This is a genomic window from Williamsia sp. D3 (assembly GCF_000506245.1).
GTDB classification, from domain to species: Bacteria; Actinomycetota; Actinomycetes; order Mycobacteriales; family Mycobacteriaceae; genus Williamsia; species Williamsia muralis.
The window spans coordinates 57672-115342 of the sequence record NZ_AYTE01000032.1; the positions used below are offsets into that span (position 1 = coordinate 57672).

General features: G+C 65.4%; 53 protein-coding genes and 4 pseudogenes (1 of these 57 only partly in view). 38 read left to right on the forward strand and 19 right to left on the reverse strand.

Annotated elements, in window-relative coordinates; genetic code table 11:
* The 7 genes and pseudogenes from W823_RS50540 to W823_RS50565 all read left to right on the forward strand — a co-directional run.
* Positions 1-403, forward strand: a pseudogene (locus W823_RS50540) (MCE family protein) (it extends 658 nt beyond the left edge of the window).
* Positions 403-1596 carry an MCE family protein gene (locus W823_RS50545; RefSeq protein WP_031333040.1) on the forward strand — a complete coding sequence of 398 codons (1194 nt, stop codon included), beginning with the start codon at positions 403-405 and terminating at the stop codon, positions 1594-1596. The pseudogene W823_RS50540 and the gene W823_RS50545 overlap by 1 nt, the downstream one beginning before the upstream one ends.
* Positions 1596-2861, forward strand: a complete 1266-nt coding sequence (locus W823_RS50550) for an MCE family protein (protein ID WP_023961230.1) — start codon at positions 1596-1598, stop codon at positions 2859-2861. The genes W823_RS50545 and W823_RS50550 overlap by 1 nt, the downstream gene beginning before the upstream one ends.
* Positions 2861-4156, forward strand: a complete 1296-nt coding sequence (locus W823_RS50555) for an MCE family protein (RefSeq protein WP_023961232.1) — start codon at positions 2861-2863, stop codon at positions 4154-4156. The genes W823_RS50550 and W823_RS50555 overlap by 1 nt, the downstream gene beginning before the upstream one ends.
* Positions 4153-5625 (forward strand): MCE family protein, encoded by a 1473-nt coding sequence (locus W823_RS50560; RefSeq protein ID WP_023961234.1) that lies wholly within the window; start codon positions 4153-4155, stop codon positions 5623-5625. Before W823_RS50555 ends, W823_RS50560 begins: the two co-directional genes overlap by 4 nt.
* A gap of 200 nt (positions 5626-5825) precedes the next feature.
* Positions 5826-6623 (forward strand): hypothetical protein, encoded by a 798-nt coding sequence (locus tag W823_RS57860; protein WP_152538142.1) that lies wholly within the window; start codon positions 5826-5828, stop codon positions 6621-6623.
* Complete coding sequence (locus tag W823_RS50565; protein WP_023961238.1) at positions 6624-7253, forward strand: hypothetical protein; 630 nt, start codon at positions 6624-6626, stop codon at positions 7251-7253. It begins immediately after the preceding gene.
* A 147-nt stretch (positions 7254-7400) separates the two neighbouring features.
* Here W823_RS50565 and W823_RS50570 read toward each other — a convergent pair whose 3' ends face one another.
* On the reverse strand, positions 7401-8888 hold the full coding sequence (locus W823_RS50570; protein ID WP_023961240.1) for an aldehyde dehydrogenase: 1488 nt from the start codon (positions 8886-8888) through the stop codon (positions 7401-7403).
* A 197-nt stretch (positions 8889-9085) separates the two neighbouring features.
* Between W823_RS50570 and W823_RS50575 the strand changes: the two genes are divergently transcribed.
* Complete coding sequence (locus W823_RS50575) at positions 9086-9868, forward strand: putative protein N(5)-glutamine methyltransferase (protein WP_023961243.1); 783 nt, start codon at positions 9086-9088, stop codon at positions 9866-9868.
* On the opposite strand, the gene mhuD is transcribed toward W823_RS50575, so the two are convergent.
* A complete protein-coding gene (mhuD, locus tag W823_RS50580) occupies positions 9855-10160 on the reverse strand; it encodes a mycobilin-forming heme oxygenase MhuD (RefSeq protein WP_023961245.1) in 306 nt (101 codons plus the stop codon). The two genes, W823_RS50575 and mhuD, sit on opposite strands and share 14 nt — an antisense overlap.
* Positions 10161-10321: 161 nt before the next feature.
* Here mhuD and W823_RS50585 point away from each other — a divergent pair, with 161 nt between their 5' ends.
* Complete coding sequence (locus tag W823_RS50585) at positions 10322-11056, forward strand: alpha/beta fold hydrolase (RefSeq protein WP_081729886.1); 735 nt, start codon at positions 10322-10324, stop codon at positions 11054-11056.
* Between the two features lie 17 nt (positions 11057-11073).
* Here the strand turns inward: W823_RS50585 and W823_RS50590 are convergent, their stop codons facing one another.
* On the reverse strand, positions 11074-11967 hold the full coding sequence (locus tag W823_RS50590; protein WP_023961249.1) for an A/G-specific adenine glycosylase: 894 nt from the start codon (positions 11965-11967) through the stop codon (positions 11074-11076).
* Between W823_RS50590 and W823_RS50595 the strand changes: the two genes are divergently transcribed.
* Together W823_RS50595 and W823_RS50600 are read left to right on the forward strand one after the other, a co-directional pair.
* On the forward strand, positions 11966-12610 hold the full coding sequence (locus W823_RS50595) for a carbonic anhydrase (protein ID WP_023961251.1): 645 nt from the start codon (positions 11966-11968) through the stop codon (positions 12608-12610). The genes W823_RS50590 and W823_RS50595 overlap by 2 nt on opposite strands.
* Positions 12611-12703: 93 nt before the next feature.
* Complete coding sequence (locus W823_RS50600; protein ID WP_023961253.1) at positions 12704-13471, forward strand: hypothetical protein; 768 nt, start codon at positions 12704-12706, stop codon at positions 13469-13471.
* Positions 13472-13742: 271 nt separating this feature from the next.
* Here the strand turns inward: W823_RS50600 and disA are convergent, their stop codons facing one another.
* Entirely contained in the window at positions 13743-14825 is a 1083-nt protein-coding gene (gene disA, locus W823_RS50605; protein WP_023961255.1) for a DNA integrity scanning diadenylate cyclase DisA, read from the reverse strand.
* A gap of 47 nt (positions 14826-14872) precedes the next feature.
* On the opposite strand from disA, the gene W823_RS50610 reads away from it, so the two are divergent.
* Positions 14873-15442, forward strand: coding sequence for a PaaI family thioesterase (locus W823_RS50610; RefSeq protein ID WP_030172736.1), 570 nt, complete (start codon positions 14873-14875; stop codon positions 15440-15442).
* On the opposite strand, the gene radA is transcribed toward W823_RS50610, so the two are convergent.
* Complete coding sequence (gene radA / locus W823_RS50615) at positions 15439-16836, reverse strand: DNA repair protein RadA (protein ID WP_030172737.1); 1398 nt, start codon at positions 16834-16836, stop codon at positions 15439-15441. The two genes, W823_RS50610 and radA, sit on opposite strands and share 4 nt — an antisense overlap.
* A gap of 46 nt (positions 16837-16882) precedes the next feature.
* Positions 16883-17512, reverse strand: a complete 630-nt coding sequence (locus tag W823_RS50620; protein ID WP_023961261.1) for a hypothetical protein — start codon at positions 17510-17512, stop codon at positions 16883-16885.
* Between the two features lie 358 nt (positions 17513-17870).
* Between W823_RS50620 and W823_RS50625 the strand changes: the two are divergent.
* From W823_RS50625 to rlmB, 5 genes and pseudogenes are all read left to right on the forward strand, one after another.
* Positions 17871-18358: pseudogene (locus W823_RS50625) on the forward strand (CarD family transcriptional regulator).
* 18 nt (positions 18359-18376) lie between these two features.
* Positions 18377-19045 carry a 2-C-methyl-D-erythritol 4-phosphate cytidylyltransferase gene (ispD, locus tag W823_RS50630; protein WP_023961263.1) on the forward strand — a complete coding sequence of 223 codons (669 nt, stop codon included), beginning with the start codon at positions 18377-18379 and terminating at the stop codon, positions 19043-19045.
* Positions 19042-19506 carry a 2-C-methyl-D-erythritol 2,4-cyclodiphosphate synthase gene (gene ispF, locus W823_RS50635; RefSeq protein ID WP_023961265.1) on the forward strand — a complete coding sequence of 155 codons (465 nt, stop codon included), beginning with the start codon at positions 19042-19044 and terminating at the stop codon, positions 19504-19506. The genes ispD and ispF overlap by 4 nt, the downstream gene beginning before the upstream one ends.
* A gap of 11 nt (positions 19507-19517) precedes the next feature.
* Entirely contained in the window at positions 19518-20906 is a 1389-nt protein-coding gene (gene cysS / locus W823_RS50640; protein ID WP_031333045.1) for a cysteine--tRNA ligase, read from the forward strand.
* Positions 20907-21003: 97 nt separating this feature from the next.
* On the forward strand, positions 21004-21963 hold the full coding sequence (rlmB, locus tag W823_RS50645; protein WP_023961268.1) for a 23S rRNA (guanosine(2251)-2'-O)-methyltransferase RlmB: 960 nt from the start codon (positions 21004-21006) through the stop codon (positions 21961-21963).
* Between the two features lie 76 nt (positions 21964-22039).
* Here rlmB and W823_RS50650 read toward each other — a convergent pair whose 3' ends face one another.
* Positions 22040-22915 (reverse strand): hypothetical protein, encoded by an 876-nt coding sequence (locus tag W823_RS50650; protein WP_023961270.1) that lies wholly within the window; start codon positions 22913-22915, stop codon positions 22040-22042.
* A 95-nt stretch (positions 22916-23010) separates the two neighbouring features.
* Positions 23011-23781, reverse strand: a complete 771-nt coding sequence (locus W823_RS50655; protein ID WP_023961272.1) for an alpha/beta fold hydrolase — start codon at positions 23779-23781, stop codon at positions 23011-23013.
* A gap of 93 nt (positions 23782-23874) precedes the next feature.
* Between W823_RS50655 and W823_RS50660 the strand changes: the two genes are divergently transcribed.
* Genes W823_RS50660 through W823_RS50670 form a run of 3 tightly spaced genes read left to right on the forward strand, consistent with a single transcriptional unit; the run spans position 23875 to position 26433 of the window.
* On the forward strand, positions 23875-25437 hold the full coding sequence (locus W823_RS50660; RefSeq protein ID WP_081729879.1) for a carboxylesterase/lipase family protein: 1563 nt from the start codon (positions 23875-23877) through the stop codon (positions 25435-25437).
* Between the two features lie 40 nt (positions 25438-25477).
* Positions 25478-25936, forward strand: a complete 459-nt coding sequence (locus W823_RS50665; protein ID WP_023961277.1) for a MaoC family dehydratase — start codon at positions 25478-25480, stop codon at positions 25934-25936.
* Between the two features lie 14 nt (positions 25937-25950).
* A complete protein-coding gene (locus W823_RS50670) occupies positions 25951-26433 on the forward strand; it encodes a DUF2599 domain-containing protein (protein WP_023961279.1) in 483 nt (160 codons plus the stop codon).
* Here the strand turns inward: W823_RS50670 and W823_RS50675 are convergent.
* From W823_RS50675 to W823_RS50710, 8 genes are all read right to left on the reverse strand, one after another.
* Positions 26422-27819 carry an FAD-binding oxidoreductase gene (locus W823_RS50675; protein ID WP_023961281.1) on the reverse strand — a complete coding sequence of 466 codons (1398 nt, stop codon included), beginning with the start codon at positions 27817-27819 and terminating at the stop codon, positions 26422-26424. The genes W823_RS50670 and W823_RS50675 overlap by 12 nt on opposite strands.
* Before the next feature lie 139 nt (positions 27820-27958).
* Positions 27959-31420 carry a BTAD domain-containing putative transcriptional regulator gene (locus W823_RS50680; RefSeq protein ID WP_023961283.1) on the reverse strand — a complete coding sequence of 1154 codons (3462 nt, stop codon included), beginning with the start codon at positions 31418-31420 and terminating at the stop codon, positions 27959-27961.
* A 117-nt stretch (positions 31421-31537) separates the two neighbouring features.
* Entirely contained in the window at positions 31538-32437 is a 900-nt protein-coding gene (locus W823_RS50685) for a metal ABC transporter permease (RefSeq protein ID WP_023961285.1), read from the reverse strand.
* Positions 32434-33303 (reverse strand): metal ABC transporter ATP-binding protein, encoded by an 870-nt coding sequence (locus tag W823_RS50690; RefSeq protein ID WP_051406661.1) that lies wholly within the window; start codon positions 33301-33303, stop codon positions 32434-32436. The genes W823_RS50685 and W823_RS50690 overlap by 4 nt, the downstream gene beginning before the upstream one ends.
* A 47-nt stretch (positions 33304-33350) precedes the next feature.
* Positions 33351-34337 (reverse strand): metal ABC transporter solute-binding protein, Zn/Mn family, encoded by a 987-nt coding sequence (locus tag W823_RS50695; RefSeq protein ID WP_031333055.1) that lies wholly within the window; start codon positions 34335-34337, stop codon positions 33351-33353.
* Positions 34338-34437: 100 nt separating this feature from the next.
* Positions 34438-35022, reverse strand: coding sequence for a TetR/AcrR family transcriptional regulator (locus W823_RS50700; protein ID WP_023961291.1), 585 nt, complete (start codon positions 35020-35022; stop codon positions 34438-34440).
* A complete protein-coding gene (locus tag W823_RS50705) occupies positions 35019-36257 on the reverse strand; it encodes a cytochrome P450 (RefSeq protein ID WP_023961293.1) in 1239 nt (412 codons plus the stop codon). Before W823_RS50705 ends, W823_RS50700 begins: the two co-directional genes overlap by 4 nt.
* A 47-nt stretch (positions 36258-36304) precedes the next feature.
* Positions 36305-37279, reverse strand: a complete 975-nt coding sequence (locus W823_RS50710) for a pirin family protein (protein ID WP_023961295.1) — start codon at positions 37277-37279, stop codon at positions 36305-36307.
* Between the two features lie 119 nt (positions 37280-37398).
* Here W823_RS50710 and W823_RS50715 point away from each other — a divergent pair, with 119 nt between their 5' ends.
* From W823_RS50715 to W823_RS50725, 4 genes and pseudogenes are all read left to right on the forward strand, one after another.
* Positions 37399-38289, forward strand: a complete 891-nt coding sequence (locus W823_RS50715) for an alpha/beta fold hydrolase (protein ID WP_023961297.1) — start codon at positions 37399-37401, stop codon at positions 38287-38289.
* Positions 38286-39716 carry a D-inositol-3-phosphate glycosyltransferase gene (gene mshA, locus W823_RS50720; protein ID WP_023961299.1) on the forward strand — a complete coding sequence of 477 codons (1431 nt, stop codon included), beginning with the start codon at positions 38286-38288 and terminating at the stop codon, positions 39714-39716. The genes W823_RS50715 and mshA overlap by 4 nt, the downstream gene beginning before the upstream one ends.
* Positions 39713-40291: pseudogene (locus W823_RS0130325) on the forward strand (YbjN domain-containing protein); the annotation flags it as partial. The gene mshA and the pseudogene W823_RS0130325, both read left to right, overlap by 4 nt.
* A gap of 261 nt (positions 40292-40552) precedes the next feature.
* A complete protein-coding gene (locus W823_RS50725) occupies positions 40553-42157 on the forward strand; it encodes an AMP-binding protein (protein WP_031333060.1) in 1605 nt (534 codons plus the stop codon).
* A 107-nt stretch (positions 42158-42264) separates the two neighbouring features.
* Here W823_RS50725 and W823_RS50730 read toward each other — a convergent pair whose 3' ends face one another.
* Positions 42265-43737, reverse strand: coding sequence for an MFS transporter (locus tag W823_RS50730; protein WP_023961305.1), 1473 nt, complete (start codon positions 43735-43737; stop codon positions 42265-42267).
* Between the two features lie 90 nt (positions 43738-43827).
* Positions 43828-44571 carry a tyrosine-protein phosphatase gene (locus W823_RS50735; RefSeq protein ID WP_023961308.1) on the reverse strand — a complete coding sequence of 248 codons (744 nt, stop codon included), beginning with the start codon at positions 44569-44571 and terminating at the stop codon, positions 43828-43830.
* Positions 44572-44703: 132 nt separating this feature from the next.
* Here W823_RS50735 and W823_RS50740 point away from each other — a divergent pair, with 132 nt between their 5' ends.
* The 4 genes from W823_RS50740 to W823_RS50755 all read left to right on the forward strand — a co-directional run bounded on the left by W823_RS50740 (position 44704) and on the right by W823_RS50755 (position 48077).
* A complete protein-coding gene (locus tag W823_RS50740) occupies positions 44704-45450 on the forward strand; it encodes a phosphoglyceromutase (protein WP_023961310.1) in 747 nt (248 codons plus the stop codon).
* A 149-nt stretch (positions 45451-45599) separates the two neighbouring features.
* The gene (locus W823_RS50745) at positions 45600-45893 is read left to right on the forward strand and encodes a GNAT family N-acetyltransferase (protein WP_023961312.1); all 294 of its coding nucleotides are present in this window, start codon (positions 45600-45602) and stop codon (positions 45891-45893) included.
* Between the two features lie 178 nt (positions 45894-46071).
* Positions 46072-47391, forward strand: a complete 1320-nt coding sequence (locus W823_RS50750) for a cell wall metabolism sensor histidine kinase WalK (protein ID WP_023961313.1) — start codon at positions 46072-46074, stop codon at positions 47389-47391.
* Complete coding sequence (locus tag W823_RS50755; protein WP_023961315.1) at positions 47388-48077, forward strand: response regulator transcription factor; 690 nt, start codon at positions 47388-47390, stop codon at positions 48075-48077. Before W823_RS50750 ends, W823_RS50755 begins: the two co-directional genes overlap by 4 nt.
* A 4-nt stretch (positions 48078-48081) precedes the next feature.
* Here the strand turns inward: W823_RS50755 and W823_RS50760 are convergent.
* Positions 48082-48947: pseudogene (locus tag W823_RS50760) on the reverse strand (hypothetical protein).
* Positions 48948-48999: 52 nt separating this feature from the next.
* On the opposite strand from W823_RS50760, the gene W823_RS50765 reads away from it, so the two are divergent.
* From W823_RS50765 to W823_RS50810, 10 genes are all read left to right on the forward strand, one after another.
* Positions 49000-49956, forward strand: coding sequence for a Ppx/GppA phosphatase family protein (locus tag W823_RS50765; RefSeq protein ID WP_023961317.1), 957 nt, complete (start codon positions 49000-49002; stop codon positions 49954-49956).
* A 17-nt stretch (positions 49957-49973) separates the two neighbouring features.
* A complete protein-coding gene (locus W823_RS50770; RefSeq protein ID WP_023961319.1) occupies positions 49974-51038 on the forward strand; it encodes a hypothetical protein in 1065 nt (354 codons plus the stop codon).
* A gap of 133 nt (positions 51039-51171) precedes the next feature.
* Positions 51172-51579: a hypothetical protein gene (locus W823_RS50775; RefSeq protein WP_023961321.1), complete on the forward strand. Its 408-nt coding sequence runs from the start codon at positions 51172-51174 to the stop codon at positions 51577-51579.
* 50 nt (positions 51580-51629) lie between these two features.
* Positions 51630-52478: a sugar phosphate isomerase/epimerase gene (locus W823_RS50780; protein ID WP_031333064.1), complete on the forward strand. Its 849-nt coding sequence runs from the start codon at positions 51630-51632 to the stop codon at positions 52476-52478.
* 82 nt (positions 52479-52560) lie between these two features.
* The gene (locus W823_RS50785; RefSeq protein ID WP_023961325.1) at positions 52561-53409 is read left to right on the forward strand and encodes a thioesterase family protein; all 849 of its coding nucleotides are present in this window, start codon (positions 52561-52563) and stop codon (positions 53407-53409) included.
* A 155-nt stretch (positions 53410-53564) separates the two neighbouring features.
* Entirely contained in the window at positions 53565-54401 is an 837-nt protein-coding gene (proC, locus tag W823_RS50790; RefSeq protein WP_023961327.1) for a pyrroline-5-carboxylate reductase, read from the forward strand.
* Positions 54402-54578: 177 nt separating this feature from the next.
* Positions 54579-54794, forward strand: coding sequence for a helix-turn-helix domain-containing protein (locus tag W823_RS50795; protein ID WP_023961329.1), 216 nt, complete (start codon positions 54579-54581; stop codon positions 54792-54794).
* Positions 54795-55019: 225 nt separating this feature from the next.
* Positions 55020-55121 (forward strand): 30S ribosomal protein bS22, encoded by a 102-nt coding sequence (locus tag W823_RS57470; protein ID WP_003402602.1) that lies wholly within the window; start codon positions 55020-55022, stop codon positions 55119-55121.
* Between the two features lie 143 nt (positions 55122-55264).
* The gene (locus W823_RS50805) at positions 55265-56326 is read left to right on the forward strand and encodes an NAD-dependent epimerase/dehydratase family protein (protein WP_023961333.1); all 1062 of its coding nucleotides are present in this window, start codon (positions 55265-55267) and stop codon (positions 56324-56326) included.
* Between the two features lie 127 nt (positions 56327-56453).
* Positions 56454-57599: a lysophospholipid acyltransferase family protein gene (locus tag W823_RS50810; protein WP_030165593.1), complete on the forward strand. Its 1146-nt coding sequence runs from the start codon at positions 56454-56456 to the stop codon at positions 57597-57599.
* Positions 57600-57671: the final 72 nt, after the last annotated feature.

A 57671-nucleotide genomic window follows, 5' to 3' on the forward strand; every position in this document is an offset into this window, starting at 1 on the left:
CCGGTTTCGACAGTTCGCTCGACCAACTCCAGTTGCTGATCTCCGGGCTGGATTCACAACGCAACGTGATCGGTGAGGCTGTGACAAACGCCTCTGAGGTCACCAACGACCTCAACGACGTGCTGGCCACCAATCGCGCCGACCTCAAATCCATGATCACGGCCACCGGCGAGGTCTCGGACGAGGTACTCAAGGGCGAGCCCTACGTCCGTGGGCTGATCAGCCGACTGCCTGGAGACTTCAAGGCATTGTCGAATCTGGGCAGTTACGGTGCGTGGCTGCAGATCTGGCTGTGCAGGTCAACTTGATCTTCACCGCTCCCGGCGGCCAGGAGATCGTGTGGAACAACATCGACACCACCGGTGTGAAACAGAACCCGGGTGGGAGGTGTGATCCCCGATGATGGCAGCACTGTTCAAAGGTCAGCGGACCACCGCTGACGAAGCGGATGAGGCCCGCCGCAAGAAGCGTGGCGAACCCGACCGCGCTCGTGTCGGGTTCATCGGCGTGCTCATCGCCGCCCTCGTCGTGATCGTCGCGTTGCAGATGGACAAGTTGCCGTTCCTGGCAAACGGCAGCGTGTACACGGCGTACTTCGACGACGCGGGCGGTCTTGCCAGCGGCGACATCGTGGTGGTCTCCGGTGTCGACGTGGGCGCTGTCCAGGGCATCACGCTGGCGGACACCGATGACGGCAAGAAGGCCAAGGTCACCTTCAACATGAGGGACACGGTCCGGGTTGGCGCCAGCAGCCAGGCTGCCATCAAGACCGAAACCGTCTTGGGCAGGCGCAATCTCACGTTGATCCCGCACGGCACCGGACAGCTCAAGCCGGGCGACGAGATCAGCAGTCGCAACACGGTGGCGCCTTACTCGCTGACCGATGCGCTCGAGGGTGCAACCGACACGATCGCCGAGACCGATACCGATCAACTCAACGACGCGCTGAACACGTTGACCGACACGTTCTCCGACACCCCGGAATCGGTCCGTTCCGCTGTCGATGGTGTGGCGCGCCTGTCCAAGGCGATCGCCGACCGCGACGAGTCGCTGGACCAATTGCTCAGTCGCGCATCGTCTGTCACCGACGTCATCGCCAAACGCAGTGGTCAGATCAACACGCTGCTGACCGATGCCAACGCGTTGCTCGGCGAGCTGCAGGCCCGACGGTATGCGCTCGGACAACTGATCTCCGGCACCGAGAACGTGACCGCCCAGATCAGTGGATTCATCAACGACAACAATGCCCAGCTCAAGCCGGTACTCGAGAAGCTGAACGGTGTTCTGGCGATCCTGCAGGACAACCAGGAGACGCTGGCGCAGACCCTCGACGAACTCGGCCCCTACGCCAACACACTCGGCGAAGCGGTGGCGAGCGGCCCGTATTTCTCATCGCTCGTCGGCATCCCGACCTTCGGCGACTACACCGAGGTGTTCTTGAACATCATGCAGCAGAAGTACCCTGAGGCTTACCGCGCCTTCCAGTTCGCGTTCCCGATCCCGCCGGTCATCTCCACTCGACCGGATGCGGCCAATGACCCGAACTCGACGATCGCGCCGGCTCCGCCGCCCCGCTACCCAGGACCGAACGGGTGATGGGCATGGGACGGTTGAGCAAGCGGTTCTGGCAGGCGATTGCCATCGTCGTGGCTGTGGTGATCGTGCTGGTGGTGGTCTATGTCGGCTTCCAGAAGGTGGCGTACAAGACCTATACAGCCTATTTCGCGAGCGTGAACTCGATGTACGAGGGCGATGCCGTGAAGATCCTCGGCGTCACCGTCGGGTCGGTCAGCAAGATCACCCCCCGCGACGGCGACGTGAAGGTGGAGCTGAAAGTCGACCGCGACCAGACGATCCCGGCCGATGCGGAGGCGCTGGTGGTCGCGCAGTCACTGGTGTCGGGCCGTTTCGTCCAGCTGACCCCGGTGTACGAGGGTGGTCCGGCGTTGAAGGACGGGGGAGCGATCCCGATGGAACGCACCGCCGTGCCCGTCGAGTGGGACGACATCAAGTCCGAATTGACCAAACTGACCGAGGCCGTGGGCCCAGACGGAGCCGATCCGGGCTCCGTGGCCAGGGCAGTCGATGTCGCGGATGCGAACCTCGACGGCAACGGCACCGCCATTCGGCAGTCACTGCAACAGCTTTCGGATGTGACCAGCACGCTGGCCGACGGACGCGACGACCTGTTCAGCACGATTCGTAACCTGCAGGCGCTGACCGAGGCGCTGTCGCAGAGTCACGAACAACTGGTGCAGTTCAACGGGCGTATCGCATCGGTCAGTCAGGTGCTGGCCGACAACACCGAGAGTTTGAACGGTGCGCTGACCAACCTCGACACAGCGCTCAGTGACGTCAAGAGCTTCATCGACACCAACGGTGCCACCCTCAGTGATTCGGTTGCCCGGCTCGGTGATGCCACCAACGTGCTCGCGCAGAAGGACGAAGAGATCAGAGGGCTGCTGCACTCGGGTCCGACCCAGCTGTCGAACTTTTACAACATCTACAACCCGTTGCAGGGATCCCTCTCGGGCATCTTCGGTCTCGGCATGGGTGGCAACCTGATCAACCTGCTGTGCGGCACGATCCAGGCAAACGACCGCCCCGGCCAGGAAGGAGACGTCGAGAAATGCGTCGATGTGCTGGCCCCGGTCCTCGCGTCGATCTCCGTCAATTATCCGCCGGCACTGATCAACCCGGTCACCGGCATCGACGCCAGGCCCGACCAGATCCAGTATCAGAACGCCAGTGTCAAAGCCAGGGCGCAGCAGAGTATCCGCGATCAGGATGCCGAGACCCGCAAGAAGTACAACAACCCCGGCCTCGCGCAACTCCTCGTCCCGTTCGGGGGTGAGGGCTGATGGGTACCGGTTCATCACGTAAGTCGGCTCTGCGCAGCGTTTTCGGGGCAGTGGTGATCAGTTCGGCGCTGGTGGCGTCGGGGTGTTCGTTCGACGGGCTGAACTCGTTGCCGGTGCCCGGTGCCGAGGGAACCGGCGCGGGCTCGTATGAGCTGAAAGCGCTGATCCCGAACGCGGCCAACCTGGTTCAGAACGCGCCGGTGCTCATCAACGACGCGACGGTCGGCAGTGTCGGCAAGATCGAGGTGAAGAACTGGCAGGCAGAGTTGACGCTGCGGTTGAACAAGGGAACGCAGGTCCCGGTCGGCTCGTACGTCATGGTCGGTCTCACCAGCGTGCTCGGCTCGTTGAACCTGCAGATCGTGCAGCCCGAGGACGCCGACAAGGGGACCATCGCTCCCGGCGGCCAGATCCCGGCGGCGGACTGCCCTGAGCAGTCCAACATCGCCCAGCCGACCAACGCCGAGCCCATCCCCGACATCAACTCGGCGCAGCAGGTGTCCGCGTGTACGTATCCGACCACCGAGCAGGTCCTCAGCTCGCTGTCGGTGGTCCTCAACGGCGGCGGACTCGCGCAGGTCGGTGACATCGTCCACGAGCTCAACACCGCCATGGCCGGTCGGCAGGACGTGCTGCGCGATCTGGTGCCACGTCTGAACACGCTGGTCGGCGAACTGAACGTGCAGCGCGAGAACATCATTCGGGCGATGGAAGGCCTGGATCGACTCACCGGCCAGATCAACGACCAGACCCCGGTTGTCGAACGGGCGCTGGCCGACGGTCCACGGATCCTGAAGCTGCTCGTCGATCAACGGGTGAACTTCACCGATGCGCTGGGGGCCCTGAGCCGGATGAGCCGCACCACGGACGACATCTTGAAGGCGAACTCCGAGGACATCCAGGTGGTTGTCAGCAACCTCGTCCCGGTTCTCGATCAACTACAGTCCACCGGTCCTTCGTTGACTCAATCGCTGGGAATCCTGCTCACCTTCCCGTTTGCCGAGTCGGCGATTCCGCAGGTGGTCCGCGGCGACTATCTCAACGCCGTGATCAACCTCGACCTCACATTCGGCAGGTTGCAGCGTGGTGCCCTCGCGAGTGTTGGTGTCGCGAGCCAATTCTACGGTCCCGAAGGGATGTTCGGTAAGCCGGCCGGCGCCGCGGGCAGAGGTGACGATCCCTTCACCGGGCCTCTCGCCGATACCCCGCCTGAGACGAGTCCGACACTTCCGATTGCGCCCCAACCGGAAACACCTGCTGCCGATCAGTCACCAACCGGGGAGGAGGGCCCATGAGGATCACACCGTTTGTCCGCATGCAGCTGATCATCTTCTCGATCGTGACGACTTTGGCCATCATCGCCGTTGCCGTGTTCTACATCCGGGTGCCCAGCATGGTCGGCGTCGGCGAATACAACGTCGAGGTGGAGTTGCCCAGTACCGGCGGTCTCTACCAGAACGGCAACGTCAGCTACCGCGGGGTCGACGTGGGCAAGGTGCAGTCGGTGACCTTGACCGAAGAGGGTGTGACAGCAAAACTCTCGATCAACTCTGACACCAAGATCCCCGACAACTCCACCGCATCGGTGCACAGTGTCTCGGCGGTCGGCGAGCAGTACCTCGAGTTCACGCCGAAGCCAGGCGTCGAGTCGACCGGCAATCTGCAGGACGGTGCCGTGATCGAGGGCGGTACGGTCCCGGTCGAGGTCGGCACGCTGCTCGACCAGGCCAACGGGCTGCTCGAACGTGTCCAGGACACACAGCTGCGTCGGGTGATGGACGAGGCCTTCAACGCATTCAACGGCACGGGTGAGGACCTGCAGCGACTGCTGGACTCGATGGCCCTGCTCGTGGGTGACGCGAACAAGAACTCGGATGCCATCGTCAAGCTCATCGAGCAGGCGGCGCCGTTGTTGGAGACGCAGACGGCGACGGTGGACGACATCCGCGCCTGGACTGCGAATCTTGCCAAGGTGACGGATCAGCTCCGGGCCAACGATCCTCAACTGAGGGACATCCTGCAGAAAGGCCCTGGGGTCGCGAAGCAGACCCAGGAACTGTTTGCATCGATGAATCAGACGCTGCCCCTGATGTTCTCGAACCTGAACACCACTGCTCGCACCCTTGCGATCTACCACCCGAACCTACGGCAGATCGTGGTGATCTACCCTCGGTTGATCGCCTCGCTCATCACCGCACTGAACACCGAAGACGCCCGTAACGGCGCCAACGTCGACTTCGCGCTGGGTTTCCAGGATCCGGGTACCTGCACGGTGGGCTACCTGCCGATGACCCCGGACCGCAACGCCTCGGCTCAGACCCCCCGTGAACTGCCACCCGGGATGTTGTGCCGGGTGCCGCAGGATTCGAATCTCGGTGTGCGCGGTACCCGTAACTTCCCGTGCGTGGAGATCCCCGGCCGTCGGGCGTCGACACCGGCAGAGTGCCGGACCGGCTACGTTCCCATCGGCGAGAACGTGCCCCTGCCGCGCGGTTTGCCGGGAATCGATGTGCCGCAAGGGTTCCTGACCAGTGCGGGGCCGGGCGCCGACGACGGTAGCCCGTCCGTGTACGCCACGACCTACGATCCGGTCAGCGGTGACTACATCGGTCCCGACGGGAAAACCTACAATGCCGGAACCGGGTCTGCGACGACCCAGGGCAATTCTGGTACGAGTGGTGGAACCGGTGCAACGGGTACCGGGGCGCAACCGCAGGAAGACAACAGCCAATGGCAGAGCCTGATCACGGGAACCGTGAGGTGACGGGACCCGGAGACGAAGCGGAGCGGAGCTCGACCGGCGGGTCCGGAGACGAGGCGGAGCGGAGCTCGACCAGTGTTTCTGGCGACGAGGCAAAGCGGAAGCGTCGGCGAGCGAGCCGGGCTGCCGGGCCTCCGCAGGAGGTCGGCACGACTGAGCCGGCGACGAATCCAGGTGTAGCGGACGGGCGGGACCCGGGCGATGTGCCTTCTTCCGGAGACAAACCGGACAAGGTGAAGCCGACCGGAAAGCCGGTCAAGTCCGCACCGGTGGGACGCAAGCGTAAGTCAGCTCCCACTCCGCCGGCGCCTAAGGCCACGGCAGCGTCCGACGAGGTCGGCGGGTCTACGGAACCGTCTACGGACGACGACGCTGTCGTCTCGACGGGGGTTGCCTACCGCGAACGCCGATCGGCCGCTCGCGGCGACTCCGGCCGGCCACGGAAGACAAAGGGACGGGTACGCAAAGCGGATCGGCCCTCAACGGCTGCGAAGAAGCGTGTGGGTCTGCGTGGGATGGGTGTGGTCCTGGCTGCCATCACCGCCGTCGGTCTGATCGCCGCCATGGCTGTGGCGTCCACCCTGTTCGTGTTGGGTACCAAGAAGATCGATGACCGCAATGAACTGAGGGCTGAGTACTCGGCTTTCGCGCGGCAGATGGTCACCAATCTGACAACCTTGAATCCGCAGAACATCGATGGCGCGATCAAGTCGTTCCAGGACGACACGAGTGGCAAGGCGATGGAGCAGGTCGGCCAATCCGTCCAGCAGACCGTCAACATGATCAAGTCCGAGAACGTGTCGACCAAGGGCGCGGTGATCTCCGAGGCCGTCACGGCGAGTGACAGCAGTACCGCGTCGGTGATCATGGTCTTCAGCTGGGAGATGAACCAGCCCAACGTGACTGATCAGCAGACGGTGTTGCAGGTGTTCAGATGGAAGTTGGAGATCACGCGAATCAACGGTGAACTCAAACTCACCAACGTCGAGTGGGTGACCTAGATGTCGCGTCGATTCTTGTTGTGGACCGTGTCAGTGCTGACCGTCTGTCTGCTGGTGGCCGGTGCCATCATCACGACGATCGTGGGTCTGCATTACCGAGACACCAAACTCGCCGAGGACGCCCGCGGCGAGGCGCTGGAGGCAGGCAAGCAGACAGCGACATTGATGTTCGGCTACCAACCCGACAATGTCGAGCAGCACGTGGCCGATACGCGAAAGTCGTTGTCGGGCCCGGCTGAGCAGCAGTACGACGAGATCATCAAAGAGGCGAACCTCGTTGCGGAAGTGCAGAAGCAACAGGTCAAATCTGAGGTGTCCATTCAGGACGCCGGTGTTGTCACGTCGAGCCGCGACAAGGCGTTGCTGCTGATCTTCATGAACCAGTCGGTCACCAAAGGCGGTAAGGATTTGGTGTCGGTCAACGCCAGTCGGCTGCAGTACTCGATGGAACGGTCGGGCGACAAGTGGCTGGTGACCAACATCGACATCCTCACCGACGATTCGGTGAAGGCCCGACTGGCGGAAGAAGGCGACAAGCCCGGTGCGTCGTCGGTGCCGGTTCCGGTGCCATCGGAACCTGCGCCTCCCCAGAGCCCGGCACCTGCCGAGACGCCGGTGCCCACCCCCTGAGCGGTACTGGCCCTACTCATCAGTCAGGCCCCCCGATCGTGGATCGGGGGGCCTGACTGATGTCGGAGGCTTTGGCGTTTCCTCCGGTTTGGGTTACTTCCTCCGACTGCAACCGGAGGTTCTGGCTGCAGTCGGAGGAAGTGCGAACTAAGCGTTCGGGTCGTAACCCATCGGGAGGATGACCGACTTGTGTTCGAGGTACGACTCGAGTCCCTCCGGACCGTTTTCGCGCCCGATGCCTGAGTTCTTGTAACCACCGAACGGCGATCCCGGGTCGATGGCGTACCAGTTGACGCCGTACGTGCCGGTGCGGATCTGTGCGGCGATCTCCAAGCCGTGCTCGACGTCGGCGGTCCACACCGTGCCGGCGAGGCCGTAGTCCGAATCGTTGGCGATGGCGACGGCTTCTTCTTCGGTGTCGTAATCGATCACAGAGATGACCGGACCGAAAATCTCCTCGCGGGCGATCGTCATGTCGTTGGTGACACCGGTGAAGATGGTCGGGCTCAGGTAGTAGCCGGACTCGAGCCCCTCGGGACGGGTGCTGTCGAGAACTGCTGTGGCACCAGCCTCTTTGCCCTGACGGATGTAGTCCTCGACCTTATTGCGCTGCTTCTCGGTGATCAGTGGTCCGAGCTGGGCCTCCGGATCGTTGGGGAGGCCCGGCTTGAGCAGCTTCGCCGCTCCGACCATGGCGTCGACGATCTCGTCGCGCTTGCTGCTCGGAACCAGGACGCGGGTCTGCGCAACACACGCCTGCCCCGTGTTCATCAGACCGGTGAAGGTGAGCATGCCGGCGATCTCGGCAGGGTCGGCATCGGCGAGCACGATGGCCGCCGATTTGCCGCCCAATTCGAGCGAACAGCGCTTGAGCTGCTCGCCGCATGCCGCGCCGATTGCCTTACCTGCGGCGGTGGAGCCGGTGAAGGTGATCTTGTCGACGTCGGGGTGTGCGACAAGCGCTTTGCCCGTGTCGGGTCCGCCGGGAACCACGGAGAGCACGCCTTCGGGTAGGCCGGCTTCGGTGAACAGTTCGGCGATCACGTTGGCCGACAACGGTGTTTCCGGGGCGGGCTTGAGAACCACCGAACAACCGGCCGACAATGCGGGTCCGAGTTTGTTGCAGATCAGGAACAGCGGCACATTCCAGGCGGTGATCGCACCGACGACGCCGACGGGCTCACGCGTGATCTGCGTCTTCCCGAACAGACCGTCACGGTACTCGTGCCAGGTGTAATTGATTGCGGCCTTGGCGTATTCGCGGAGCACTCCGGTTGCCGGGAGCTGCTGCAAGGTGGCGACAGCTGACGGGGGCGCCCCCATCTCCGACGACACCAGTTCGGCGATCTCGCCGCCGCGTTCGTCGATGAGATCGGCCACTTTGGCGACCACAGCGGCCCGCTCTTCGGGGGTCTTGTTGCGCCAGACGCCGGAGTCGAAAGCCGCTCGGGCCGTCCGAACTGCGGTGTCGACATCGGTCTCATCGGCGAGGGGAGTGCTACCGACACGTTGGCCGGTGGCCGGCGAGTAGACCTCGAGGACATCGGTGGAGTGGGCGCTGGTCCACTTGCCGCCGATGTAGAGCTCTGCGTAGTCACGCGAGGTGGTGGGTGCCGCGTCAACGGTGTCCGTCATTGGTCCTCCAGTTGGTTATCACTTCAGCCCAATGTTAGAACACGTTCCAGTTTTGCGATACGGGTCTGATCATTCACTTCGTGCCGAATGAGGGGGTTGGGTCGGCTCGCGATGCGGGAGGTTACTCGGACCGCAGACCGAGCGTGGGCGGGTTTTGTGAGCGCACGCCCCGTGCCCACTCCACTACCGTCACACGGATGGAGGAATCCGACGCACTGCTGGCCCAGATGGCGGCGCGGTTGCGGGCGGCGGGTTGCGTCTTCGCGGAAGATGAGGCCCGGATCCTGGTCCGCGAGGCCCTCGACGCCGGCACGCTCGAGAAGCTGGTGCGACGTCGGGTGGGCGGCGAGCCGCTGGAGTACATCGTCGGTGCGGCGGAGTTCGGTGGACTGATGGTGGCAGTGCTGCCGGGTGTGTTCGTTCCGCGCCAACGGTCTCTGTTGCTGGTCGACGTCGCGGCGGACGGAGCGCCGCCCGACAGCGTGGTTGTGGATCTGTGCTGTGGCTCGGGGGCGCTGGCCGCGCTGTACGCGGCGCGACATCCGGACGCGCAGATTGTGGCCGCCGACATCGACCCGGTGGCGGCCGAATGCGCCCGGATCAATCTGGCGGGTCGCGGCGAGGTTTTCTGCGGTGACCTCTTCGAACCGCTCCCCGCGCGCATCCAGGGACACGTGAATGTGCTGATGTGCAACGTGCCTTACGTGCCCACAGCCGCCATTTCGACCATGCCGCCCGAAGCCCGGGATTTCGAGCCTGCCGCGACTCTCGACGGCGGCCCCGACGGCCTCGACCTGATGCGCGAGGTCGTCGCGCAGGCGCCGGGGTGGTTGGCGCCACGCGGCCGACTGGTGATCGAAGTCAGTGCAGCGCAGGTCGATTCGGCCCGAGAACTGTTCACTCAGGCCGTGCTGTCTCCGTCCGTCCACTCCGACGCTGAACGCGGTGCCACCGTGGTGGCCGGGGTCAGGACGGTTTGACGTCCAGGACGACCTCGAACTCGAGCAGGTCTGCACCCGAGGCGACGGGCTTGGCGCGCTCGCCGGCGTGTGCTTCCCGCGCGGGCCCCGCCGCCCAGGCCTGAAAGTCCTCTTCGGACTCCCACTGCGTCACCACGAAGTAGCGGTCATCGCCCTTGACCGGTCGCAGCAACTGGAAACCGAGGAAACCCTTCGAGCCATCGACACTGTGGGCGCGATGGGCAAAGCGCTTCTCCAGCTCGGGTCCGGCGCCTTCGGGAACGGAAATCGCATTGATCTTCACAACAGCCATGGCGATCACCCTACCGGCGGAGTGTGCTCCTCAACTGTTCCCTGCAGCTGCCATCCGTGCCTGCTCCGGCCGGCGGTGACTCTGGCCGGAGTCATGCCCCGACGTAGCCGATAAGGTTCTACCCCGTGAGTGCGGACGTGGGTTTCATCGACTACGGCGGGATGCCCGGGCGTCCGCCGATCGTGCTGTTGCACGGGTTGATGGGTCGCGGCCGCACATGGCAACGCCAGATCCCCTGGCTCCGCAGGTACGGACGAGTGTTCGCCTACGACGCGGCGTGGCATCGCGGAGCGAAGAGCATCGAAGAGCCGTCGCCCGAAAATCTGTGCACCGAGCGGTTTGTCGGTGACCTGGCCGAAGTACTGACGTGGATCGACATGGGTCCGGCCGTTCTGGTCGGGCATTCCATGGGCGGCCTGCACGCATGGTGTGCCGCTGCGGACTACCCCGAGCTGGTGTCTGCTCTGGTGATCGAGGACATGGCACCGGACTTTCGTGGTCGCACCACCGCGGGGTGGCGCCCATGGTTCGAGTCGTGGCCGGACCGGTTCGAGACACTTGCGCACGCGCAGCAGATGTTCGGAGAGGTGGCCGGCCGCTACTTCTACGAGGCATTTGACGATGGTGCGCTACACGGTCGTCTCGACGTGTGGGCGCAGATCGCCGAAGAGTGGGGTCGTCGTGACTTCTGGCAGCAGTGGGATGCTGTGGCGGTACCGAGCCTGCTGCTCGAGGCCGAGAACAGTGTCACCCCGCCAGGTCAGATGCACACGATGTCACAAGCACACGAGAACGCAATCCTGTTGCGGGTCAAAGGATCCGACCACCTGATCCATGACTCCGCGCCCGACGAGTACCGCGGCGCAGTGGAGGCATTCCTGTCCGGCCTGACCTGATCCGACTGACCCGGAGATCATCCTTCGCCGGCCAGTGCGAACCGCCCGTCGTCGGTGATCTCCGCCAATCCGTCGACGAGCAGCGAGTCGAGCGCACGATCGCGCTGCGCCGTGTCGGTGGTCCACACCAGATCGAGTCGCGCCCGCTCGACGGGGATGTCGCTGCCCCGCAACACATCCAACAGCAGTCCCCGCACCTGACGGTCGGTTCCAGCGAACTTCTGCACCTTGCGGGCAGGCCCATCATGCGCGGGTCGTCCGGCCGCGACCCACCGGCACCCGGTGAGAGGGCAGAGCTGGCAGCGAGGGTTCTTGGCGACGCAGACCAGCGCACCCAACTCCATCAGGGCCGCGGAGAACCGGGGCGCGCGTGAGTCGGCGGGTAACAGGCCCGCGACATCAACGAGGTCGGCGCGTGCGGGGTTGCCGGGTTCGGCCCGGCCGTGGACGGCCCGGGCGACCACCCGCCGGACATTCGTGTCGACCACGGGCACCGACTGACCGTAGGCAAAGCACGCAATGGCGCGGGCCGTGTAATCGCCGATGCCGGGCAGCGTGAGCAAGACGTCGACATCACTGGGGACCACGTCGCCGTGCTCGGCGGCGAGTACAGCCGAGCACGCGTGCAGCCGCATCGCGCGGCGGGGATAGCCGAGCTTGCCCCAGGCCCGCACCACTTCACCCACCGGGCTCGCGGCCATCGCCGACGGGACCGGCCACCGTTCGATCCACTGTTCCCAGATCGGCGCCACCCGTGACACCGGCGTCTGCTGGAGCATGATCTCGCTGATCAGGATGTGCCAGGCCGTGACGCCGCGACGTCGCCAGGGAAGGTCGCGTTCGGCCTCATCGAACCAACTGAGCAAGTTGGTGGGCGGGACCGGAGAGGGGGAGTGCAGAATGTCAGCCATGGCTCAAACAACCCCCGCTCAGGCATGGAAATCGCTGCGTGAAGGCAATGAACGCTTCGTGGCAGGCAAGTCGCTTCATCCCAGTCAGGGTATCGAGGACCGCGCCCGGCTCGCTGCCGGGCAGCATCCGCGGGCGGTGCTCTTCGGGTGCGCCGACTCGCGGGTGGCAGCGGAGATCATCTTCGATCAAGGGCTCGGCGAGATGTTCGTGATCCGGACGGCCGGGCACGTCATCGACTCGGCGGTACTGGGCTCGATCGAATACGCCGTGGAAGTCCTCGACGTGCCGCTGATCGCCGTCCTCGGGCACGACAGCTGTGGTGCCGTCCGGGCGACACTGGACGCACTCGACGACCTACAGATTCCTGGAGGATTCATCCGCGACGTCGTCGAACGCGTCACGCCGAGCATCCTGGCCGGACGCAGCGAAGGTCTCACCCGCGTCGACGAGTTCGAAGCCAGGCATGTGAAGGAAACCGGCCGCCTGATGGTTCAGCGCAGCCGGATCATCTCCGACAAGATCGAGAGTGGCGCACTGGGAATCGTCGGACTCACATACGAACTGGCCGAAGGTGTGGTTCGTCTGAACGGGACGCTCGGCGAGATCGGCGAGGATCCGGAGATGCCAAGCCTGGCGTCGTGAGCCACCGCCTTTGAGATGTCTCGCACAGAGGTTAAATGCGACACGCCGCGCGAGGTCAGCCGGTGGCCACCGCGGTGCCACTAGCGTCGGGGTGTGCTAGATCCTCAGGGCCCCCTGCCGCCGGAAATTTACTGGCGCCGACGCGCACTCGCGGTCGGCGTCCTGGTGGTGGTGCTTGCCGTGATCATCGGACTCGTCTTCTGGGTGACCGGTGACGACAACGGGAAGAACACGGCCAACAGCACCGAGCTGAATGCCTCATCGAGCTACGCGCTGCCGTCGGCTTACAAGGATCCGTCGGCATCGCAGTCTGCGGTTCCCGGCGGCGGTTCTGGTGGTACCGGCGGAGGAGACGTCGCCGGTGCGAACCCCGATCAGCCCGGTGCCTCAGGTGCTCCCGGTATCCCGGGCGGCACCCCGGTCGGGGAGACGCCTCAACCTGTCCCGGCCAGCGGACTGTGCCCCGACCAGAACATCTCCGTGGTGCTCTACACCGACAAGCCGGCATACGTCGAGGGCGAGCAGCCGATCTTGACCATCGCCATCACCAACGCAGGGCTCTCCGATTGCACCCGCGACGTCGGCAAGGGCATGCAGAACGTGACCGTGCTGAACCTCGCAGGCGACCGCCGCATCTGGTCGTCCGGCGACTGCGCGCCGGTCGAGGGCGTCAACAACCAGCTCCTCAAGCCGGGGCAGCAGGTCAAGGACACCATCGACTGGTCCGGTACCACCAGCAGCCCCGGTTGCGAGACGCCGCGCCAACCCGTTGCTCCGGGCGCCTACCAGGCCGTCGCCAAGATCGGTGAGAAGCCGAGTGCCCCGATCACGTTCAACGTGAATCGACCGAACGCGCAGTAATATCTGCTCCGCTTCGCTCCGCTTGTCGGTGTGGCCGTCGTCGGTTGTTCTTCCCTTCTCCTCACATCGCTGCGCTCGTTCGTCGGCAGTCCAGAACAACCGGGCCACACCTCAGTTACATCTGCTCGCTCCGCTCGCTCCGCTCGCTTGTCGGTGTGGCCGCCACTCGCGAGCTCTTCCTACGTCGACTCAGTCGCTGCGCTCCCTCGCTCCTCCGTCCAGAGCACGCGGGCCACACCTCCGGGGAGAACCGTGGCGGGCCAGGCGGTTACTAATCAAAACGTTCGATGCTGGACTCGGCCAGCCGGGACAATCCCTCGCGGATGTGCCTGGCCCAGATGCTGCCGATGCCCTCGACCGCCTGCAGGTCCGCGGCGGTGGCGGCCAATAGCGCTTGCAGCGTGCCGTAGCTGCGGACGAGCCGGTCGATGTGAGCGAACTGCAGACGCGGGATCCGGGCCAGCAATCGATAACCCCGCGGGCTCATCGCGGTGTCCTGGGCGTCGATCGTATTCGGGTAGCCGAAAGCCCGGGCCAGTGCGGTGAGGTCCAAAAGATCGGTGTCCGTGAGGTTTTCGATGGCGGTGAGGGCCTGCTCGACCTCCATCGTGCTGGCGGGCTCGGGACTGGCGAAGTAGTCGCGCACCACCAGCTCGCGTTGAGAGTCGTTGTCGCCCACCAACTCTTCGAGCTGCAGCCGCAGCTGACGGCCGTTGACACCGAGTTCGAGAACGTAGTGCTCGATCTCCTCGGACACCCGGCGCACCATCTCGAGCCGCTGCACAACGGTCATCGCGTCGCGCAGCGTTACGTAATCTTCGATCTCTGATCGCGAAAGCGCGGTACTGACCTCATCGAGTCGAGTCTTGTATCGCTCGAGAGTGGCGACAGCGAGATTGGCGCGCGAGAGGATCGCGTCCGATCCCTCGACGACATATCGGATTCCGGCCACGTAGGCACTGACGATGGACATCGAGGCGCTGACCGAGATCACCGGGTAGCCGGTCTGGATGGCGGTGCGTTCGGCGGAACGATGCCGGGTGCCCGATTCTTCGGTCGGGATGGACGGATCGGGCACCAATTGCACGTTGGCACGCACGATTCTGGCGCCGTCGGTGGACAGCACCACCGCACCGTCCATCTTCGACAGCTCGCGCAATCGGGTGGGAGCGAACGCGACGTCCAGATGGAAGCCACCGGCACAGATCCGTTCGACCTCGGGATCGTGTCCGATGACGATCAAAGCGCCTGTGCGGCCACGCAGGATGCGTTCGAGGCCGTCTCGCAGGGGAGTGCCCGGCGCCAATCGGGCAATCGTGGTGCGGAGCAGGTCCGAGGCCGGAACCTCAGCCATGAGGCGCCTTTCTGTTGTCCATGAGATGGAGACTAGATTAGCTGTCTGTGAAAACAACTTTCGTGCTGCCCGACGAGCTGGTCCCGGCCGAACGCTCGGCCAAGGCCCCGGCGGCCGGTGAAGTGGTGCGGGCGCACAACCCGATGTGCTTCGGCTGCGGTGACCGCTCCGAGGCCGGTCTGCACATGAAGGCAATCGCGGGCGAGGGCACCGACGTCACCGCCCGGATGCAGGTCGAGCCCCGATTCGAAGGAGGCCCCGGCGTCATCCACGGCGGCATCCTCTCGACCGCGTTCGACGAGGTGATGGGTCTGACGCACTGGATGGTGGGCGCGATTGCAGTGACCGCGCACCTGGAGATCGACTTCGCCAAGCCCATCCCGGTGGGCAGTGAACTACGGCTCGAGGCCGAGACGGTCGGCACCGTTCGGCGCAAGCTGTATTCGCGTGCCGTTGCCTACCTGGGCGACGACACCGAGCCCGTGGGCGCCGCACACGCGATCTTCGTCCAGATCAAGCCCCTGGAGCACTTCAAGGACAGCTTCGAGGCGAGTGGTGCGGCCGAGTTCTACGGCGAGCGCATCGCCCGCCACGACCGGGGAAGCAGCAGCGTCTAGAACCGGTAGGGGCTGGCGGGACCTTTCAGAGCCGTTCGCATGGCGGTCTGCAGATCGGCCACCTGGGTGATCTTCATGCCCGACGGCAGATCGAGCGAACCGGCCGGGACGATCGCGTGTTTGAAGCCGAGTCGCTTGGCCTCGGCCACCCTTTTGCCGACACCGGCCACCCGGCGCACCTCGCCCGCGAGGCCGATCTCGCCGATGGCGACCATGGACCCGGGCAACGACCGGTCGGCCAGGATGGAGCTGAGCGCCAACGCGACCGAGAGGTCGGCCGCAGGTTCGCTCAACTTCATTCCGCCGACGGTGGCCACGTAGACGTCCTGGTCGTGGGTGGGCAGATGGGCGCGAGCCGAACAGACCGCCAAAATCATTGCGACCCTTGCCGAATCGAGTCCGACAACCGCGCGCCGGGGGTTGGCCAGACTCGACTTCGAGACCAGTGCCTGCACTTCGCCGACCAGCGGCCGTTTGCCGTCCATGGCAACGGTGATCGCGGTTCCGGCCACACCGATGTCGCGGTGATGCAGGAACAGTCCCGACGGGTCGGTGACCTCGTGGATGCCGTCTTCACGTTGTTCGAAGCAGCCGACCTCATCGGCCGCGCCGAACCGGTTCTTGATGCCGCGGACCATCCGCAGGGTCGAATGCTTGTCGCCCTCGAACGAGAGGACCACGTCCACGAGGTGCTCGAGCGAGCGGGGGCCTGCGACGGTGCCGTCCTTGGTGACGTGCCCGACCAGGATCACCGCGATGCCCGAGTTCTTTGCCAGTGAGGTCAAAGCCGTTGTCACCGCACGGATCTGGGTGACACCACCGTTCACCCCGTCGACGTTCTGGGCCACCATCGTCTGCACCGAGTCGACGATCATCAGCGATGGCATGACCGCCTCCGCGTGACCGAGCACCGCGCCGAGGTCGGACTCCGCGGCGAGGAAGATCTCGTCGTGTACCGCTCCCGTGCGTTCGGCGCGCAGGCGCACCTGGCCCGCGGACTCCTCGCCGGTCACGTACAGCGCGCGTTTGCCTTGCAGCGCCCAACGTTTGACGGTTTCGAGCAGGAGGGTGGATTTGCCGACGCCGGGTTCACCGGCGAGCAGCATGACCGAACCGGGGACCACGCCGGTGCCGAGGACGCGGTCGAGTTCTCCGATGCCGGTGGGAAAAGCTGCGGTATGGCTGACGTCGATTTGACTCATCGGCCGGGCAGGTGCGCTCGGGATGGTCGCGACCGTGGCGGACTTACCGCCGCCTATGCCCGCTCCACCGCCGGTGGCCATGGCGACCGCGTCGACAGAGCCCCATTCACCGCATTCCGGGCAGCGGCCCACCCATTTCGCAACCTGGTATCCGCAGGCGCTACATCGATATGTCGATTTGGGTTTGGCCACCGCGCAACTCTAGCCACGGTGACCGACACCGAACCGCCGGAGCGGGCTAGTGCCCTCCGCCGTGGTCTTCTTCGACCACGCCGCGGGCCTTGTCCTGGCGGGGCAGCAGTGGCCCGGCGTCGACAGGCACATTGAGGGTGGTCTCGCCGGCCTGCTGGAAATCGAAGGTCAGCGGGACCGTGAGGCCTGGTGTGATGGTCTTCGCGGCACCCGTGATGGTGACGGTGATGCGCTTTTCGCTGGGGTCTTCTGGTTCTGCGCTGGTGGTGAGCAGCAGTCCCGGCGTGCCGGCCCGCAGCGATTTGGTGGCCGGGATCTCGGTGGGACCGTCGATGGTGACCTTGCCGTCGCCGCCTGCGAACTCGATGCTCTCGAGCTTGTCGGCGACATCTGGGCTGGTGTTGGAGATCAGGAACGACATCTCGAGCGGCCCGCCGTTGGCGAAGGCCACATCTCCGGACTCGGGAAAGACAACCGCGACGTCGCGCAAGGCGAGCGGGCCGACGGTGGCCGAGTTGCCGTTGACGGCGGAGGCCTGGTTGGCGGTCTGCGAGGTCTGGCCCGCACCGCACGCGGTGGTGCCGAGTGCCAGACCGGTCGCGATCGCCCCGACGGCGATGGCCGAAGCCACCCGGCGTCGCCGGACATTACGGGCCGGCCCAAACTCTCGTTCCACCGAAACTCTCTCCACTGACACCGGTTTTCCTCCGAGGTAGGTCCTGATGCTGCGCCCGCTCGTCAGTCGGCTCAGGTGGCCCGAGAACCCGCTCAGGTCGACTGCGCAGTGCGTGCACTACGGAGCGTAGTGGGCCGGTCGCGAGAAATCGCGATGGGGTGCCGAAATCGCCGTGGAGAGCGTTCGAGATCGAGGTGCCCTGCGGGCCGTCGATGAGGGAGTTCGGGCAGTGTCCCAGCACACTTTTCAGGCATCGTCAAGGCTTGGCGGACCATGCCTACGCCGCTGACCTGCATCGTTGTCCGATGACGCGGAAGGCACCGTGGTAGACTCGGCGAATGGAAAGGGGCATGAAACATTGAATTTCAAAGTTGGTGACACCGTTGTCTACCCCCATCACGGTGCTGCCTTGGTCGAAGACATCGTGATCCGGACCATCAAGGGTGAGGCTGTTGAATACCTCGTCCTCAAGGTTGCGGACGGCGACATGACGGTCCAGATCCTTCCACAAAGCTCGAATATGTGGGTGTACGCGATGTGGTCGGAGAAGAAGGCCTCGGAAAGGTGTTCGATGTGCTTCGCGCACCGCACACCGAGGAGCCGACCAACTGGGCTCGCCGCTTCAAGGCAAACCAGGAAAAGCTGATCTCGGGCGACATCATCAAGGTTGCCGAGATCGTGCGCGACCTCTGGCGTCGTGAGCAGGACCGTGGTCTGTCCGCTGGTGAGAAGCGAATGCTCACCCGTGCGCGCCGCGTCCTCGTCGATGAACTCTCGCTCGCGCAGAACACCAACGACGAGAAGGCCTCCATCATTCTCGACGAGGTTCTTGCCGCCGCTTCGTAGAGCGGGCGTCTGGTCGTCTTGGCATCTACTGTCGCGCTGATCCCGGCTGCCGGTCGCGGAGAGCGGCTCGGTGCCGGATTGCCCAAGGCATTCGTCGACCTCGCAGGCCACTCCATGCTGCATCGCGCTGTGCGTGGTGTGCAGGCCAGCGGGGTCGTCGAGCATGTCGTGTTGTCCGTCCCGGCCGGTCTCGTAGACCAGGTCCGGGCGGACTTCCCCGAAGTGACCGTGGTGGCAGGTGGCGCTCAACGAGGCGACTCGGTGCGAGCGGCCCTCGCCGCCGCCCCCGCCGCCGACGTGGTCTTGGTCCACGATGCGGCCCGCTGCCTCACCCCGCCGACGTTGTTCGTCTCCGTCGTCGACGCCGTGCTCGCCGGGGCCCACGCCGTGGTCCCGGGAACTCCCGTCACGGACACCATCAAGTCCGTTGATCCTGCCGGTGTGGTCACTGGAACCGTCGACCGCACGAGTCTGCGCGCGGTCCAAACTCCTCAAGGCTTCGATTTTGATGTCTTGACCTCGGCATACGCCAGCGCTGACGCTGACTTCACCGACGACGCCGGGCTCGTCGAATCCCATGGCGTCGCGGTCCACACCATCGCGGGAGATCCATTGGCTTTCAAGATCACCACCCCGTGGGACCTCCGCCTCGCCTCCTGGTTGCTGGCCGAGGAGGCACGAACGTGAGGGTGGGCATCGGTACCGACGTCCACCCCGTCGAGCAGGGTCGGCCGTGCTGGATGGCCGGGCTGCTCTTTTCTGACGCGGATGGCTGCGCCGGCCACTCCGACGGGGATGTCGCCGCGCACGCCCTGTGCGACGCCCTCCTCTCGGCCGCCGGACTCGGCGATCTGGGTTCGGTGTTCGGAACCGGACGTCCGGAGTGGGACGGCGTCAGCGGCGCCCGCATGCTCGGCCACGTCCGCGAACTCATCGAATCGGAGGGTTGGCGCGTCGGGAACGCGGCAGTTCAGGTGATCGGCAACAGGCCGAAGATCGGGCCCCGCCGCGCGGAGGCCCAGCAAGTGCTCACCGAACTCATCGGCGGGCCGGTGTCGGTGTCTGCCACCACCACCGATGGACTCGGGCTGACCGGTCGCGGTGAGGGCATCGCCGCCGTGGCCACAGCCCTGCTGCTTGACCAGTAGGATTGCCGATCGTGACCCTGCGCCTCTACGACACCGCCGCCCGAGATGTACGTGACTTCACGCCACTGCGTCCCGGCCATGCGTCGGTTTATCTGTGTGGCGCCACCGTGCAGGGAATTCCTCACATCGGGCACGTGCGCAGCGGCATCGCGTTCGACGTCCTGCGCCGCTGGCTCACCCACGAAGGCTACGACGTCGCGTTTGTGCGCAACGTGACCGACATCGAGGACAAGATCCTGACCAAGGCTGCCGATGCGGGCAGGCCGTGGTGGGAATGGGCGGCCACTCACGAGCGCGAGTTCAGCTGGGCCTACGACCAGCTCGGTGTGCTGCCGCCGTCTGCCGAACCGCGGGCGACGGGGTTCATCACCCAGATGGTCGAGTACATGGAACGACTCATCGACCGCGGTCACGCCTACGCCTCCGACGGCAACGTCTACTTCGACGTCCAGAGTCTTCCCGAGTACGGCTCGCTGTCCGGTCATCGCCTCGACGACGTCCATCAGGGCGAGAGCGCCGGGACCGGGAAACGCGATCCACGCGACTTCACCCTGTGGAAGAGCGTGAAGCCGGGCGAACCCTCATGGCCGACGCCGTGGGGCCGCGGGCGCCCGGGATGGCACCTCGAATGCTCGGCGATGGCCACCACCCTTCTCGGTCCGGAGTTCGACATCCATTGCGGTGGTATGGATTTGGTGTTCCCGCATCACGAGAACGAAGTGGCCCAGAGTCATGGGGCGGGAGATCCGTTCGCTCGCTACTGGTTGCACAACGGCTGGGTCACCATGGGTGGTGAGAAGATGTCGAAGTCTCTCGGCAACGTGGTCGCCATCCCGGCGATGCTCCAGCAGGTCAGAGCTGTGGAATTGCGTTACTACCTCGGCAGCGCGCACTACCGGTCGATGCTCGAATACTCGCCACGTGCTCTCGAAGATGCCGCCGAGGCGTACAAGCGGCTCGAATCCTTTGTGCACCGGACGGTTTCGCGCGTCGGCGATGTTCCCGTCGGTGAGGTGACCGCTGAGTTCGCATCCGCTCTGAACGACGACCTCGGTGTGCCGGCGGCACTCGCGCAGGTCCACGGAACGGTCAAGGTGGGCAACACTGCCCTCGAGAGCGGTGACCACAAGACCGCGCTGGAGTCGGCATCTGCGGTGCGAGCCATGCTCGACGTGCTGGGCGTCGACCCGTTGGCAGAGAACTGGGCGGACAGCCGCGATGACACTTCGCTCACCGCTGCACTCGACGTTCTAGTCCGGGCAGAACTCGACCGCCGCACCGCCGCTCGGGCGGAGAAGAACTGGGCCGTGGCCGACGAGGTGCGCGACCGGCTGGCAAAGGCCGGGATCGACGTGACAGATACACCGGATGGACCGCAGTGGTCGTTGACGGACAAGTAGAAAACGACACAGAACATGGAGTCCGACCGGTGAACCACGAGGCAACGGCCCGAACCACGGGGCCATCGGCCCGACCTACCGAAGGGGTTGGTAACTGATGGCCGGCAATTCCAAACGTAAGGGCGCCGTCCGCAAGGGCGGCACCAAGAAGGGGCAGACCGTCGGATCCGGCGGTCAGCGGCGGCGCGGTCTCGAAGCGAAGGGCGCGACACCGAAAGCTGTCGACCGCACCTATCACACCGCTCACAAGCGTGCGAAGGCTGCGGCGAAAGCCTCAGCACCCGGCGGGCGGCGTCCTCAGCGCAAGTCCGACGTCGATGGGCCCGAATACGTTCTCGGACGTAACCCGGTGGTCGAATGCCTGCGCGCCGGCGTCCCGGCTACCGCTTTGTACGTCGTGCTGGGGGGCGATGCCGATGAGCGCGTCACCGAAGCCGTCCAGATCGCCGGCGACAAGGGCATCGCGATCCTCGAGGTGCAACGGCCCGAACTCGACCGGATGAGCTCGAACGGCATGCACCAGGGCATCGCCTTGCAGGTACCGCCGTACCGCTACGCCCATCCCGAAGATCTGATGCAGCTGGCCATTGACAGCGGTCAGCCTCCCTTGTTGGTGGCCCTCGACAACATCACCGACCCGCGAAACCTCGGTGCCGTGATCCGTTCGGTCGCCGCATTCGGCGGACACGGTGTGGTGATCCCGGCTCGCCGCAGCGCCTCGGTCACCGCCGTCGCATGGCGCACCAGTGCGGGTGCGGCCGCAAGGCTGCCCGTCGCGCAGGCCACCAACCTCACCAGAACACTCAAGGAGTGGGCTCAGTCGGGTGTGCAGCTGGTCGGTCTCGACGCCGACGGTGACGTCACCCTCGACGACTACGACGGTTCGGGTCCCACCGTGATCGTGGTCGGGTCCGAGGGCAAGGGTCTGTCGCGGCTGGTTCGCGAGTCGTGCGACTCGATCCTGTCCATCCCGATGGCCGGCGACGTCGAAAGCCTCAACGCGTCGGTCGCCGCCGGAGTGGTGCTCGCGGAGTTCGCGCGTCAGCGCCGTTCGTGATCAGAGACCGTTTGTAGGTCCGATACAACAATGGCGTGGTCGACCTGTCGGTCGACCACGCCGCTGTTGTCGAGAGTTACTGGTGTTCCGGGCTCAAGCCCTGGGTCCGGCTCTCCGTCTTCTTCTTGTCTGGCACCAAAGCGTTCATCGCGACCTTGATCACGATGCCCACGACGATGATGACGATGCCGAGCACGGTGCTGGTGGAATCGGTGACCAGACCGGCGACGCCGGTGACGATGACGAAGATCGGCACCCAATCCCACAGCCGCGCCAGTGACTGCGGCACCACGTCTTCTCCGCCCTTTGCCATCTCTTTGGCAACGGCGTACTCGGGGTAGAACTCGGTGAACGAGATCGCGAAGATGGTACCGGCCAAGCCGATGATCCAGCCGGTCCAGAAGTTGTTGTTGTCTTGCAGGACGGCGTCGCCGTAGAACCCGGCGACCGCTCCCACCCCGAATCCGAGGACCCACGACCAGGTGATCATGTAGTTGATGTGGATGAACACCGGGTTGTCCCACATCTCTTCCGGCTCAGACTCTTTCGCATACTGCATGGTGAAGGGCTGGCGAATCAGGATCGAGCCCAAAGCGAAGGAGACCAGCGCGATGTTGGTCATCTCCCCGCCCCACATCTCCAGCCAATCGAGCACGCTGGCTGCCGCGAACTGGGCGAGCAGCACCATCGAAGAGAAGTAGACCAGGTCGAAGACCTCGAGGAACTTGATCTTGCTGCCGCGCTTGTGGCCGCCGATGACGATGAGTAGCGAGAGGCCAAACGCGACGGCTGCCGCTTCCTCGAACCGCCCCGGACCATTGATGAAACCCATCACGATCCATGGGGTCATGCCGGCGAAAGGCGAATTCAGGAAGGCCGACAGAACGCGTCCGAACTTCGATTGGGTGACGACCGGCGAGACCGTCTTGTTCTGATCGGAATTATCTGTCACGGCTACGTGGCCTTATCTCGCATTGGAGCACAGAAGGTTTGGGGTGATGCCTGACGATCGTAACGGTAGTCAGCCCGGGTCACCGCACGAAATCGTCAAGCCGGATCGCCGCGAAGGAAATTGATGATGACCGGATTGACAACACCGGGGGTCTCGATCGGGATCAGATGTGTGCCAGGCAGAACCGCAAGACGTGCGTTGGGCAGTGCCTTCACGATCTCCGCGCTGTGTTCGAGTGTCACCTCGTCGTGATCGCCTTGCATCACCAGAGTCGGTGCGGTGATTCCACTCAAGTCGGAAACCACCATCTCGGGTTCGTTCGCGATCATCGTGGTGGTTTTCTCGAATACAACCGGGAAATGTTCATCGCCGTCCGGCGAGGTCTCCGCGTAGTCGGACCGCAGGAATTGCACGATCTCCGAATCGATGTCGTCGATGGATTCGAGTAAGCCGCCACTGGACCGTCCGGACGAGTTCAGATATTGCCCCAGGACAATCATCCGGTTCACCAGATCGGGACGTTTGAGGGCAACAAGAAACGCTATGACGGCGCCATCGCTCCAGCCGACCAGGTGCGCCGGCCCGCCGACGATCCCGTCGAGATAGGCGATGGTCTCTTCGGCCATGTCCTCGTAATGGAATTCATCGGTGACGTCGGCGCTGTGCCCGTGACCATGGCGCTCGGGGGCGTAAACGGTGTACCCGGCGTCGACCAGGGGCTGGAACTGTCCGCCCCAGTCCGCGGCCGAGGAGAACGCGCCGTGCAGCAGAACCACCGCGTCGCCCTCGCCGGCCACCTGATGCCACACCGGTGTGTCGGCAGACGGGTGGTTTATTTTGACGTATCCGGTGTACTCGGTGGTCATGCGTTCGAGTTTTTCAGATCACCGGCCGTGTCGTGTTGCGAATGAGCGCGATAGCGGGCGAGTGACCGCTATTGGACCGATAGGGTCGAAAACATGGTGAGTACTAGTACGAGGGTGACCCTGTCCGACGGGGTCGTCGAGGGTGTCCGCGACCGCGACATCGTCCGCTGGCGCGGCATTCCGTTTGCCGCACCTCCGGTCGGTGACCTGCGACTGCGGGCACCTCAGCCGGCCATCGGATGGGAAGGTGTGCTCAAGGCCGACAGTTTCCGGAACGCTGCGCCGCAGAATCCCAAATATGCGCTGGTCGAACGCGGGCGCAAGCAACCCGTCAGCGAAGACTGCCTGACGGTCAACGTCGTCGCACCGGCACGCACGTCGAACAAGCCGCGGGCGGTGATGGTGTTCATCCACGGCGGCGCGTACATCCTCGGATCCACCGCCACCCCGCTCTACTACGGCCACGACCTCGTCCGGCGTGGCGACGTGATCTTCGTGTCGATGAACTACCGGCTCGGCCCGCTGGGTTACGGGGACTTCACCAGGTATTCGACCCCGGAACGCCCCTTCGAGACCAATCTGGGATTGCGTGACCAGGTGGCCGCGCTGCAGTGGGTGAAGGACAACATCGCCGACTTCGGAGGCGACCCCGACAACGTCACCATCTTCGGGGAGAGCGCAGGCGGCAATGCCGTCACCACGCTGATGGCCACACCTGCGGCCGGCGGTCTGTTCCACCGCGTCATCGCCGAGAGTTCGGCGCCGATGCTGACCCTGCACCAGCATTACGCACAGCGATTCGCCGACAAGATGGGTGAACTGCTGATCGCCGACACCGGGATCTCGGACGTGGCCGAAGCCCTGGCCTCGGCGTCGTTGGCCGAGATCGGCCGGGCGGGGCATCGCCTGGCCCGATGGGTCACCAAGGACACTCCCGGTCTGTTGCCGTTCGGGCCAGTCGTCGACGGTGACTACCTGCCGGTTGCGCCGGTGGAGGCCTTCGCCGACGGTTCGGCGCACCAGGTACCGATGATCATCGGCACCAACAAGAACGAAGGAACACTCTTCAAGCGGCTGCCGCAGGGCATGCTGTCCACCGAAGAGGTCATCACGGAGATGTTCGCCAACACCGAGCCCGACGCGCAGGATCGCATCACGGCGGCCTACAACGGTTACCCCAGCCCGCGATCGATGGTGCAGTTCGGCGGCGACTACATCTTCTGGGTGGGCAGTGTGGCTGTGACACAGGCGCATTCCGAGCACGCGCCCACCTACGCCTACCGATATGACTACTCGCCGAAGGTGATGAGGTGGATGGGTCTCGGGGCCACTCACGCGTCCGAACTGCTTGCGGTGTTCGGCATCTACCGCGGCAAAGCCGGTCGGCTGCTGACCCAGCTCGGTGATCGGCGAGATGCCCTCCGCGTTACCGGTGAGGTGCAGGATCAATGGCTGTCGTTCGCGAAAACCGGCGAGCCGCTGTCCAGTTGGCCCCCCTACACACCGAAGGTGCGGGCCACCAGGATCTTCGACAAGCACTCGTACGTGGAGGTGGATCCGATGCGGGCACGGCGCGAGGCATGGAATGGGTTCGGCGACTACGCTGCGAAGGTCCCCGGCGCCGAAGCCGCCGAGGAAACCCTCGAGAACGTGTGAGAGCCGTACATCGGTGAACGACTGAAGCTGGGAGATGCGAATGCGTGTATTTGGCTCCGCCACTGAGGTTTTGACCGCTGTGGGAAGTGAACTGGGCAGCAGCGAATGGATCACGGTGACCCAGGAGCGGGTTGATCAGTTCGCCGAGGCCACAGGTGATCACCAGTGGATCCACGTGGATGTCGAGCGGGCGAAAGCGGAGAGCCCTTACGGCGGCACCATCGCCCACGGTTTCCTGAGTCTGTCGCTGCTTCCCATGCTGGGTGCGCAGATCTATGGGTTCGAGGGTGTGAAGATGGCCCTGAACTATGGCAGCAACAAGGTGCGTTTCCCGTCTCCGGTCCTGGTGGGGTCGAAGGTCCGGCTCACCACCACCCTCGCCGAGGCGACCGATCTCGGCGACGGTGCGATCCAGATCGTGTTCGGTCAGACGCTCGCGGTCGAGGGCACGGCCAAACCTGCGGTGGTCGCGGAGATGGTTGTCCGGGTTGTGTTTTGAGGCGTGCAGCATGGTTGGGCACACTCGCGGCGGCGACGATCGTGGTCGCCGGATGCGGCGGGGCTGATCCCGACCCGACGGTGACCACCGAACCGGTTGCCGGTGAGTCGACGACAACGGCGGCTTCGACAACACCGGCAGCGACCACGTCCGCGATCACGCCGTCCACCCCTGCGTATCTGCCGCCGTTCATCGACCACCTCGCCTGGACGCAGACCGAGCAGGGCCCGAGTCTGCAGGTGTTTCCCACCGAGTCAGGACGCAACACGCAGGGCGCCGGCGATCTCGATGCCAGCTGGGCCGAGGTGGTTGCGCTCGACCCAACGGCCGACACCCCGGGAATGCGCGATCAGTACGCCTGCCACTGGCGGTTCGCCCGGATAGTCGACCCGGACAAGACGAGCTGGAACCTGGAACCGTGGCGCCCCGTCGTCACCGAGTCGGAGATGATCTCGACCCGCTGCAATCCCGGCGGCGCCGAGGAATCAATTCCCTGACGTCGTCACCGACCGAACCACCTGACCGACACGCAGCAGTCCGTGTGGATCATGTTGCTCTGCAAGGGCTCCGAGCCACACCAGGGTGTCTTCGTCGTAGCACCGCGCCAATCGGGCCGGTCCGGTGCCCGGAGCGAAGTTCGGCAGCTCACCCACCGACCACGGCGCCACGGCGTCCAGTACGGCGCTCGCATGGGCGGGCACGTGCTCGGCGATCGGCGGCACCAGAGCACCGACCACCATCAGGTTGAATGACGCGCTGCGATGGCAGAAAGCGCTGCGCTGGGCTGCCGGCCGCGACATCGCACCCCCGAGCAACCGGAGTTCGACGACCACCTGCGGCGAACCCGATTCGGGGCCGGTGAGAGCGATCAGGGCGTCGATCGCGTCGTCGCTCAGCTCGCCGAGCAGTGTGCTGCGCTCATGCGTCGGCATGGGGTCGACGGGATCAGCGTGGATTGCCCCCATCGCCGCGTACGGCATGGGCGCCACCGCGTCGATCAGAGGTCTCGCGGCGGTGCGGATCGGCGCGAACAGGGCTTCGGCGGCGGTCGGCTCTGCGAGCGATGCGTAGCGGACCGCCAGCGTCAACCTACCGGCCAGCTGCGGCGGAACGCCTGGCAGCGGTGGCAACTGCAGCAAAGCGATCGAGGTGTTCGTGTCCTCGGGAAGAGCCGCACTCCAGTCGCGCCAGACCCGCAGCACGTCGGCAGCGTCGGAACCATCGAAGTAGACGGCACCTCCGTAAATCTCCGATATGGGCAGCAGCTCGATCTCGACCGAGGTGACGATCCCCAGCGTGCCTTTCCCACCGCGCAGCCCCCAGAACAGCTCGGCATGGTTGTCGGGGGTGACCTGCAGGACCTCGCCGCGCCCGGTGACCAATTCGAACGATCGGACATGATCGGACGACAGGCCCACACTGCGTACCAGTGGGCCGATGCCGCCGCCGGTCAGAAAACCGATCACACCCACGTGGGGCGCTGAGCCGGCCAGGGCGGCAAGGCCGTGCGCTGCGGCCGCATCGATGACCCGCTGCCACCGCACGCCGGCGCCGACCCTGGCCGTACGTGTTTGCGGATCCACCACGCAGCCGTTCAACTCGGCGGTGTGCACCAGGATGGTGCCCGAATCGATCGGCAGAGCGCCGTGCCCGGTTGCCTGTACGGCAACGGTCAGCCGGCGACGCTCGGCCACGCGCAACGTGGCCGCGACATCGGCGGCCGAGGTGGCGAACACAACTGCGCACGGCTCTGACGGCACCGAGACGTTCCAGGGCGTCGCGCGCGCGTAGTCGGGATCAGCAGGACCGGCGACCACACCGGACACGGCGGTGCGTAGTTCGGTGGCCGGGTCGGCGTGGGTGCTCTCGGTGGTCGTGGTCATCGTGTGCGAACGCCTCTCATCATCGGGGAAGTCGATGGCAACAGGTTGCGTCACATCACTTGGCATCTGCTTGGTGGCGAGTCCAAGGAAACGTCAAGAAGTGGGCCGGATCCGTTCGGGGTCCCGGGGCGGGTCGGCGTCAGGCCTGCTCACGGACTGTGCGCACGTCCTCGAGGAGACCCGCCATCCCGAACTCGGCCGCCCGGGCACCGATGTCATCGAGTTCGTCGAGATGTCGTTCGGCCGGTGGACGCAGTTGCCACTGCAGAAGTTGGCAACGGAGGACGGTCGGTTGCCCGCCGTTGCGCTCGGCGACCTCGGCCGCGACCGCCACTGCCTCGGTTGCGGCGGCGGTGTCGCCCAGCAACATGTGAAGCCTGGCGAGGGCGAGGTCCACCGGGCCGACGGAACCGAGCTGACCGATCACGCCGATGCACCCGGTGAAGGGTTCGAGTTCGGCGATGAAGTCTGCGGCGAAGTCGGTCAGCTCGAACTGTGCCACCAGGTGGGCGAGAGCCGTCGCGTGACCGAGCGTGTGCCACACATGTGCGCCGCGGGTGTCCTGCCGCTGCCGGATGAGCTTCTCGGCCAGGTTCCGGTCGACCGGAGCACCGGGGACGGTGGCCAAACCGGCCGCGATGACGCCGATCATGTCGGTGTCCTCGGCGCTGGCCGCCACACCCTCGATCAGATCGCGGGCCATCGACGCCTCGTCTTCGGACAGATGGCCCTGCTCGCGGCGCAACCCCATCAAGGACATGTTGGACTGTCCGGTCACGTAAAGCTCGGTCTGCTCGTGGACACGTTTGGCGATGGCCCGGTGCCGGGTGGCCCGTTCGAAGTCGCCGTCCCAGACCGCCACCACCACCTCCATCCAGCGAAGCTGTGCGCGCAAGATCGGCAGGTTCAGCTCCTCGCTGCCGTTGATCGCCTGGAGCAGATGGCCCCGGACCGCGTGCACGTCGCCGAGGGTGAACGCGGCCATGGTCGCGATCGAGTGTGCGATCACGGTGTCGAATCGGGCCTGACTGTGCGCAAAGGTCAGCAGGTCACCGATCGTGGCGATGGCTTCGGCGGCATGGGTGGCGACGCCGGAGAAAGTGATCAGCCGGGCCATCATCACCTCGGCCGTGATCTCGGGATCGTTCGCGATGGCCGCGAAATGTTCTGCGCGGACGATCAATTCGGGCGCCAGCGTGGGGTCGGGATGATAGCTGTGCCCGACACACAGAGCTCCGAGAACCTGTGCACGCGCGGAAGATTCGTCCGCGACGATCTGTTCGGCGCGAAACAGCAGGGCCAGCAACGGCGCGGGGTCCTTGCCCGGGGTGACCCACGGCCACCCGCCGCCCGAACGCAGCAGCGAACCGGCCAGTTTTCCGATGGTCGCGGTCTTCTCGGTTCGGATGGCCATGGCCAGTTCCGTTTCGACCGTGTCGAGTACGGTCTGGCCACGGCCCGAGCGTGACAGTGCCTCGAGATAGGACACGGTGAGGCCGTCCCGCTCTGCGTCGTCCTGATCGCCTGCGGGCAACAGGTCGTAGGCCACCAGTGCCTGATGCCACCAGTTGGCCGCGGACTCGGAGTTCCATCGCTCGGCGGCAGCGGTGGCCGCCGCGATGCATGCCGCAACCGCGTCGCGGGCCTCCACCAGAGGCAGCGCGGCCATGAGATGTTGTGCACGCCTGCCCAACACGTCCGAGCCCGATGCACCTTCGAGTACCTCGCCGACCTTGGCGTGCGCGCGTTTACGACGCAGCGTCGGCATCTGGGCCAGCACTTCCTCGCGAAGCAATCCGTGGGCGAACGCATAGCCGTCGGTGCCCGGGGCCGCGGCGATGATGCGGGCATCGGCGGCCTCGTCGAGATGGTCGGCGAGCGAGTCGATGTCGAGACGGGTGGTGGCCGAGAGAAGCGCCACGTCGATCGCGTCGCCGATGACTGCGGCCATCCGGAGCACCTGCAACACAGCAGGATCGAGGCCGGCCAACCTCAGACCGAGGACGGACCGGACTGCTTGCGGCAGTTCACCGGCGTCGCGTTCGTCCTTGGACAGGCGCGCGTATTCGGAGACGAACAGCGGATTGCCGCCCGTGCGCCTGATCAGGCGGGAGACCTCCGTGTCGGACAGGGCTTCGTCGGCGATCTCATTGGCCAGTGTCGCGGCATCGTCATCGGCCAGTGCCGACACGACGATCTGACGGTTGCCACCTCCGCGGGCGACCGCGCTGAGGAGCCGGCCGAGCGCGGTCCCGTGCTCGCCCTCGCGCAGAGTGATGATGAAGCCCACCGGGTGCCCGTGCACAGCGGTCGCCATGGAGGCGAGCGCGCCCACCGACATCGCGTCGGCCCATTGGGCATCATCGATCACGACCGCCAGAGGTGTTGTCGCCGAACTCTGTTCGATGACGCGCTGTACCCGGTCGTACGTGGTGAAGCGGGCGGTGTCGGCGTCCACGCCGTCCTGGGTGGTGAGGATCTCGGCGGGGTCGCAGCCCAGCGCCTCGACGAGCTGACGGGCGGGCCACCAGGCGGGGGCGCCCTCCTCGGGATTGCGAGCCCACACAGCGCGACCACCCAGGGCCTGCATCCGCTGGGCGGCCTCGTGGGCGAGTCGTGTTTTTCCGATGCCCGGCGGGCCGATCAGGATGAGCCAGCGCGTGTTCCCCGCGACCACCTCACCGAGCAGCCGGCCGATGTGGTCGATCTCGCGCGTGCGGCCCACGAGTTTGCCGTTCGATGCGGCAGTAGAGGCCGGGGCCGGCTGATCCGGGACCGCCTCGGGTACGGGTGAACGGATCTCGCTGGCCCCGGACCAGCTGGGTTTACGGGGCCACGCGGCCAACTCCGGGTCGTGGCGCAGGATCGCACCTTGCAACTCGCGCAGTTCGGAGCTCGGTTCGAGTCCGAGATCGTCGTCGAGTCTGCGCGCGTGTTCGGTGAACACATCGAGGGCTTCGGCCGAGCGGCCCGCCCGGTGCAGCGCCATCATGTGCAGCCAGCAACTGCGATCGCGATAGGGCTGCTCGGTCTGCAGTGCCACCACATCGGCGAGTGCCTGGGGAACGCGCCCCAGCGCCAGGAGCGCGGTGATCCGGTTCTCCCGGCACCCGCTGCGGAGTTCTTCGAGTCCGGCCGCCTCGGTCTGAACCCAGCTCTCGTCACCGAAACCGTCGAGCAGCCGTCCGCGCCACATACCGAGAGCACGATCGGACGTCTCGAGGGCCGGCGCCCAGTCCTCGCGGTCGGAGGCCTGGCGGGCCGAATTGGCGAGGTCCAGGAACTCGTCGATGTCGAGTTCGGAATCGTAGATCTCGAAGATGTACCCGTTCGACTGTCGCCGGATGGGGGAGGTGCCGACCGCGTCGTTACGCAGCGCCCGGCGCAGATTCGAGATGTAGGCCTGCAGGCTGGACGTGGCACTGGGCGGCGCGTCTTCTCCCCAGATCGCGTCGGACAGCCGGTCGATGGAGACGACGGTGCCGCGATTGAGGAGCAACAGCGCCAGCACCATCCGCTGCTTGGGCGACCCGAGTTCCACGACCTGCGAGTGGTCGGCGCGACGGACCACGGACAGCGGTCCGAGCAACTGATACCGCATCGCCTGCCTTCCGGTCCGGGCCGCGTGCTACAGCGTCACCCGAAATGAGAGCTTAGGCGATCGGTCGATCTGGCGTGTCCTTGCCGAGCAGGTTCGAGCCAGCGGGAGGCGAAAGTCTCAGAAACTGGTGCCGAGCAGTGGTTTGCTGGAGGTGGGAACCCGTCGGCGTCCAGAGCCGGCGGACCGTTTGGAGCCGACGACACGGCACACCAGGTAGATGACAAAAGAGATGGTGGTGACGAAGGCGGAGACGGGCAGACCCGGCGCGAGCGACAGGACGATACCGCCGACCGCGGCGATCTCGGCGAACAAGATGGACAACCCGAGCACCACCGTGGGGTTCGACGACACACGCATGGCGGCTGCGGCCGGGGTGATCAGCAGCGACATCACCAGAAGGGCGCCGATGATCTGCACACTCTGGGCCACAGCTGCGCCGAGCAGCACCGCGAACACCACCGAGAGCAGCCGCATCGGCACTCCACGGGCCTCGGCCACGCGGGGGTCGGTGCTGGCGAACAGCAGCGGCCGATAGATGACAGCCATCGCCGCGACCACGACGACAGTGGTGATGACCACGGCCTCGGCGCCTTGGGTGCCCGCATTGATGGCCTGTCCGGCGAGCAGGTTGAATCCGGTTCCGATGCGTCCCGGGTTCAGCGCGATGAACAGCACCGCCAGTCCGAGACCGAATGCCATCACGACGCCGATCACCGAATCACGTTCGCGCACACGGTTACCCAGCAAACCGAAGATGACGGCCGCGACGATCGCCCCGATCACTCCGCCGAGGTTGACGCTGAAGCCGAACAGCAGAGCAGCAGCGGCTCCGGTGAACGACAACTCACTGGTGCCGTGGACGGCAAACGACATCTGACGGCTCACGACCATCGGGCCGAGGACGCCGCCGAGGATGCCGAGCAGCGCGGTCGCCACCAACGCCTGCTGGACGAAGTCGTAGGAGAGCAGGTTCATCGTGGCGTCGAAGTCGAAGAAGTCCGACCACTGGGCCTTCATTCCTTCACCTCGACATCGCGGGTGGACAGGTGGTCGAGGTCACCGCTATCACCGTGGCAGGCGGATTCGTCGGCGCCGACGACGATCAGCCGGCCCTGCACCTCCAGGACATCAACACGCGTCTGGTACAGCTCGCTGAGGGTTTCCGACGTCATCACCTGCGCCGGTGTCCCGATGCGGAACCGGCCGTCGACGAGGTACACGACCCGATCGACGTACGGGAGGATCGGGTTGATCTCGTGGGTGACGAACAGGACAGCGGTTCCGTGGTCGCGGCGACGGCGATCGATCAGCGCGGCCACCCGGCTCTGGTTGGCGGGGTCGAGACTGAGCAGCGGCTCGTCGCAGAGCAACACCGAAGGATCGCCCGACAGTGCCTGCGCAACCCGAAGCCGCTGTTGTTCGCCACCGCTGAGCAGTCCCAACGGGGCGTCGGCGAACTCGCGAGCATCCACCTGGGCGATCGCATCGTCGACAAGAGCGTTGCGGCGCTTGCGGTTTCGCCACCCGATACCCCACCTCTGCCCGTCCACGCCGAGACCGACGAGATCCCGGCCACGTAGCGGCACACCCTCATCGTGGGTCTGTTGCTGCGGGATGTACCCGATGGTGCTGTCGCCGGCCCGCAGGCTGCGGCCTTGCACCGCAACCGTTCCCGCGTTCAGCTGGTACTGGCCCAGCAGTGTCTTGAGCAGAGAGGTCTTGCCCGACCCGTTGGGCCCGAGGATCGCGATGAATTCGCCGGGGGCCACGGTCAGGTCGAACTCGTCCCACAGCACCCGCTGCCCGAACTTCAGGCGTGCGCCGCTGATCGTGACGGCGGCACCGCTGTTGTCCAGAAGTGATGCCGGTTCGGGCTGGGTCATGAACTGCGCTAACTGCTTGGTGTCGGTCTGGTCGATCACGAGGTCGATCAGGGAGTGGTCGTATCGGACGCCAGGGCGGACGTCAGGGTCTCAACATTAGCCTTCTGCCATTCGATGTAGTCGGTGGTTCCGGCGGGCAGGGTCTCGGTGAAGTCGACCACCGGCACGCCCGAGCTGTTCGCGATGTCGAGAAGTGCCTTGGTGCCCTCGTCAACTGCCTGCGTGTTGTAGATGAGGGCGCGCACCTGGCGTCCCCGCAGCAGATCCTGGGTGGCCGCGATGTCGCGGGCCGACGGCGACTGCCCGGCCTCGACCGCGTCCTGCAGACCGGCGGGGGTGACATCTTTGAGTCCGGCGTCGAGCAACAGGTAGTAGGCGAGCGGTTCGGTCTGGGCAACCGGGGCATCTGGGTTAGCGGTCTTTATCGCGGCGACCTGGGCAGTCAGTTCGTCGAGCCGCTTGTTGAACTCGGTGACGTTGTCGCGGTAGGTCTGCGCGTTGGCGCTGTCTTTCTCGGACAGGGCCTCGGCCACCTTGTCGGCGACGAGCCCGGCGACCGCGAGATCGTAGAAGACGTGCTCGTTGGCCTCGCCCGCTCCGTGATCGTGGCCCGACTCCTCGGTGCCGCTTTCTTCGTGACCGGCTTCTTCATGCCCGGCTTCTTCGTGCCCACCCTCGGCGAGTTCGAAGGCGTTGATCACGACGGCACCGGAACTCTTGGGTGCGTCCTCCATGTAGGTGTCGTAGTGCCCGCCGTTGAGGACCACCACGCCCGCTTCGGAGACCTTGGCCGTGTCCTGTGCGTTCGGTTCGAACTCGTGCGGGTCTCCGGTGGGCGAGTTGTACAGCGACGTCACCTCGGCCTTGTCGCCGGCGACCGCAGCGGCGACCGAACCCCAGACGTCGGTGGAAGCCACGATGGACACCTTGCCGTCGGCGGTGGTGCCCCCGTCGTCCGAGGAGCATCCGGCCGCCAGGGCGGCGGTGAGGGAGACGGCGGCTGCAACCGCCAGGGGTCGGGACCAGGTGCGCATCGGGAGGTGACCTTTCACGTCGAGACGATCCCCGCCTCATCAAGGCGGGGGCTCCATCGGGTAGACGCTAATGATAACCGTTACCGACAGCCAGGCGAAATCAGCCTGGCGCCACCACGGCCGGCGTCACGAACCGTTCGATGACCGCGCGCTCCTCGGCGGCGTCGGTGCCAGGAGTTGTCAACAGCGACAAGATCATTCGTACAATGAACTGCGCTCGCAACGCTTTATCGGCGCTCGAGCCTGCGGAGTCGCCTGTGGGGTCGTCGGAGACAAACGCCGTGACGATCTTCTTGATCAGCTCGGACGACGATCCGAGTTCTGCCGCCAGGCTTGCCGAGCCGGGGCGAAACCAGGAGTGCAGCACCGGGTCGGTGCGCACTGCCTCGACCGCGGCGACGATCGCGTCGGTGGTCCGCTGTGTCGGCTCGGCGACGGCGGTCACACGCTCGGCGATCTGCCGGGAGAGCGCGCGGGCCTCGCGTTCGACAAAGGCCATCTGCAGTTCGGCGCGCGACGGGAAGTAGCGGTAGAGCGTGGCCCGCGAGCATCCGGCTGCGGCGGAGATCTGGTTCATGTTGACCGCATCCACCCCGTTCACGGCGAACAGCTCGGCCGCGACGTCGAGTATGCGGCCGGCAGCGATGGCCGATCGGCTCTCGCCCAGCCAGGACGCGGCCGTCACCGGTTGGTCCGCACGAGCAGTCTGGTCGGACGGCGTACGTAGTTGCCCTTGGCGTAGGTGATCGAATCGGCGTCGACCTCGAAGTCGGGGCAGCGCCTCAACAGCTCTTCCAGAGTCACCCGGACCTGCATCCGCGCAGCGGCCGCCCCGAGGCAGTGGTGACCGCCTCGACTGAACGTGAGTATCTGGCGGGGGTGACGATGGATGTCGAGTCGGTCTGCGTCGTCACCGAAAACCTGCGGATCGCGATTGGCCGCGCCGTAACAGAGCAAGACCTTGCGACCCGCCGGAATGGTCACAGGCCCGGCATCCGTTTGGAAATCGGTGTCGACGGTGGTGGTCCGGGCCAGGCCCTGGACCGGTGAGGTGAGACGGAGGAACTCTTCGATCGCCCCGACGATGAGCCCGGGATCGTCTGCCAGTTCGCGCCGTTGTCCGTGGTGTTCGCCGAGTAGCGCGGTGGCACCGCCCAGCACCCCGGTGGTGGTGTCGTTACCCCCGGTGACCATGGTGAAGGCGAAGGCGAGGATCGACAGCAACCCCTCAGTGTTGCCGTCCTCGCCGACTCCCGCCCTCACCAGATGCGACACGGTGTCGTCGCCGGGATGTTCTCGCCGATAGGCGATCAGCGTGCTGAAATACCCCATCAGCTCCACGACCGCCGCCGACGCGGCCTCGCCTGCCCGTGCCAGATCTGAGGTGTCGGCGCCGACGATCGCCTCGGTCCAGCCGTCGAACGCGCGCCGGTCCGACTCCGGCACACCCAGGTAGTGCGCGACAACCATCGACGGCAGGGGTTTGTACAGGTCCGCGACCACGTCGCCTTCTCCGGCGTCGAGGAGAACATCGAGCCGGTCGGTGACAAAACGCCGCACCGCGGGCTCGACGTCGGTGACCTGCTTCGGGGTGAACCCGCGGGCCACCAGCTTGCGGAAGTCGGTGTGCGCAGGCGGGTCCTGCATCACCATGGGCGGATTGTCGGCGAGGCCGAGGCTCTCGAGTTCGCCATAGGTCACGGTGAGGCCTGCGGTGGAGGTGAAGGTGCGCCAGTCGTCGGCGGCGCGGGTGACGTCCGCGTGTCGGGTGAGTACCCAGAAGTCGCGGTCGGGACGGTCGGTACGGACGCGATGGACCGGATCGTGGTCACGCAGAGCCGTGTACATCGCCCAGGGTTCACGCCATGTCTGCCCAGAACGCAGGGTGAACTCGGCTGGATATGACACATTGGCCCGCATGTCTCAACACTGAGACACTTGGGCCAATGTGTCAACCCTTTGTGGTGTCAGGCTCCCGAGGTGTGCGGCATGAGCGCACCCGGCGGGATGTGGCCGAACTTGCCGGCGTTGAAGTCGTCCATCGCCTCGATGAGTTCGGCGCGGGAGTTCATCACAAACGGCCCGTACTGGAACACCGGCTCACGGATCGGGCGTCCGCCGAGCAGCAGCACCTCGAGCGCGGGGCGGTTCGAGTCCTGTTGCTGCGCAGCCGAGATGGAGATCCGGTCGCCGGGTCCGAGGACTGCGAGCTGACCCTGCTGGATGGGATTGCCCAAGGGTCCCACGGTGCCGCGCCCGGACAGGACGTAGACGAGTGCATTGAAGTCGCGGTTCCACGGCAGGTTCAGGGCCGCGCCCGGCTCGATGGTGGCGTGAGCCAACGTGATCGGTGTGTGGGTCGACCCCGGGCCGGTGTGACCATCGATGCCGCCTGCGATGATCCGCACCAGCGAACCCCCGTCGGGCGAACTCAGCAGGGTGGCCTGGTTGCCTTCGATGGACTGGTAGGCCGGGGTGGCGAACTTCGCCTTCTTGGGCAGGTTCACCCACAGCTGGACCCCGTGGAACAGTCCACCACTCTCGACCAGTTCTGCGGGCGGTGTCTCGATGTGCAAGATGCCCGACCCGGCCGTCATCCATTGGGTGGCGCCGTCTTCGATCAGGCCGCCACCGCCATGGGAATCCTGATGGGCAAACCGGCCGTCGATCATGTAGGTCACGGTTTCGAATCCGCGGTGCGGGTGCCAGCTGGTCCCACGCGGTTCGCCGGGCTCGTATTCGACCTCGCCCATCTGATCCATGTGGACAAAGGGGTCGAGGTCGGTCTTGGAGACGCCGGCAAAGGCCCGCACAACAGGGAATCCCTCACCCTCGTACCCACGCGGGCCGGTGGTCACCGACCTGACGGGCCGCTCGGTGTCCGTGGCGACGGGGCCTGCGATGCGGGGCAGGGTCAAGGTATCGGCTGTGACGGCGGGCATGACGTGCTCCTTAGATGGAGGTGATTCGTACAGCCAGTGTAACCGGACCGCGGTCCGATTCATTCCGTGACCACGGTTGCTGGTCCGTGCCCCCTGAGCCACACCATTAGTGTGGACTCATGGGCACCACCATGGGCCAGGTCGAGGCACCCGACGGCACGCGCATCAGCTATCGGGTCGCCGGGCGGGTCGCCGACGCAGACAGCCCGGCACTGCTGCTCATCCACGGTTGGGCACAGTCATCCACCTGCTGGGGCGATCACCTACTCGAACTCCTCGGGCGCGAGCATCGGGTCATCGCGATGGATCTGCGCGGGCACGGCGAGTCCGGCGTACCCCCGGGTGCGACGACCGCCGAGAACTTCGGACCGGCGCACTTTGCAGGTGATGTCGCTGCAGTGCTCGCCGCCGAGGTCGGGCACGGCCAGCCGGTGTTCCTGCTCGGCTGGTCGTACGGCGGGCTGGTCGTGTGCGACCACCTCGCGACCCTGGGGCGGGCGTCGGACACCGTTGCAGGTGTTGTCCTGGTGGGAGCGACCACCTCGATGGGGCGGGGTAAGCCCGGTGGCCGGATCGGGCCTGCGATGCGCGCCGCATTGCCCGATGCGTTGTCCGACGATCTGAAGGTGGCGGTGGCGGCGCTGTCCGACTTCGTCGCCGCCGTGACACCGCTCGGCGACGGTTCCACCCTCCAGCGGTTCCTCGGCACATCGCTGGCCACGGCGCCCGCAGTGCGCAGCGCACTGTTCGGCCGCGGCGCCGACCACGACGTTGTCCTCGCGGCTCTCGATGTGCCCGCACTGGTCATCCACGGCACTGCCGATGCGGTGGCCGACATCTCGTGCGCCGAACACGCCACGTCTCTCATCCCGGCAGCCACCGCGGAGTTCTGGGAAGGCGGTGGTCACGCACCGTTCGTCGACGATCCCGACACCTTCGCGCGTCAGGTGGAGGGCTTCGTGGCCGAGTCCATCCGGTCCTACGACCCGGCCAGGGGAGTCCGGTCGTGAGTCCGGCCGTCGGTCCCGCGGTTCCGCGGCGGGTGGCGCTGATCTCGGTGCACACGTCCCCGCTGGCCCAACCCGGGGTCGGAGACGCCGGCGGGATGAACGTCTACGTGTGGCAGACCGCCAAACGTCTGGCGCAGCGTGGTGTCGAGGTCGAGATCTTCACGCGCGCGACATCATCGGCCGATGATCCCGTGGTGGAGGCGGCCCCGGGGGTGACCGTGCGGAACGTGGTGGCCGGTCCGTTCGAGGGGCTGGACAAGCGGGACCTGCCCACACAGTTGTGTGCGTTCACGGCGGGTGTCCTGCGGGCCGAGGCGGGACGGCCGGTGGGCTACTACGACCTCGTCCACTCGCACTATTGGCTGTCCGGACAGGTCGGCTGGCTGGCCCGCGACCGATGGGCAGTACCTCTCGTGCACACCGCGCACACTCTCGCCGCGGTCAAGAACGCGTCGCTCGCCGAGGGCGACACCCCCGAACCGCCGATGCGGCAGGTGGGTGAGCAGCAGGTCGTCGATGAGGCCGACCGTCTGATCGTCAACACCGAAACCGAAGCGCAGCAACTGATCTCGATCCATCACGCGGACCCGTCGCGGATCGACGTGGTCACCCCCGGTGCTGATCTCGAGTGTTACACGCCTGGGCCGCGCATCGACGCCAGGCTCGACCTCGGACTGGACCCTGACGAGGTGGTGGTGACGTTCGTCGGCCGGATCCAGCCACTCAAGGCTCCGGACGTGTTGCTCCGGGCCGCGGCGCCGCTGATCCGTCGCGGACTCTCGAACGGACGAAAACTCCGGGTACTGGTGGCCGGTGGGCCGTCAGGCTCCGGGTTGGAACGCCCCACGTCGCTGATCGAGCTCAGCCGTGACCTCGGCATCGAGTCGTCCGTCACGTTCATCCCGCCGCAGTCGCCCGAGTCGCTGGCCAAGGTGTATCGCGCATCGAATGTGGTTGCGGTGCCCAGTTATTCGGAGAGCTTCGGATTGGTTGCCATCGAAGCGCAGGCGGCCGGGATACCAGTGCTCGCCGCGGATGTCGGCGGGCTGGGGGTGGCCGTCGACAACGGCGTCAGTGGTGTCCTGGTGGACGGGCACGGGATCGACCGCTGGACCGGGCAACTCGACCGTTTGCTGGGGGACGAAACCGCCCTCGCGGCAATGGGAGAGGCCGCGCACCGGCACGCCCAGAACTTCTCGTGGGATCACACCGCGGATCAGCTGCTGGACAGTTACGGGAGGGCCATCGAGAGTTTCCGGCGAAATCGCGTGCAGGTATCGAATGCGTCCGATCCGGGTACAACCCAGTCGCTGGGCAACCTCTCAGAAGAAACCACTCCGCAGGCAGTCGTGGCCGAACCCGAAGCTCGACCTCTGGCCCGGATGGCACGCCGGTTCGCCGGACGAAGAAATGGGGCACGAACATGACATCACAGATCACCTCAGAGCTCGGTTCGACGATCGACCAATTCCTCACCCAGCGCGAGATGACCTTCAGCCGTAAGGATTCCGGCGGCAAGGACGCCGACTACTTCGTGGTGGATCTACCGGGTGAGAAGAAACTCAAGACCGCGGTGCTGCTGACCGTGGCCCCACACGGACTGCGGATCGAGGCGTTTGTCTGCCGCAAACCCGACGAAAACCACGAGGGCGTCTACCGCTGGATGCTCAAACGCAACCGACGGCTCTACGGCGTGGCGTACACGCTCGACAACTCGGGCGACATCTACCTGGTCGGCAGGCATTCGGCGGAGTCGATCACCGACGCCGAACTGGATCGGTTGCTCGGGCAGGTCCTCGAAGCGGCCGACGGCGACTTCAACGTGCTCTTGGAGATCGGGTTCATCACCTCGATCCGGCGTGAATGGGCATGGCGGGTCTCGCGCGGTGAGTCGCTGAACAACCTCAAGGCGTTCGAGCACCTCATCGACGGTGACGGGTCAGACGGGGCACCTGGTCGATCGGTGCCGTCGCACAACGGCAACGGCGGCGCGCCCCGGTCGCACGGTGACCGTGCCCGCGGTGAAGGCGGTGCACACCTTTCCGGGGGCGATGGGACGCCCTCTGCCGGTGGTGCGCCGATCGGCGGCGTGGAGAAGGGTCGCGAAGAGGGCGACAACGGCCGGCCGCAGGCATTCGATGCGGCAACCCCGTCGTCGGACGTCGGTCTGGACGACTAACTGTCCGATTCTGCAGACCCTGACAACCGGCATTGCTACTGTTGTTGACTGATCGTCAACAACAACGCCGGAGGCCGAAGAATCATGAGTTTCAAGAGTCCCTTTCCCCCTGTGGAGATCTCCGAGGATTCGATCTACGAGACGTTGTTCGGGTCGATCAGCGAGGAGGACCTGGATCGGACCGCGCTGATCGACGCCGGCGCCACCGAGGGCACCACCTACCGAGAGCTGATCGGCCGGATCAACGCCTTCGCCGGAGCGCTGGCAGCGCGTGGCATCGAGGTGGGCGACAAGGTTGCACTGCTGTCGCCGAACACCTCGGCGTTCGCGTTCGTGTTTCACGGCATCCTGCGTGCGGGCGCCACTGCGACCACCGTCAACGCGCTGTTCACCGCGCCCGAGATCGCCAAGCAGCTCACCGACTCGGGTGCCAAGATGCTCATCACGATCACTCAGCTCGGTGACCAGGCCAAGGCGGCAGCAGCGCAGGTCGGTCTGCCCGAGAGCGCGGTGATCTTGCTGAACGGGCCCGGAGAGGCCGAGAGCCCTCACCCGAACGCGCTCGATCTGCTGGGTGCCGGCCTTGCGGCTCCGGACGTCAGCTTCGACCCGGCCACCCATCTTGCTGTCCTGCCGTACAGCTCGGGCACCACCGGCAACCCCAAGGGCGTGATGTTGACCCATCGCAACCTGGTCGCCAACGTGGCGCAGAGCCAGCCGCTGCTGAACATGTCCCACGACGACTCGGTCCTCGCGGTGCTGCCGTTCTTCCACATCTACGGGATGACGGTGCTGCTCAACCTCGCGCTGTACAACCGGGCGAGGCTCGTGGTGATGCCCCGTTTCGATCTGGTGCAGTTCCTCGAATCCATCCAGAACTACAAGTGCAGCTATGTGTTCATCGCGCCGCCCGTAGCGGTTGCGCTGGCCAAGCACCCGCTGATCGACGACTACGACCTGTCGTCGGTCAACACCATCATGTCGGGTGCCGCGCCACTGGACGAGGTGCTGGGCAATGCTGTCGCCCAGCGCCTGAACACCCGGGTCATTCAGGGCTACGGCATGAGCGAGCTGAGCCCGGTCAGCCACGCCATGCCCAGCAAACCCGGCGACGGCCCGGAGGCGCCGCTGTCGTCGTGCGGTTGGCCCATCCCGAACACGGTCAACAAGATCGTCGATCCTGCCACCGGCGACGAGATCGGCATCCCGGCCGAAGGACTCAGCGAGCCGGGTGAGCTGTGGGTGGCGGGTCCGAACGTCATGGCGGGCTACCTGAACAACGACAAGGCGACAAAGGAGACCATCGACGACGACGGGTTCCTGCACACCGGTGACATGGCGCGGGTCGATGCGAACGGCTGCGTCTACATCGTCGACCGGCTCAAAGAACTCATCAAGTACAAGGGCTACCAGGTGCCGCCCGCCGAACTCGAGGCGTTGCTGCTCACCCACGACGATGTCGCGGACGTTGCGGTCATCGGCGTGATCGAGGCCGACACCGGCGAGGAGATCCCGAAGGCGTTTGTGGTCAAGCGCGAAGGCTCCGATCTCACCGGTGAGCAGGTGATCGAGTTCGTCGCCTCGCAGGTTGCTCCGCACAAGAAGGTCCGCGAGGTGGAGTTCATCGACGCCATCCCGAAGAGCGCGGCAGGCAAGATCCTCCGCAAGGATCTGCGCAAGCCCGCCTGATCCGTCTGGTCCCGGCGTCTCACAGCGTCGCCAGAGGGCTTTACCAATACAAAAGACGCTCCACCGGCCGGTGGAGCGTCTTTTGTGTATTCGGTGGATATCTAGCGTTAATCGGATGTGGCGGCGACCTTTTCGCTTGAACGGTTCGCCTCCACCGCGCCGGCGCCGGCGTGCCGGACGTGCTTGCTGGGGATGACAAGCGCCAGCAGCGCGGCAGCCAGAGCAGCGAGGCCGCCGACGATGAACACCAGCTGGAAGCTGGACTCGGCCGGCACAGAGGCAGTCGGGCTGAGGTCGATCACGGAGCTGGCGAGGATGGTGGCCATCAGCGCCGACGCGATCGCCGTACCGATGGATCGCATCAGCGAGTTGAGGCTGTTGGCGGCGGCCATCTGGTGCAGTGGTGCGGCCGACATGATCAACGCCGGCATGGCCGAGTAGCCGATTCCCACGCCTGCGCTGGCGATCACCATGGCCACACAGATCTGCCACGGTTCGGCCATCAAGAAGATCGAGAACAGGTAACCCAGGGCGATGATCACCGAACCGATTAGCAAAGTGAACCTCGGACCGATGTGAATGTTCAGCCGGGCCGAAACCGGCGAGAGGAACATCATCATCAGTCCTCCGGGGGCCAGCAGCAGGCCGGTGGCGAGGATGGTCTGTCCCATCCCGTACTCCACGACGCCCGGGATGTGCGGGATCTGCAGCAGCTGCGGCGCCGCCAGGCTCATCGCCATGAGGGCGAATCCGATCAGCACCGACGCCGCGTTCGTCAGCACGATGATCGGCTGCGCCGACGTGCGAAGGTCCACCAGGGGCGTCTTGATGCGAAGCTCGAACCAGCCCCAGAGGACCAGGACCACCAGCCCGGCTCCGGCCAGGCCAAGCGTCAACGCACTGGTCCATCCCCAGGTGTTGCCCTTCGACACGGCGAGCAGGAGCGCGACGAGGGCAGCGGTGATCCCGATGGCCCCGACGACGTCGAAGGTGCCGGGGGAGCGGACCGGTGATTCGCTGACCAGGATCAGCACCAGGAAGAAGGTGAACGTGGCGAGCGCGCCCGACGTCCAGAACAGGACGTGCCAGTCGAAGGTCTGTGTGATGTATGCGGCGACCGGTAGTCCGATCGCGCCACCCACACCGAGGGTCGCCGACATCGTCGCGATGGCACCGGGGACCCGGGCCGGTTCGAGCTTGTCGCGCAGCAGGCTGATGCCACACGGGATGAGGCCCATCGCCAGTCCCTGGATGCCGCGTCCGATGATCATCGGGAGCACCATCGAGGTGAGCGCACAGATGATCGAGCCGAGAACCATGGCGGCGATACACGACAGGATCACCACGCGTTTGCCGAACATGTCGGCGAGGCGGCCCGAGATCGGCATCGCGATCGCGGCCGTCAGCAAGGTGGCGGTGATGACCCAAGAGGCGTTGTCGGAGCTGGTGTCGAGGTAGCCGGGCAGCTTGCCGACGATGGGCACGACCAGCGTCTGCATGAACGATGCCAGCAACCCCCCGAAGCACAACACCGCGATGAGCAGGTTCGGGTTGGGATTGGTGTTCGACTCACGTTTCATTACTTGCATCATGCATGCAAATGAGTTCGCCAAACAAATCGGACACGAGCGCTGACCTGCAGTCGGAGCCCGGATAAGGCTTGTTTGTGACTACGCCAGCATGCGGGCGCGTAAGCGATCCAGGTCACCCGCGGTCACCCGGCATGCTGCCAGATACTCGTCGAAGGTGCCGAACTTCTCCAGGGCGGCCTCGCGCGCGCTCTGCAGGTAGTCGGCCTTCACCCCGAGGAGATCATCGGAGATCTCGATTGGTTCGCCGCCCTCCGGTGGGCCGTAGATGCGCTGCAGGTGCGCGCGAAGGGCGTCGATGTCGCCGTTGCTCTCCAAGTAGTCGGCCATGATCTCGTCGGGATCCACCGCGAGCGCGGTGAGCACGGCAGCCACCACCCAGCCGGTGCGGTCCTTGCCGGCTGCGCAGTGCACCAAAACCCGCCGATCGGGGTCGCCGAGCAACTTGATCACCTGGTCAACGGTGCTCATCGCGCCGGGGAGCGCGGGCATCTGTGCGTAGACGTCGTACATGTAGCGGGTGCGGTTGGCGATGTAGTCGTCGCCCGACATCTCGTGTGGTGCCTTGCCGTCCGGCCGGAGATCGAAGGGAACGATGTGCACCTCGATCGAGTCCGGAACGCGATCCGACCCGCTCTTGTCGATCTCCGCGTAGTCACGCAGATCGAAGACATCGGTGACGCCGAGGTTGATGAGATCTTGCCCGCCGGTGTCGTCGAGGTTGCTCAGTTCTGAACTGCGGAACAGCAAACCCGAAGCGACGCAACGTCCTTCGGTGGTCTTGAGGCCGGATACGTCACGGAAATTCCACGCGCCTGAGAGCATGGCGTCAGTGTAGGGGGTCGATCCGCGCGGTGTGTTGTTGTTGTTTGGCCTCGATCGACCGATAGGTGTCGAATGCCACGACCGGCAGGTGACAAATGCTTCCGTGGCGGGCCTGTGGAAAACTACTGCCCTATGAGCAACGGAACCCTGATCTTGATGCGTCACGGTGAAAGCGTGTGGAATGCGTCCAACCAGTTCACCGGTTGGGTCGACGTTGCCCTGACCGAGAAGGGCGAGGCCGAAGCGGTACGCGCCGGCGAGCTGCTCGTCGAGCACGATCTGCTCCCCGACGTCCTGTACACCTCGCTGCTCCGGCGCGCGATCTCGACCGCTCAGATCGCTCTGGACAGGGCCGACCGCCACTGGATCCCGGTGGTGCGTGACTGGCGATTGAACGAGCGGCACTACGGCGCTCTGCAGGGTCTGAACAAGGCCGAGACCAAAGAGAAGTTCGGCAACGACCAGTTCATGTTGTGGCGCCGTAGCTACGACACCCCGCCGCCGGTCCTGGAGAAGGGCAGCGAGTACAGCCAGGACGCAGATCCCCGGTATGCGGACCTGCCGGCAGTTCCGCAGACCGAATGCCTCAAGGATGTTGTCGACCGATTGATCCCGTACTACAACGAGACCATCGTGGCCGACCTCAAGGCGGGCAAGACGGTGTTGGTGGCTGCGCACGGCAATTCGCTGCGCGCTCTGGTGAAGCACCTCGACGGGATATCGGACGACGACATCGCTGGGCTGAACATTCCGACGGGTAATCCGCTGCGCTACGACCTCGACGAGAATCTCCAGCCGGTTATCAAAGGCGGCGCATATCTGGACCCCGAGGCTGCCGCTGAAGGCGCTGCGGCGGTGGCGGCGCAGGGGAGTAAATAGCGAGCAATCGCTCTTTCTTTTCGATCGGAAATTCGCGATCAAGTGATTGCCGCATCCCGCTCTCGTACCCCTTGATCAGGTCTACCCTGGTCTCATGATGGCGCTTGCCCATCTGACCGGCGAATCCAGCTGAGGCGGGGGAGCATTGCATGGCAAATATCCGCGTGACACATTCTCAGGCCCAGGAACGGTATGAGATCTTCGACGGCGAGCAATACGTCGGATACCTCGACTACGTCAGTGAGCCCGAGCAGGTGGTGCTGACCCACACCGTCGTGCTCGATCAATTCAGTGGCAAAGGTTATGCCGGGCACCTGGTGAAGTACGTCCTCGACGATATCGAGCGCTCAGGGAAAAAGGTCGTACCGCTGTGCTCGTACGTCGGCTATTTCATCGAACAACATCCGCAATATGCGCCGATGGCCACTGAGGTCACCCGCTGATCCACCCTGGACGTCGCCTCGATCCGATGAGCCCGATCCCTTCCGATCGCGCGTGCGGGGCTGTTTCGGCGACCATCGGATGAACAGCGTCCGAACACTTGCGCGCTGACTTGTTACCGACCGTCACTGCCCAGCATTCTGCTGTGGTGTCCTGTTGCCCTGCCCGTAAGATTTGCTTGTGACCGCAATTTTCATCGCGGCAGTGGGCGTGCTGGCACTTCTTATCGGCGTGGCGGCCGGATGGTATCTGGGCCGCAGGCGCGCCGCCTCCGCGTTCTCCGACCTCGCCCGATCGGCAACGCCGGTCGAGTCCGACGTCGCACCACTTCTGCATCCGTCGTCCGCCCGGGTTCCCCGGATGACCCGGGCCACCCTGCTCGACCTGATCATCGACGGTGGTGAGACCGGCGTCGCGGTGGTCGACGACGTCCGCGACGTCGTGTTCTTCAACGATCGCGCCAACGCCCTCGGCATGGTCCGCGACCATCTCCTCGACGACGACGTGTGGGACTACGCCAGGTACACCCTCGAGAGCGGCGACACCAGCAGGTTCACCTTCGTACCGCCGCAAGGCATCGGCGCCTTCGTGTCCACCGGCCGGGGGCCGGGCCGCAAGATCCAGTCGGTCTCGTGTGTCACCGAACGGATCTCGGACGGAGACGAGCGCTACACCGTCATCTACGGCCAGGACGACTCCGAACACATGCGGGTCGAGCAGACCCGCCGCGATTTCGTGGCCAACGTCTCGCACGAACTCAAGACGCCCGTCGCCGCCATCGGGCTGCTGGCCGAAGCGTTGATGGAATCAGCCGACGACCCGTACTCGGTGGAACACTTCGGTGAGCGGGTCCGCATCGAGGCCCTGCGCATGGGCAACATGGTCTCCGAGTTGATCGCGCTGTCGCGGTTGCAGGGCGCCGAGAAGCTGCCCGACCTCGAAGACGTGGAGGTGGACGTGCTCATCGACGAGGTCATCGACCGCGCCCAGATCAACGCCGAGGCCGCCGGCATCAAACTCACCACCGACGAGGATTCCGATCTGCACGTCGACGGCGACCACACCCTGTTGCTCACCGCCCTGAACAATCTTGTTGCCAACGCAATCGCGTACTCGCCCAGCGGTACCGCGGTGTCGGTGAGCAGGCGTGTGGTGACCATCGACAACCGCCAGATGGTGGCCATCGCCGTCACCGACCGCGGCATCGGGATCGCCCCGCAACACCAGCAGCGGGTGTTCGAACGCTTCTTCCGGGTCGACAAGGCGAGGTCGCGGGCCACCGGGGGAACAGGCCTGGGGCTGGCCATCGTCAAACACGTTGCGGTGAACCACGGCGGATCCATCGACCTGTGGAGCAAACCCGGCACCGGATCCACTTTCACCCTCACCATCCCGCTGGCGACACGCACCCCGTCGCGAGCCCCCGAGTTGTCCACTGCCACAAGCGCAGAACCGACCACGCAGACCGCGGTCACCGAAGAGAGAGAACTGAGCCGTTGACACATGTGCTGATCGTCGAGGACGAGGAGTCCTTGGCCGACCCGCTTGCGTTCCTGCTTCGTAAGGAGGGATTCGAGGCCACCATCGTCACCGACGGCAACTCTGCGTTGCCCGTCTTCGAACGCGTCGGTCCCGACATCGTCCTCCTGGACCTCATGCTGCCCGGCGCCTCGGGTACCGAGGTGTGCAAGGCGATCCGCGCCAAGTCGTCGGTGCCGGTGATCATGGTGACTGCCCGCGACAGCGAGATCGACAAAGTTGTCGGGCTCGAGTTGGGCGCCGATGACTATGTGACCAAACCCTATTCGGCCCGTGAGCTGATCGCGCGGATCAGGGCGGTCCTGCGCCGCGGTGGCGATTCGGCCGAGACCGACGACCTCGACGGCGGACTCATCGAGGCCGGCCCGGTCTCGATGGACGTCGAACGCCATACGGTCTCGGCCAGTGGCCAGTCGGTGACGTTGCCGCTCAAGGAGTTCGACCTGCTCGAGTATCTGCTCCGCAACGCCGGACGGGTGCTCACCCGCGGACAGCTCATCGACCGCGTGTGGGGCGCCGACTACGTGGGCGACACCAAGACCCTCGACGTCCACGTCAAGCGGTTGCGGTCGAAGATCGAATCCGATCCCGGCAACCCGAAACACCTCGTGACGGTGCGTGGTCTGGGCTACAAGTTCGAGCCCTGAGTTCTCAGGTGACGTCTGGCAGACCGGGATCGGCGATGTCTTCGGCCTCGGGATGCTGGGCGTACTTGCGGTCGCCCTCTTGACGCTGGGTGGCCTTTGCCGTGGCCGGGTGCACCGCGACGAGGCCCAGCGCGCTGCGGCGACGGCAGACGGTGGCCAATTCGTCGTAGGCCGGTTTGCCGATCAGCGCGATCAGCTCGGGTCCATACGATTGCCACACCTGCTTCTCACCGATGTGCGCGTCGGGCGACCCCGAGCAGTACCACTTCAGGTCGGCGCCACCTGAACCCCAGCCCCTGCGGTCGAACTCGGTGATCGTTGTCTTGAGCACCTGTTCACCGTCGGGGCGTTCCACCCACTGCTCCTCCCGGCGAACAGGCAGTTGCCAGCAGACCTCCGGCTTGACCTCGAGTGGCTCGATGCCCTTGCGCAGTGCCATCGAGTGCAGGGCGCAACCCTGCCCGCCGGCGAACCCCGGCCGGTTCAGGAATATGCAGGCGCCCTTGTACTTGCGCGTCTTGATGGCGGGCTCGTCGTCCAGCTCATCCTCTTCGAGGTATCCCCGCTTGCCCAAGGGGTCTTTGCCCGAACCCTTTTCATAGAACTGCCAGTCGTCGGGCGTCAGCATGGCCGCGGCCTTGGCGAGGTTCTTGCGGTCGCCCTTGTCGGACAGATAGCGCCGTGGCTGCAACACCCATCGCTCTCGCGGCCCTCGATGATGCCCTGGCACGCCGGGGTGCCGAAGACGCATGTCCAATGCGACAACAACCAGGTGAGGTCGGCGTTGATGATGCGTTCGGGGTCGGCTGGGTCTGCGAATTCGTACCATTCCCTCGGAAAGTCCAACGGGACCTCGGGGGCGGGCACCATTTTGGAGGCTGGCTGCACAAGTATCAACGGTAGACGCACTAGGTTGTAAGCCGTGCGTTTAGGAGTCCTCGATGTCGGCAGCAACACTGTCCACCTGTTGGTGGTCGATGCTCACCGTGGCGGTCACCCGACCCCGATGAGCTCGACCAAGTCCACTTTGCGGCTCGCCGAGCAGATCGACACCGATGGGCGGCTGTCCGATCCCGGTGCAGACAGCCTGGTGGAGGCAGTCGACGAGTTCACCAAGATCGCCTACACCTCGGGCTGCAAGCAGGTGATGGCGTTTGCCACCTCGGCCGTCCGTGATGCCACCAACTGCGATGACGTACTCAACCGGGTCGCCGACGAGACCGGTGTGCGCGTGGTTGTGCTCTCCGGCGTCGACGAAGCGCGACTGACGTCGCTGGCGGTGCGCCGCTGGTACGGATGGGGCTCGGGCCGAATCGTCGCCCTCGACATCGGCGGTGGGTCACTCGAGTTGTCCAACGGCGTCGACGAGGAACCCGACGTCGCGTTGTCGTTGCCACTGGGCGCCGGCCGGCTGACCCGCGAGTGGTTGTCGGACGATCCGCCCGGCCGCCGCAAGGTCGCGGTGCTGCGTGACTGGCTCGACGCCGAACTGGCGCCGGCGGCCAAAGAGCTTCTCGCGGCGGGCACCCCCGACCTCGCCGTCGGCAGTTCCAAGACGTTCCGCTCGCTGGCGCGACTCACCGGAGCGGCGCCTTCCAGCGCCGGACCCCGGGTGAAGAGGACACTGACCAGCAATGGTCTACGGCAGTTGATCGCCTTCATCTCCAGGATGACCACGGCGGACCGGGCCGAGCTGGAGGGAGTGAGTGTGAACCGCGCGGGACAGCTCGTGGCAGGCGCACTGGTGGCCGAGGCGAGCATGCGAGCACTGTCGATCGATACTTTGGAGATATGCCCGTGGGCCCTGCGCGAAGGTGTCATTCTGCGCAGACTGGACCTGGAGTCCAGCGATACCGAGTTGCCGGCTGGTGAACGCTAAGGATGGTGAACTAACTCATGGCTAGAGGATCCGATCCCGATTCACGCCCCATCTCGGTTGCCGAGTTGTTGGCGCGGGCCAAGGAGCAGGACGCAGAGAACGCGGCAACCGGGTCTCAACCTGCAGCCAACCCGCCGACCGGCCGTCGCCACCGTGGAGGCAAGGGCGCGGTGTCGGTTGCCGAACTCACCGGCGAGATCCCTCGGGTGAACGATTCTGCCCCGCCGCCCAGCCGAGGTGACAACCCTGTCCCGCCACCCACCCGGGACTTCAACTCGGCAGACGTGTCCAAACGCGCGCAGGACACCGACGATGCCGCCGCACCGACGCCGGGCGAGCCCGAACGTCCTGTTCTGTCGCGCCCCCGTGATGTCGAGGCGCCGGCGGATGAGCAGCGGGCCGATGAATCATCGGAGGGGTCGGACACAGAGTCGGCGCCAAGCGGCGACCAGACCGCAGCCATGCCGGCGGCCGACCCTGGCGAGCGCGAGGACTCGCAGACCAGGTCGGGAGAGGCCCACCAGTCCGACGGGCACCCCGACGAGGAGACCACCGGCGTCATCGCCTCGGTCCAGGCGTATTCGCAGGTCGACGAGAACGACCCCGACCGCAACAGGGAAGACGGTCAGCACGACTTCCGTACCGCCGCCGAGCGCGAGGCCGACTTCCAGCGGTACCGCAACTTCGAGGACGTCGACGACTCCTCTGCCGCCCCCAAGCCGGCCAAACGCAAACGCGGTCTGTTCGGCTTCGGACGCAAGGCGGACAAATCGGCACCTGCGCCGTCGGCGCCTGAGGGGTCCGACGACCACGCCGGTGGCAACACCGACCACCAGGTCACCCAGCTCATCCCGACGGTCGATGACTCCGGCCACCCTCCGGCCCAGCCCGACGCGTCCACCCGATCGATGCCCACAGCGGACGGATCGCATCAGGCCGAGCCGGAACAGGCCGCCCCGCAACTTGCCACCGAGGCCGCCACCTCGCAGGCCACCACGCAACGTCGGGTGCAGCCTCGGGCCGTTACCTCCGGTTTGATGTCGATGACGACGAGCAGACGCAGGGGTCAGGTCCAGATCTGACCAAACGCGATGTACGGCAACCGGATCCGCGAGAGGTCGACCTCACGGGCACCGACCCGGTGGCGTCCGGCATGCGTCGGGCCTGCGTGAGGTCGGGGCCACGGAAGAACACGGACCGCTGATCCATCCGCAGGTGCACCCGAGCGCCGAAGAGACCGAGGCCGTCAAGGCGCGGCTCACCGGATCCTCCGCAGACACACCGGCCGGCGGGACGGACGCACAAGCAACCCGCGACGAGGGCAGCGCTCAGACCGCAGACGGTGATTCGCGACACTCGCCGACCGTGCAGTGGCTGATCCTGATCGGCCAGGTCCTCGCCGGATTGGCAGTGGGCGTCGCCCTCTTCTGGGGCTTCACCGAACTGTGGCGCTGGAACGTGTATTTCGCGCTCGTCCTGGCGGTCGCGGTCATCTTCGGCATGGTCACCCTGGTACACGTGGTCCGTCGCAGCCAGGACCTGATCAGTACACTCTTGGCGTTGGGGGTCGGTCTCCTGGTGACCATCGGCCCGTTGGTTCTCTTGCTCGTCGCCGGAGACTGAGAGTGCCCGAGGGGATCGCCGTGTCCGCGCAGGGTTCTCCGAAAGAGTCGATGAGAGAAGACATTGCGATCGGTCTGTCGACCGCGTCCGTGTATCCCCAGAACACCGAAGCCGCTTTCCAGTACGCCAACGATCTGGGGTACGACGGCATCGAGCTGATGGTGTGGGCAGAACCGGTCAGCCAGGACATCGACAGGGTCGCGTTCCTGTCCGACCGCTACCACCTGCCGGTGTTGTCGGTGCATGCACCGTGTCTGTTGATCTCGCAACGGGTCTGGGGTCGCGACCCCGCTGCCAAGCTGGCTCGGTCGGTGGCCGCGGCGGAGGATCTCGGCGCCGGGACCGTGGTTGTGCATCCACCGTTTCGGTGGCAGCGAAAGTACGCGGGTGGTTTCCGCGATCTGATCGATGCACTCGAGGACGACTCAGGGATCGACATCGCGGTGGAGAACATGTTCCCGGTCCGCACCGACAGGTTCTTCGGCAAGTACGAGGAGGCCGCCGGGCGGATGCGAAGGCGCGGTGGGGGACCGGGCGCGGCGGTCTCTGCCTTCGCAACGTCGATCGACCCCACCGATGACGGCTTCGCGCACTACACACTCGACCTCTCCCATGCGGCGACCGCTGGCGCGGATGCGATCGAGATGCTCAACCGGATGGGCGGTGGCCTACGTCACCTGCACCTGACCGATGGTTCGGGGGCGGCCGTGGACGAACACCTGGTCCCCGGCGACGGTTCGCAACCCTGTGTGCAAGTGTGTAAAAGTCTGGCCGCCGGGGACTTCTCCGGGTCGGCCATTCTGGAGGTCACCACGAGTTCGGTGAACACCAAGGCCGAGCGTCGTGAGATCCTGTCGCGCTCACTGGATTTCGCGAGAACGCATCTCGAGAGGCCGTAGCCGACCCATCCGGGCCGCCACCGAATCTTTCGATGGCCGTGGCCGGGATGAATGTAGAACCGTTGAAGGAGTACCGCGCACTGTGTCCGAGCCCAGCCTTGCCCGCCTGAACATCCTGCAAGAGATCACCGCTGGCAGCGGTGACCGAGTCGAGTACTCGGCTCAGATCGACCCCGTCTTCACCATCGGGCCCAAGGTGCACGGCGGCACACTGCAGATGCTCAGCGCCAATGCGGCCCTCGCCGGCTTCCGGGCCACGGCGCCGGCCGACAAGCCCGCATCCGACGATCTCGCCGCGATGGCCATCTCCACCAACTACCTCGGTGCCCCCGACCCGGCCGAGATCACGTTGCACGTCTGGGTGCGCAAGCGCGGCCGTCGGGTGTCGCTGGTCGATGTCGAGATCCATCAGAACGGCCGCAATCTGGTCCACTCGACCGTGACGGTCGGAACACCCGATGTGGACAACCACTACTCGGCCCCCACCCCGCTCTCCGCGATCCCGGCCTCACCCACCGAAGACGTCATCTGGGTCGAGAAGAGCCCGGTCGGCGAGGTCATGCACCTCTCCGCAGTGCTCGACATCGCCATCGAGGAGCGATCACTCGCGTTCACCCGCGGGGAGAAGGCCGACCCGGTGTTCCGGATGTGGGCACGGCCCAAGGAGGCCGACCCCGACGCCCTGTTCGCGATCCTCTGCGGCGACCTGAGTGCGCCGGTGGTGATGAACCTGAATCTGTTCGGCTGGGCGCCCACCATGCAGTTGACGACGTATCTGCGACGTCGGCCCGCGCCCGGATGGCTGCGTATCCAGGCCTCGAGCACCGAGGTCGGGCACGGCTGGTTCGAAGAGGACCACGTGGTCCTCGACTCCACGGGCCAGGTTGTCGTCCAATCGCGGCAACTCGCGATGATCCCGGCCGCGGGCTGACGACCACCCGGCAGCGATCCGGTCCATCGCCGGCGGGTCGTCCACACCCCGACGATCCCAGGCGACCTGCGGCGAAACAATCGGCCCCGGTGGACTCGCCAGAACACAGTGGACTCGCCAGAACACATCCACATCAGCGTGAGAAAGTGAGCAGCATGACTCAGCGAATCGCAATCATCGGCGGCGGCAAGATCGGTGAGGCGCTGCTGGCCGGCTTGATCAAGACCGGCAAGCCGACCAAGGATTTGGTCGTGGCGGAAAAGTCGACGCGCCGGGCCAAAGAGATCACCGAGGACTACGGGGTGCGCGTCACCGACATCCCCGACGCTGTCGAGGGCGCCAACATCGTTGTCCTCGCGGTCAAGCCGGGTGATGTCGACGCCGTCCTGTCGATCATCGCCGACGTCGAGGATGTCGGTGAGGCCGAGCGTCTCACCGTCACTCTCGTCGGCGGATTGCCGATGCTGAAGTACGAGAACGCTCTGCCTGCCGGCGCGCCGGTGGTGCGCGTGATGCCCAACACGCCGATGCTGGTCGGCGAGGCCATGTGCGGGATCGCGGCGGGTCGGTACGCCACCGACGAGCACGTGGCCACCGTGGTGACGCTGCTCGAGACCGTCGGCAAGGTGGTGGTCGTCCCGGAGAGGCAGATGGATGCCATCACCGCGCTGTCCGGATCGGGGCCTGCCTACGTCTTCTTGCTCGCCGAGGCGATGATCGACGCCGGCGTGTCGATGGGGCTGACGCGGTCGATGGCCACCGAACTCGCCGCGCAGACCGTGCGTGGTGCCGGCGTACTGCTGACCGACTCGGGGGTTTCGCCGGTGGATCTGCGCGCGGCCGTGACCTCACCGGCGGGCACCACCGCCGAGGCCCTGCGTGAACTCGAGCGCTACGGCATGCGTCATGCGGTGTCCGAGGCGATGCGGGCGAATGCGGCCAAGAGCGAGGCGACCGGCCGCGCTGTGCTGGCGAACATCGAGACGTCCTGAATCGTCGTCAGGCACCGCGCCGGGGCGATCTCATGCGACAAAATCGACCCAGTTACCTACACACGTCGCATTGACCCCACCCGCCACGCTAAGCTTCGGGGAGCACGTGCGTGTCTGGAGTCCGCCGGAGGGGAAGCCGAGCGGCCGCGACGCGTGCCCCGGAGGTATGAAAATTTCATGGCATCTGCAAGCAAGTCAGGTGACAACGCCGGTGGTGGAACTCAGTTCCTGACCGTCGCGGAGGTCGCATCACTGATGCGCGTCTCGAAGATGACCGTGTACCGCCTGGTGCACAACGGAGAGTTGCCCGCGGTACGCGTGGGCCGTTCCTTCCGAGTGCACGCCAAGGCAGTCCACGATTACCTCGAAACGTCGTACTTCGACGCCGGTTAGGCCTCACGAGGCATACCCGACGGGCTGGGCCGCCACGGTGGCCCGGTCCGCGTCGGCCATTGGATCGAAGACCGCCGCGGTGGATTTCGTGACGAGTACGGTGGCGCGGTAAGGTCGGTAGTCGACCCGTTCGCCTGTGTTCTGGCGTACGACGTTATGTGAGCCAGCCTCGTTGGACGGCAAAACCTTGAAGGACCATCGGTCAGATCGTGAGGAAGTTCCCACATGGGTTCAGTGATCAAGAAGCGCCGCAAGCGCATGTCGAAGAAGAAGCACCGCAAGTTGCTGCGTCGCACCCGGGTGCAGCGCAGAAAACTCGGTAAGTGAGTTTTCTTTTTCGTTCAGAACCCGCCGACATATCGGCGGGTTTTGTTTTGCCCGGATAAAGGCTGTCTCGCCTGATGTGCCCGGCGGAAAATTACTGAGCCACTGACTGGATGAAGACGGGCAAAGTTCCGTACGCTGGGCACATGGTCGAGGGTGGGGATGTGGCGGATACAACGCCGCGCGTTGTGTTGGTGACCGGCGCATCGACTTTTCTCGGCGGATATCTGACCACTCGTCTGGCGCAGAATCCCGACATCGACCGGGTGATCGCCGTCGACTCGCGGGCCCCTTCCAAAGACATGTTGCGACGTTTCGGTCGCGCCGAGTTCGTCCGGGTGGACATCCGGCGTTCGGCGATCGCGAAGGTGATCGACAAGGCCGGTGTGGACACCGTGGTGCACGCCGCGACCTCGGTGATGGATACCGTGGGTCATTCGCCTGCCATCAAAGAGTTCAACGTCATCGGCACGATGCAGCTGTGCGCCGCCTGCCAGCGCAGCCCGACGGTCAAGCGTTTTGTCGTCCGCTCGTCCGGCATGATCTACGGCGCCAGTTCGGCCGACCCCGCGCATTTCTCCGAAGACACCCATGCCCGGCGTGAGCCGACACACGGTTATGCCCGTGACCTGCTCGACGTCGAGGGTTACGCCCGAGGCCTCGGCCGCAGGCGACCCGACATGTCCGTCACCATCCTGCGGTTGTCGGCGATGCTCGGACCGCAGATCTCCACCCGCATGAGCAAGTACTTCTCGGCCACGGTGATCCCGGTGGTGATCGGTCACGAACCGCGACTGCAGTTCCTCCATGAAGAAGACGCCCTGTCGGCGCTCGAGCACGCGACTCTCGCCGGTCGCGCCGGCACGTTCAACATCGCCGCCGATGGTGTGGTGACACTCAGTCAAGCGGTGCGACGGGCGGGCCGCGTCGCTCTGCCGGTCCCGGGCCGGATGTTGGGAACGGTCGCCGGGGTCTACCGCGGCATGCGCGTTGCCCCGTTCCATGGCGATCAGGCCGACTACCTGACGTTCGGTCGGGTGCTCGACACCACCCGGATGCGCACCGAACTCGGCTTCGAGCCGAAGTACACCAGCCTGGAGACGTTCGACGACTTCTTGTCCCGAAAACCGTTGGAGCCGGTGATCTCACCGGCGGCCTGGCGGCGCTTGGAGCAGTGGATAGCCCAGGCCGCGAAGCAGCTGACGTGAGCCGGGCGACTGGAGAAGGTAAGTTCATCCGATGCCTGGCGCGGGGGCGACCATGGCGGGGACAATCGACAAATGTTCGACACGACCACGTAGGGGCGGCGGGCATCATGCTTGAGGGAGGTGGGTGATCGTGCAGAATCGGAATCGTACGTCCGACGCGCGAACGGCCAAGGTGATCCAGCTGTACTCGAGTTCGCCGGGCCCCGGTGGACAGCCGCGTCGTCGGCATCCGTCCCAGACCAACGGGCATCCAGTCAAACCTGCTGCGCCACAACAACACCCGAATCACCGCGGACATCCGAACACCGATGAGTTCGTGCAGGCGCCGGTCACCCCGATCAGCGAGGACGTGCGCGCACAGCTCGAGGCCGGACGGTTCGAGCAGGCCGCCGAGATGTCGTCGAACTTCCTGAACCTCGACGGTGTCCGGCAGACGATCGCCGACACGATCACCGGAGCCGCCGGGTACGTGCGTCAGCGCGTGACCGGTGACTACGAGGTGGACGACTTCGGCTTCGACGCCCACTTCACCGAGTCGGTGTGGCTCCCCGCCTTGCGGGTCTTGTTCGACAAGTGGTTCCGGGTCGACGTGAGCGGTATCGAGAACCTGCCGCTCGACGGTGGGGGACTCCTGGTGGCCAATCACGCCGGCACCATCCCCATCGATGCCTTGATGACCTCGGTTGCCGTGCACGACTACCACCCGAGGAATCGGCACCTGCGCGTGCTCGCCGCGGACCTCGCCTTCGACACCCCGGTCATCGGCGACATAGCGCGCCGCACGGGGTCCACCCTCGCCTGCACCGCCGACGCACAGAAGTTGCTGCGCGGCGGCGAGCTGACCGCAGTGTGGCCGGAAGGTTTCAAGGGCATCGGCAAGCTCTACAAGGACCGCTACAAGTTGCAGCGCTTCGGTCGCGGCGGCTTCGTCACCACGGCGCTGCGTGCCAAGGTCCCGATCATCCCGGTGTCGATCGTCGGGTCCGAAGAGATCTATCCGATGCTCAACGACCTGAAGCCGATCGCCCGCCTGCTCGGTCTGCCCTACATCCCGATCACGCCGACGTTCCCGCTGCTCGGTCCGCTCGGTCTGGTGCCTTTGCCGTCCAAGTGGCAGATCCACTTCGGTACCCCGATCGAGACCGGCCACTTCGACGATCAGGCCGCCGACGATCCGATGGTGGTGTTCGACCTCACCGACAACGTGCGCGAAGACATCCAGCAGACGCTGTTCCGCATGCTCAGCCGTCGATCGAGCATCTACTTCGGCTGACCCTCACCCCCACCCCCCGATGATGTGCTGTTATGGCGAACAAAACCCCAGGTGGGCTCCGCCATAAGGGCA

Bases quoted from the DNA above. Each gene is read 5' to 3' on its own strand.
- mhuD (WP_023961245.1), bottom strand. From the start codon at position 10,160: ATGGCTGTTGTGAAGATCAATGCGATTTCCGTTCCCGAAGGCGCCGGA.
- W823_RS50710 (WP_023961295.1), bottom strand. From the start codon at position 37,279: ATGCCCGCCGTCACAGCCGATACCTTGACCCTGCCCCGCATCGCAGGC.
- W823_RS50770 (WP_023961319.1), top strand. From the start codon at position 49,974: ATGGCTAGAGGATCCGATCCCGATTCACGCCCCATCTCGGTTGCCGAG.
- W823_RS50695 (WP_031333055.1), bottom strand. From the start codon at position 34,337: ATGCGCACCTGGTCCCGACCCCTGGCGGTTGCAGCCGCCGTCTCCCTC.
- W823_RS50550 (WP_023961230.1), top strand. From the start codon at position 1,596: ATGGGCATGGGACGGTTGAGCAAGCGGTTCTGGCAGGCGATTGCCATC.
- W823_RS50735 (WP_023961308.1), bottom strand. From the start codon at position 44,571: ATGCTCTCAGGCGCGTGGAATTTCCGTGACGTATCCGGCCTCAAGACC.
- W823_RS50555 (WP_023961232.1), top strand. From the start codon at position 2,861: ATGGGTACCGGTTCATCACGTAAGTCGGCTCTGCGCAGCGTTTTCGGG.
- W823_RS50740 (WP_023961310.1), top strand. From the start codon at position 44,704: ATGAGCAACGGAACCCTGATCTTGATGCGTCACGGTGAAAGCGTGTGG.
- W823_RS50565 (WP_023961238.1), top strand. From the start codon at position 6,624: ATGTCGCGTCGATTCTTGTTGTGGACCGTGTCAGTGCTGACCGTCTGT.
- W823_RS50545 (WP_031333040.1), top strand. From the start codon at position 403: ATGGCAGCACTGTTCAAAGGTCAGCGGACCACCGCTGACGAAGCGGAT.
- disA (WP_023961255.1), bottom strand. From the start codon at position 14,825: ATGGCTGAGGTTCCGGCCTCGGACCTGCTCCGCACCACGATTGCCCGA.
- W823_RS50680 (WP_023961283.1), bottom strand. From the start codon at position 31,420: ATGCGGTATCAGTTGCTCGGACCGCTGTCCGTGGTCCGTCGCGCCGAC.
- W823_RS50665 (WP_023961277.1), top strand. From the start codon at position 25,478: ATGCGTGTATTTGGCTCCGCCACTGAGGTTTTGACCGCTGTGGGAAGT.
- W823_RS50725 (WP_031333060.1), top strand. From the start codon at position 40,553: ATGAGTTTCAAGAGTCCCTTTCCCCCTGTGGAGATCTCCGAGGATTCG.
- W823_RS50690 (WP_051406661.1), bottom strand. From the start codon at position 33,303: ATGACCCAGCCCGAACCGGCATCACTTCTGGACAACAGCGGTGCCGCC.
- W823_RS50595 (WP_023961251.1), top strand. From the start codon at position 11,966: ATGGCTCAAACAACCCCCGCTCAGGCATGGAAATCGCTGCGTGAAGGC.
- W823_RS50560 (WP_023961234.1), top strand. From the start codon at position 4,153: ATGAGGATCACACCGTTTGTCCGCATGCAGCTGATCATCTTCTCGATC.
- W823_RS50715 (WP_023961297.1), top strand. From the start codon at position 37,399: ATGGGCACCACCATGGGCCAGGTCGAGGCACCCGACGGCACGCGCATC.
- W823_RS50660 (WP_081729879.1), top strand. From the start codon at position 23,875: ATGGTGAGTACTAGTACGAGGGTGACCCTGTCCGACGGGGTCGTCGAG.
- proC (WP_023961327.1), top strand. From the start codon at position 53,565: ATGACTCAGCGAATCGCAATCATCGGCGGCGGCAAGATCGGTGAGGCG.
- W823_RS50590 (WP_023961249.1), bottom strand. From the start codon at position 11,967: ATGGCTGACATTCTGCACTCCCCCTCTCCGGTCCCGCCCACCAACTTG.
- W823_RS50570 (WP_023961240.1), bottom strand. From the start codon at position 8,888: ATGACGGACACCGTTGACGCGGCACCCACCACCTCGCGTGACTACGCA.
- W823_RS50805 (WP_023961333.1), top strand. From the start codon at position 55,265: ATGGTCGAGGGTGGGGATGTGGCGGATACAACGCCGCGCGTTGTGTTG.
- W823_RS50585 (WP_081729886.1), top strand. From the start codon at position 10,322: ATGCCCGGGCGTCCGCCGATCGTGCTGTTGCACGGGTTGATGGGTCGC.
- W823_RS50795 (WP_023961329.1), top strand. From the start codon at position 54,579: ATGGCATCTGCAAGCAAGTCAGGTGACAACGCCGGTGGTGGAACTCAG.
- W823_RS50745 (WP_023961312.1), top strand. From the start codon at position 45,600: ATGGCAAATATCCGCGTGACACATTCTCAGGCCCAGGAACGGTATGAG.
- W823_RS50675 (WP_023961281.1), bottom strand. From the start codon at position 27,819: ATGACCACGACCACCGAGAGCACCCACGCCGACCCGGCCACCGAACTA.
- W823_RS50780 (WP_031333064.1), top strand. From the start codon at position 51,630: ATGAGAGAAGACATTGCGATCGGTCTGTCGACCGCGTCCGTGTATCCC.
- W823_RS57470 (WP_003402602.1), top strand. From the start codon at position 55,020: ATGGGTTCAGTGATCAAGAAGCGCCGCAAGCGCATGTCGAAGAAGAAG.
- W823_RS50685 (WP_023961285.1), bottom strand. From the start codon at position 32,437: ATGAAGGCCCAGTGGTCGGACTTCTTCGACTTCGACGCCACGATGAAC.
- rlmB (WP_023961268.1), top strand. From the start codon at position 21,004: ATGGCCGGCAATTCCAAACGTAAGGGCGCCGTCCGCAAGGGCGGCACC.
- W823_RS50655 (WP_023961272.1), bottom strand. From the start codon at position 23,781: ATGACCACCGAGTACACCGGATACGTCAAAATAAACCACCCGTCTGCC.
- W823_RS50705 (WP_023961293.1), bottom strand. From the start codon at position 36,257: ATGCGGGCCAATGTGTCATATCCAGCCGAGTTCACCCTGCGTTCTGGG.
- W823_RS50575 (WP_023961243.1), top strand. From the start codon at position 9,086: ATGGAGGAATCCGACGCACTGCTGGCCCAGATGGCGGCGCGGTTGCGG.
- W823_RS50730 (WP_023961305.1), bottom strand. From the start codon at position 43,737: ATGAAACGTGAGTCGAACACCAATCCCAACCCGAACCTGCTCATCGCG.